At 38.6% G+C, this 55424-nt stretch carries 58 protein-coding genes and 2 pseudogenes; 59 read left to right on the top strand and 1 reads right to left on the bottom strand.

Features of this window, described 5'->3' with window-relative positions:
• The 54 genes and pseudogenes from HGJ91_RS11470 to HGJ91_RS11215 all read left to right on the top strand — a co-directional run.
• On the top strand, positions 1-887 hold an 887-nt coding region (locus tag HGJ91_RS11470; RefSeq protein ID WP_291347890.1), incomplete at its 5' end, for a hypothetical protein.
• 1 nt (position 888) lies between these two features.
• A complete protein-coding gene (locus tag HGJ91_RS11465; protein ID WP_291347889.1) occupies positions 889-4998 on the top strand; it encodes a hypothetical protein in 4110 nt (1369 codons plus the stop codon).
• Positions 4991-5731, top strand: a complete 741-nt coding sequence (locus tag HGJ91_RS11460; RefSeq protein WP_291347888.1) for a hypothetical protein — start codon at positions 4991-4993, stop codon at positions 5729-5731. Before HGJ91_RS11465 ends, HGJ91_RS11460 begins: the two co-directional genes overlap by 8 nt.
• 31 nt (positions 5732-5762) lie before the next feature.
• Positions 5763-6398: a hypothetical protein gene (locus HGJ91_RS11455; protein ID WP_291347887.1), complete on the top strand. Its 636-nt coding sequence runs from the start codon at positions 5763-5765 to the stop codon at positions 6396-6398.
• Positions 6399-6596: 198 nt separating this feature from the next.
• Positions 6597-7478, top strand: coding sequence for a hypothetical protein (locus HGJ91_RS11450; protein WP_291347886.1), 882 nt, complete (start codon positions 6597-6599; stop codon positions 7476-7478).
• Positions 7479-7492: 14 nt separating this feature from the next.
• Entirely contained in the window at positions 7493-8086 is a 594-nt protein-coding gene (locus tag HGJ91_RS11445; RefSeq protein WP_291347885.1) for a hypothetical protein, read from the top strand.
• A gap of 279 nt (positions 8087-8365) precedes the next feature.
• Positions 8366-10756, top strand: coding sequence for a hypothetical protein (locus tag HGJ91_RS11440; RefSeq protein ID WP_291347884.1), 2391 nt, complete (start codon positions 8366-8368; stop codon positions 10754-10756).
• A 1-nt stretch (position 10757) separates the two neighbouring features.
• Positions 10758-11060 (top strand): hypothetical protein, encoded by a 303-nt coding sequence (locus HGJ91_RS11435; protein WP_291347883.1) that lies wholly within the window; start codon positions 10758-10760, stop codon positions 11058-11060.
• 93 nt (positions 11061-11153) lie between these two features.
• Complete coding sequence (locus HGJ91_RS11430) at positions 11154-11873, top strand: PIN-like domain-containing protein (RefSeq protein WP_291347881.1); 720 nt, start codon at positions 11154-11156, stop codon at positions 11871-11873.
• Between the two features lie 79 nt (positions 11874-11952).
• A pseudogene (locus HGJ91_RS16545) lies at positions 11953-12855 on the top strand (DDE-type integrase/transposase/recombinase); the annotation flags it as partial.
• A 586-nt stretch (positions 12856-13441) separates the two neighbouring features.
• Positions 13442-13774 carry a leucine zipper domain-containing protein gene (locus tag HGJ91_RS16540; protein WP_367142601.1) on the top strand — a complete coding sequence of 111 codons (333 nt, stop codon included), beginning with the start codon at positions 13442-13444 and terminating at the stop codon, positions 13772-13774.
• Positions 13775-13808: 34 nt separating this feature from the next.
• Positions 13809-14831, top strand: a complete 1023-nt coding sequence (locus HGJ91_RS11420; RefSeq protein ID WP_291347879.1) for a hypothetical protein — start codon at positions 13809-13811, stop codon at positions 14829-14831.
• Positions 14832-15023: 192 nt separating this feature from the next.
• Entirely contained in the window at positions 15024-15635 is a 612-nt protein-coding gene (locus HGJ91_RS11415) for a DUF3883 domain-containing protein (protein ID WP_291347878.1), read from the top strand.
• 186 nt (positions 15636-15821) lie between these two features.
• Entirely contained in the window at positions 15822-16172 is a 351-nt protein-coding gene (locus tag HGJ91_RS11410; protein WP_291347877.1) for a type II toxin-antitoxin system RelE/ParE family toxin, read from the top strand.
• On the top strand, positions 16169-16444 hold the full coding sequence (locus HGJ91_RS11405; protein ID WP_291347876.1) for a helix-turn-helix transcriptional regulator: 276 nt from the start codon (positions 16169-16171) through the stop codon (positions 16442-16444). Before HGJ91_RS11410 ends, HGJ91_RS11405 begins: the two co-directional genes overlap by 4 nt.
• Positions 16445-16822: 378 nt before the next feature.
• Entirely contained in the window at positions 16823-17794 is a 972-nt protein-coding gene (locus tag HGJ91_RS11400; protein ID WP_291347875.1) for a site-specific DNA-methyltransferase, read from the top strand.
• 1 nt (position 17795) lies between these two features.
• Positions 17796-18515, top strand: coding sequence for a PaeR7I family type II restriction endonuclease (locus HGJ91_RS11395; RefSeq protein ID WP_291347874.1), 720 nt, complete (start codon positions 17796-17798; stop codon positions 18513-18515).
• Positions 18515-18700, top strand: coding sequence for a Fic family protein (locus tag HGJ91_RS11390; RefSeq protein ID WP_291347873.1), 186 nt, complete (start codon positions 18515-18517; stop codon positions 18698-18700). The genes HGJ91_RS11395 and HGJ91_RS11390 overlap by 1 nt, the downstream gene beginning before the upstream one ends.
• Positions 18701-18739: 39 nt before the next feature.
• Positions 18740-20095 carry a DEAD/DEAH box helicase gene (locus HGJ91_RS11385; RefSeq protein ID WP_291347872.1) on the top strand — a complete coding sequence of 452 codons (1356 nt, stop codon included), beginning with the start codon at positions 18740-18742 and terminating at the stop codon, positions 20093-20095.
• 10 nt (positions 20096-20105) lie between these two features.
• A complete protein-coding gene (locus HGJ91_RS11380) occupies positions 20106-20627 on the top strand; it encodes a DUF6155 family protein (RefSeq protein ID WP_291347871.1) in 522 nt (173 codons plus the stop codon).
• 203 nt (positions 20628-20830) lie between these two features.
• Complete coding sequence (locus HGJ91_RS11375; protein ID WP_291347870.1) at positions 20831-21061, top strand: helix-turn-helix transcriptional regulator; 231 nt, start codon at positions 20831-20833, stop codon at positions 21059-21061.
• Between the two features lie 2 nt (positions 21062-21063).
• Entirely contained in the window at positions 21064-22311 is a 1248-nt protein-coding gene (locus tag HGJ91_RS11370) for a type II toxin-antitoxin system HipA family toxin (RefSeq protein ID WP_291347869.1), read from the top strand.
• A gap of 189 nt (positions 22312-22500) precedes the next feature.
• Complete coding sequence (locus tag HGJ91_RS11365; protein WP_291347868.1) at positions 22501-23667, top strand: ATP-binding protein; 1167 nt, start codon at positions 22501-22503, stop codon at positions 23665-23667.
• An 84-nt stretch (positions 23668-23751) separates the two neighbouring features.
• Complete coding sequence (locus HGJ91_RS11360; RefSeq protein ID WP_291347867.1) at positions 23752-23997, top strand: hypothetical protein; 246 nt, start codon at positions 23752-23754, stop codon at positions 23995-23997.
• Positions 23951-24067: a DUF4215 domain-containing protein gene (locus tag HGJ91_RS16535; RefSeq protein ID WP_367142600.1), complete on the top strand. Its 117-nt coding sequence runs from the start codon at positions 23951-23953 to the stop codon at positions 24065-24067. Before HGJ91_RS11360 ends, HGJ91_RS16535 begins: the two co-directional genes overlap by 47 nt.
• The gene (locus tag HGJ91_RS11355; protein ID WP_291347866.1) at positions 24024-24224 is read left to right on the top strand and encodes a hypothetical protein; all 201 of its coding nucleotides are present in this window, start codon (positions 24024-24026) and stop codon (positions 24222-24224) included. The genes HGJ91_RS16535 and HGJ91_RS11355 overlap by 44 nt, the downstream gene beginning before the upstream one ends.
• The gene (locus HGJ91_RS11350; protein WP_291347865.1) at positions 24191-24367 is read left to right on the top strand and encodes a type II toxin-antitoxin system RelE/ParE family toxin; all 177 of its coding nucleotides are present in this window, start codon (positions 24191-24193) and stop codon (positions 24365-24367) included. The genes HGJ91_RS11355 and HGJ91_RS11350 overlap by 34 nt, the downstream gene beginning before the upstream one ends.
• 361 nt (positions 24368-24728) lie before the next feature.
• Entirely contained in the window at positions 24729-25265 is a 537-nt protein-coding gene (locus HGJ91_RS11345) for a cyclic nucleotide-binding domain-containing protein (protein ID WP_291347864.1), read from the top strand.
• Between the two features lie 105 nt (positions 25266-25370).
• Positions 25371-26006, top strand: coding sequence for a pyridoxal-phosphate dependent enzyme (locus HGJ91_RS11340; protein ID WP_291347863.1), 636 nt, complete (start codon positions 25371-25373; stop codon positions 26004-26006).
• Positions 26007-26084: 78 nt separating this feature from the next.
• The gene (locus HGJ91_RS11335) at positions 26085-27398 is read left to right on the top strand and encodes a tetratricopeptide repeat protein (protein ID WP_291347861.1); all 1314 of its coding nucleotides are present in this window, start codon (positions 26085-26087) and stop codon (positions 27396-27398) included.
• A 106-nt stretch (positions 27399-27504) separates the two neighbouring features.
• Positions 27505-29277, top strand: coding sequence for a fatty acyl-AMP ligase (locus HGJ91_RS11330; RefSeq protein WP_291347893.1), 1773 nt, complete (start codon positions 27505-27507; stop codon positions 29275-29277).
• 154 nt (positions 29278-29431) lie between these two features.
• Positions 29432-29953 (top strand): tetratricopeptide repeat protein, encoded by a 522-nt coding sequence (locus HGJ91_RS11325; RefSeq protein ID WP_291347860.1) that lies wholly within the window; start codon positions 29432-29434, stop codon positions 29951-29953.
• 59 nt (positions 29954-30012) lie between these two features.
• Positions 30013-31434, top strand: coding sequence for a DEAD/DEAH box helicase (locus HGJ91_RS11320; protein WP_291347859.1), 1422 nt, complete (start codon positions 30013-30015; stop codon positions 31432-31434).
• Between the two features lie 62 nt (positions 31435-31496).
• Positions 31497-31850, top strand: coding sequence for a TraR/DksA family transcriptional regulator (locus HGJ91_RS11315; RefSeq protein WP_291347858.1), 354 nt, complete (start codon positions 31497-31499; stop codon positions 31848-31850).
• A 254-nt stretch (positions 31851-32104) separates the two neighbouring features.
• Positions 32105-33121, top strand: a complete 1017-nt coding sequence (locus HGJ91_RS11310) for a DUF4365 domain-containing protein (RefSeq protein ID WP_291347857.1) — start codon at positions 32105-32107, stop codon at positions 33119-33121.
• Between the two features lie 135 nt (positions 33122-33256).
• The gene (locus HGJ91_RS11305) at positions 33257-33607 is read left to right on the top strand and encodes a type II toxin-antitoxin system RelE/ParE family toxin (RefSeq protein WP_291347856.1); all 351 of its coding nucleotides are present in this window, start codon (positions 33257-33259) and stop codon (positions 33605-33607) included.
• A gap of 2 nt (positions 33608-33609) precedes the next feature.
• Positions 33610-33891 (top strand): helix-turn-helix transcriptional regulator, encoded by a 282-nt coding sequence (locus HGJ91_RS11300; protein WP_291347855.1) that lies wholly within the window; start codon positions 33610-33612, stop codon positions 33889-33891.
• Positions 33892-34069: 178 nt separating this feature from the next.
• Positions 34070-34438: a 4Fe-4S binding protein gene (locus tag HGJ91_RS11295; protein WP_291347854.1), complete on the top strand. Its 369-nt coding sequence runs from the start codon at positions 34070-34072 to the stop codon at positions 34436-34438.
• Positions 34439-34589: 151 nt separating this feature from the next.
• Positions 34590-35426 carry an HD domain-containing protein gene (locus HGJ91_RS11290; protein ID WP_291347853.1) on the top strand — a complete coding sequence of 279 codons (837 nt, stop codon included), beginning with the start codon at positions 34590-34592 and terminating at the stop codon, positions 35424-35426.
• Between the two features lie 96 nt (positions 35427-35522).
• Positions 35523-35684, top strand: a pseudogene (locus HGJ91_RS11285) (YwbE family protein); the annotation flags it as partial.
• A gap of 173 nt (positions 35685-35857) precedes the next feature.
• Complete coding sequence (locus HGJ91_RS11280; protein ID WP_291347852.1) at positions 35858-37441, top strand: amidohydrolase; 1584 nt, start codon at positions 35858-35860, stop codon at positions 37439-37441.
• A 96-nt stretch (positions 37442-37537) separates the two neighbouring features.
• Positions 37538-39106 carry a DUF885 family protein gene (locus HGJ91_RS11275; RefSeq protein WP_291347851.1) on the top strand — a complete coding sequence of 523 codons (1569 nt, stop codon included), beginning with the start codon at positions 37538-37540 and terminating at the stop codon, positions 39104-39106.
• Positions 39107-39153: 47 nt separating this feature from the next.
• Positions 39154-40578: a hypothetical protein gene (locus HGJ91_RS11270; protein WP_291347850.1), complete on the top strand. Its 1425-nt coding sequence runs from the start codon at positions 39154-39156 to the stop codon at positions 40576-40578.
• Positions 40575-41357, top strand: a complete 783-nt coding sequence (locus tag HGJ91_RS11265; RefSeq protein ID WP_291347849.1) for a class I SAM-dependent methyltransferase — start codon at positions 40575-40577, stop codon at positions 41355-41357. Before HGJ91_RS11270 ends, HGJ91_RS11265 begins: the two co-directional genes overlap by 4 nt.
• A 180-nt stretch (positions 41358-41537) precedes the next feature.
• Entirely contained in the window at positions 41538-41978 is a 441-nt protein-coding gene (locus HGJ91_RS11260) for a hypothetical protein (RefSeq protein WP_291347848.1), read from the top strand.
• 453 nt (positions 41979-42431) lie between these two features.
• The gene (gene truA, locus HGJ91_RS11255) at positions 42432-43235 is read left to right on the top strand and encodes a tRNA pseudouridine(38-40) synthase TruA (protein WP_291347847.1); all 804 of its coding nucleotides are present in this window, start codon (positions 42432-42434) and stop codon (positions 43233-43235) included.
• Positions 43232-43732: an RNA methyltransferase gene (locus tag HGJ91_RS11250; RefSeq protein ID WP_291347846.1), complete on the top strand. Its 501-nt coding sequence runs from the start codon at positions 43232-43234 to the stop codon at positions 43730-43732. Before truA ends, HGJ91_RS11250 begins: the two co-directional genes overlap by 4 nt.
• A 50-nt stretch (positions 43733-43782) precedes the next feature.
• Positions 43783-43968, top strand: coding sequence for a hypothetical protein (locus tag HGJ91_RS11245; RefSeq protein WP_291347845.1), 186 nt, complete (start codon positions 43783-43785; stop codon positions 43966-43968).
• Positions 43935-44075, top strand: coding sequence for a hypothetical protein (locus tag HGJ91_RS11240; RefSeq protein WP_291347892.1), 141 nt, complete (start codon positions 43935-43937; stop codon positions 44073-44075). Before HGJ91_RS11245 ends, HGJ91_RS11240 begins: the two co-directional genes overlap by 34 nt.
• Before the next feature lie 24 nt (positions 44076-44099).
• Positions 44100-44963, top strand: a complete 864-nt coding sequence (locus HGJ91_RS11235) for a hypothetical protein (protein ID WP_291347844.1) — start codon at positions 44100-44102, stop codon at positions 44961-44963.
• 87 nt (positions 44964-45050) lie between these two features.
• Positions 45051-45986: a hypothetical protein gene (locus tag HGJ91_RS11230; RefSeq protein ID WP_291347843.1), complete on the top strand. Its 936-nt coding sequence runs from the start codon at positions 45051-45053 to the stop codon at positions 45984-45986.
• Positions 45987-46019: 33 nt separating this feature from the next.
• Positions 46020-46559: a TrmO family methyltransferase gene (locus tag HGJ91_RS11225; RefSeq protein ID WP_291347842.1), complete on the top strand. Its 540-nt coding sequence runs from the start codon at positions 46020-46022 to the stop codon at positions 46557-46559.
• 104 nt (positions 46560-46663) lie between these two features.
• Complete coding sequence (locus HGJ91_RS11220) at positions 46664-47326, top strand: hypothetical protein (RefSeq protein ID WP_291347841.1); 663 nt, start codon at positions 46664-46666, stop codon at positions 47324-47326.
• Between the two features lie 204 nt (positions 47327-47530).
• The gene (locus HGJ91_RS11215; RefSeq protein WP_291347840.1) at positions 47531-48169 is read left to right on the top strand and encodes a cyclase family protein; all 639 of its coding nucleotides are present in this window, start codon (positions 47531-47533) and stop codon (positions 48167-48169) included.
• A 161-nt stretch (positions 48170-48330) separates the two neighbouring features.
• Here HGJ91_RS11215 and HGJ91_RS11210 read toward each other — a convergent pair whose 3' ends face one another.
• Positions 48331-50628: a peptidase U32 family protein gene (locus tag HGJ91_RS11210; protein ID WP_291347839.1), complete on the bottom strand. Its 2298-nt coding sequence runs from the start codon at positions 50626-50628 to the stop codon at positions 48331-48333.
• Positions 50629-50851: 223 nt separating this feature from the next.
• Here HGJ91_RS11210 and HGJ91_RS11205 point away from each other — a divergent pair, with 223 nt between their 5' ends.
• The 5 genes from HGJ91_RS11205 to HGJ91_RS11185 all read left to right on the top strand — a co-directional run bounded on the left by HGJ91_RS11205 (position 50852) and on the right by HGJ91_RS11185 (position 55294).
• Entirely contained in the window at positions 50852-51634 is a 783-nt protein-coding gene (locus HGJ91_RS11205) for an RluA family pseudouridine synthase (RefSeq protein WP_291347838.1), read from the top strand.
• Between the two features lie 553 nt (positions 51635-52187).
• Complete coding sequence (locus HGJ91_RS11200) at positions 52188-52376, top strand: hypothetical protein (protein WP_291347837.1); 189 nt, start codon at positions 52188-52190, stop codon at positions 52374-52376.
• Positions 52354-52890: an NYN domain-containing protein gene (locus tag HGJ91_RS11195; protein WP_291347891.1), complete on the top strand. Its 537-nt coding sequence runs from the start codon at positions 52354-52356 to the stop codon at positions 52888-52890. Before HGJ91_RS11200 ends, HGJ91_RS11195 begins: the two co-directional genes overlap by 23 nt.
• Positions 52891-53098: 208 nt before the next feature.
• Positions 53099-54037, top strand: a complete 939-nt coding sequence (gene speB, locus HGJ91_RS11190) for an agmatinase (RefSeq protein ID WP_291347836.1) — start codon at positions 53099-53101, stop codon at positions 54035-54037.
• A 75-nt stretch (positions 54038-54112) separates the two neighbouring features.
• Entirely contained in the window at positions 54113-55294 is a 1182-nt protein-coding gene (locus HGJ91_RS11185) for a reductive dehalogenase (RefSeq protein WP_291347835.1), read from the top strand.
• Positions 55295-55424: the final 130 nt, after the last annotated feature.

The following is a 55424-nucleotide window of genomic DNA, read 5'->3' as shown; positions in this document are numbered from 1 at the left end:
CTAAAGAAATCGAGTTGCATAAAGACATTTTAATGGGAACAAATTATGAAATCAGGTTACCAATTGACATTGATAAAGAATATTTTCCTGACTTAAAAAGACGCATGGATATTCCAGGGGGACAGAGTGAGATAGGTAAATTAAGTATTGAAAACCTTTTAAATTTCCAGGAGATAGATCTTTCAAAAAAACCTTTAGCATCTATTCAAGAAGAGGCGGACGGACACATCATCACATCCATTATTAAAAAGTTCGATTTAATCGGGGGAGAAAGCGAAGAAACTTTATGGAATCGTTTTAATGATAATTCCCTTAAAAACTGTAAAGAGCTGATAATGGAGAAAAATACATTTATTTGCGTCAACTTCGAAAACATCGTGGAACAAATTAATGAAAGTCAGCTTTTTAGGTTCATAGGCCGCTGGGAATTGAATTATCCTGGTGGATATTTAATTTTATTTAATATTAAAACAGACCTTTTGTTTAGGCTCCTTGAAGTTAATAAACTATATTTAGGGCACAACGTATCCCTGCCCTATTGGAATATGGACACCGCAACATTGGTTTACAGCTATGAGGAAACTTTAAATGGGAAACTCTATTTAGCGGATGCCTTAGGCGGAGAAACAAGAAGTGATTATTTGTATATTAATAAGCTAATAGCAAATAATAATTATAATGCGCTTAGTTTAAGTCCGTTTGATAATTGGGAAAAAGAAAAGATAAATGCTTCCAAAGGAGACGTTTATCTAAATAGAATCAATCTTTTCTTTGAAGCAACCACCTTATTCCCTTTTGATTTATTAATAAAAGATAAAACAGGGCTTACGCTTTTTGAACACAACTCAACTACACTTTTAAAAAACGAATTAAAACAGATCAGATAATATGGATGAGATAAAAGAAAAAATACAAAAAATACAAGGGTTTAAAATTTTAAAATCTCATTTTCGCCTGGGGTCAAAGATTCATATTTCCGATTTCTATTATGCCAAACGCTTTTTTCAAAACAGCTTTTTTTCAAGCAGGTTTGCATTTATTATCACAAAAAACATTATAGACAATCATGAAAGCATACTCATTGAGAATGAAGGTCTAACTCTGATTGGATACGGGCTTTATTCAGAATTATTAGTCAGCATGGTCAAGAACTATCTAAAAAAATATTTTAAGAACTCTGAAAACATTAAGTTAAAGCTAAACCATGATCTGTTTAGTGATTCTGAAGATCTGAATCTAATAAAGGGCTATGATGATATGTATGATAATATTAGTATCATAGTTCCCATTGCCAGCACATTTTCAACTTCAATGAAAATTGAAGAAAAATTACGGACAACGTATGGTAAAAAAAATATTTTGTCCCCTCATTTGAATGTCTTGCTTATCTCTGATGGTGAAATAAACAGGACACTTCCGAACGATACCGAAAAAAAATTTGGTTGGAAAGAGATCAACCAAAGCCAAAAGACAGTAACCGTTTCCAATTCATTTGGAGAACAAGAAAAGAAAGAAACCCAAAAATTTTTTTTAAGCCTCCCCTCAAAATGGTATGTTATTGAAGGGTGTGAAATTTGTTTTCCGGACATATCCTCAAAAACAAATGATTGTATTAAAAACAATTGCGATGATTGCCATGATCGCAAGAAGCCTGGATGCCCATTGTCTGAAAAGGTATTGCAGATGACTGATAAGACTTCTGTAACACCCTCCATTATATTCAGCTATCCTAAGTGTCGAATAATTACGCAAAAAGAAAAGGAAACTTTATTTTCTATCAATAATAACACCCTAAAGTATGGTCATGTTAAGCGGGGGAACAACCATTACCATTTCTATTTACATATTGAAAAATTATTTCAAGACAATAAGGACTCCATAGAAAAGTGGCTTCAAAATTCGGTTAAAAAAGATTTGGCCACAAACATTCAATATAGTGCAGCAGATAAAGTTCTCATCATTGCTCCGGAACATTTTAGCAACACTGATTTTATCAACACTGTTAATGAAGAACTGTTCAGTAATTCTGCAAATATCTTACATTATAACGCTGCAAATGACCACATCGCAAACTTTCAATCTTTTTTTGGCAGCGAAATCAATCAGGCAGAAAAAATTTTTTTTGTTGATGACACAATCACAACCGGTTCCACTTTCTTCAAAACCAATTATTTCATAAAGCACACCCGTGGCAGTATTGACGGTAAAGATCCCCATGGTTTTGATGCCTGCATATTTTTATTGAACCGCTCCGATTCTTTTACCCAAAAAAACATATTACGCAAACTAAACAACGATAGTGAAAGGGTTTATTCTTATGCGAATATTCATTTACCTCCGTTAAAAGGAGCGAATTCTGATTGTAAACTATGCATAGACCGAAAACGAGCTGAGTCCTTAATCGATGATTCTTTTTTAGATCGATTGAAAATGCATTTTTATAACAGGATAAAGCGGCTAACCGTTAGAGAAATCAGATCTTTTTCAGATGAAAGTAACCAAAGCAATTTTGGTTATAACATTTTAAAAAGGCAAATAGAGGATCTTCTTAAAACAGACAAATTGACTTATGAACAATTAACTTTGAGAATGGAAAACATACATGAAAAAAATTCTATCCAACCTTTTGAAAATAAAAACAAAAATTTGATAAAAATAGAAGCCATTCATCGTATATTTGAATACTTCTCATCTAAAGACAGAAGCGCTTTTTTCTCCAATGAAACAACTGACTTTATAAGTTGGCAAAAGGATTTAAGAAGCTGTGAAAAATCTCCATTTGAGCGTAATTATTTGTTGAATACAACACCGAAAGACTTGTTACCCTTAACGCCTGATTCTGCCATACTGTTAAAAGTACTAACATTCCCGCCATTAAATGCATATAAGCCCATTAGAGAAAAAAGTTTTGAATGGATAATCGAGTTATTCAATCGACAGATAGAAGTGCTCAAAGAGCAAATCGATAATAAAGAATACAACTATAAAGCCATCAGGGATTTTAAATTTCTGATCAGAAGAGCTGGCCTGATGAATGCCAACTTCTTAATCTCAAAAAGATTTTTAGATTTTTTAAAAATTTTATACACTTCCGAATACTTTGAAAAACTATTGGAAGAATTTCAAGGTATAATAAAACAGGCCGTTAAAGAAATAAATCAACTCGAACAGTCCCAGAAAGATATTTTGTCCCTTCGTACTTATGACATAGACCTACACCAACAGGTTAAAATAATTAGCCAAGGTTTTTCAGTAATCGATAACATTGACGATTTCAATGTATACGTCGGGGCCCAAATAAAGGAATTATTATATCTGAACGCCTCCCGCAGCATCATACTCGAAAAACGTATTATTAAAACACTTTCCGGGGATACCGTGTCGACAGGTGATATACACCCTCCTCCAACCTTCAGTCAACTTTTTAGAATATTACGTGAGGAAAATGTAACTTTAATAAAGCTGTTTTGGGACTATTTCAAAAAGAAATTCAGTCCTGTCACCACTAAAATAACTCACTGGAATTCTGATTTTATCCAGAAGCGGGTCACATATTTAGCAAGATCAAACCATTATCGTTACAAATCACTGAATGACTTTTTTACAGCAGCACAAGAAGACAAACCAGAAAAAAACTTAAGTTTTCAGAAATATCTAACCATCAAAGCTTTCATAGAAAACCAGGAGGATTTTGATAATTCTTTACGGGAAAAAACGCATTTTATCTGTGAGCAACTTAAGGATATTATTTTTGGTGATGGGCGTGATATTGACTGTGGTGGTATTTTTTTACTGGTAAAATATAAATCCGGTGTAACTCATATTAACAGAAAAAATCTGTTTCTAGCCTATAATTCAGGTGTTTCTGAGTCTGAAATAGAATCATATTGGGATGCACACCAAGGCAATTACATTCTTAATTTTGTTGAAGGCAAAAATAAAAAACACAACAAATTGTCTATCACAATTGATGAATTGAAAAAAAATGAGCATGGAACGTGGGACAGCGTATATTCAGACTTGTCAAAACCTGCCGAAATAAAGTTTTTATCTGATTTACCGGGAATTGAACATCTTCTGCTGTTGAGATTTTCTATATTATCTTTAGACAAAAAAAATGATGTTAAAGATGACCCACAAGGTATCATTGTGTTTTATTCAAAAGAGTCCATCTTCCCGATAAAGAAGACAAGATACCTTTTGCTTTTAAGAGATTCCATAAGTCATTTCATTCAAACCCATCATAATAATGATGAGTTCAGAGATTGGAAAGAAGCCTACGAAGATTTGAGATTGGTTAATTTAGCCGGACACAGCCGTGAAATGCTAATGGATGTAGCCAAACAGAAAGTTCGTTACAAAAGCATCGTTTTAAATATGGAGCACTTGCAAACCATTATGAAGCTCAACACGGTTCGTGAGAATTTACGCGATGATTTTAATAGCTATGAAAATTTTAAGAAATTTTACCAGTTTAACGGTCTTGAAATTATTGATAGTGCCTATTTTGAGAGTTTAAAGGACATGGCCTGCGATATTTATAGTTATAATGAAATTGAAAATACAATCCCATGCGATATAAGCCTGATCGAACCTACTGAAAATATAGAATATCATTTCTCGAAACAGATCATTGACATAATCTGTTTCGAATTATTTGTAAATGCAAAAAAAAATAGATGGCATTTCTCAGCCGGTGAAGAAAAAATGCTTTTTGGATATAAAATTAATAAAGTTTGGATAACGCATTCTATTTCAGAGGATAAATTGATTATCAAGATTGAGAATACCGGTCCCGAGGTGGGAGCTGATACGATTTCAGAATTAAAAGAATCCCCAAACATTAAAGGCAAAAATAAAATTTCAGGGATTGCATTAATAAAGGCACTGCTTAAAAATTTTAAACTTGGGGAAATAGATTTTTCAGAAGAACCGATATACAACAAATTATATAAATTCATTGTAACTCTTTCATTGAAAATGGATTATCATGGGTGAAGCAAAAATATTGTTAATTGAAAATCAAGAATCTCAATTCAAAAAAATAAAAGAGCGGTTTTCAGAACAAGAATTCATTATATTTCCGCCAAATGATGGAGAGAACCATCTGGAATTCACGGAAAAAATAAGAATCGTGCTAAACAGCCGGTATGGCACAAGAAGCGAATCCAAAAGAAAAAATGCCATTAACCAAACCGTAAAGTACGTAAAAGAAAACAAAATAGATGTTTTAATCATTGATCACAAATTGATAGGATTTCACAAAGCACCAACCGGTATAGACTTGGCAAAAATTTTTTTTGACAATAATATCCGTCTGCCCGTGATTTTCCTAAGCAGGACGCCGGAAAATGATAAAGACGTAAAAAGGAATCTAAAAAAAATTGAAGGGAAGGTGGATTATACCTGGGTAGAAAAAGGTTATGCCGGAGAAGCTTTATCCAATGATGCCTATTTTGAAAATTATGTGACTGTGTGTATAAAGAACAAGCTTAAAGATGAAACGTTTAACATTTATCTGGATAAGATAAATTCCATTTTAGAATACCGGGGACAATTCAAATCCGATGGAACATTTGAAGACCTGAAAAAGATTTTCGAGCAGATAAAAGACAAAGGAAAAATTACAGAAATACAAAAAGATGCCATTGATAACTTTTTGGACCGGCAAGTTAACGTGACCAGCCGCAGTCTTTTAGTTTCAGCTTTGTCTAAAACATCACAGGATTGAACGCATTCGCTTTTATCATTCAGGAGGAAATATGGGAAAATATAAGCGTTTTGATGTTGTACTTTATCATGTAGACTCTGGGCTGGTTGGTATTCTTATTGGTTCACTTTTCAGTATTACCATCTCCCTTCATACAAATCTTGACAAAGTGTTTTTGAATTCTATTTTTTTATTCCTTGCCGCCATTGTAAGTTTAGTTTTTTACATGAATGTACGCAATAAAATATCAATGCTCGCAGCAGGTGGTAAAGAATCAGATATAGATAAGGCATTTACTACGGCTTTAAATGACAACGATGAAGAATCCAACAAATTGAATTACAGAAAGCAATTATACATTCCACTAATTGTTTCATTTTTGTCCATCATTTTTGGCGTTTATTTATTAAGCGCCGAAAAAAAGGCCGCTATGAACGCTGAAAAGCAGTTCAACTCAAAATTTGATAGCATATTAGGGCAAATTACGACAACAAATCAGGATCAAGAATCGATTAAATCAAAAATAGAGCTCATTGAGAACGGGCATGAAAAGATATTAAAAAAAATAAATTCAACTTCAGCAATTATGGTTCGCAAAACAGATGAAAACAAACGGCTCTTGTTAAAGCTGGAACAATCAATTCTAAAACAGCAAAATGATTTCAAACAAATTATGAGTGGATTATAACATGCAATGTACGAAAAATTGAGCTCATCGCAATGATTTTAGGCTTGTAGCTCGGGGGTCAAGTCTCTATTTGACTCTTGTTGACAAGATCGGGGGATACCGTACTTAACTCTAACAATTCAAATGCACCGGGCGAGCCGGTGATTTAGGTTGTTCTCGTGCGGCTAAACGCCACCATGAATGCTACGAGAGGCTCAATTGATTGATAACATGTTACCTCATCAACATCGTCTCAACAATAAACATATGATTTTGAACTGGAACGTCTTAAATTATTTAAATTATGGCGATACTCTAGAAAATTTTGAAATCCTTTCACATTTAAATGGTAGTTCCGTAAGTAAAAAATTATTAATTAACAAACTAACAGATAATGGAATTAAAAACCCCTTCCTATTCGAAATCATTAAATCTTATTGTGGCAGGCAAATGAACAAAATAGAATCAACGGATTTTATAAAAAGCATCCAAAACAGTAAAGAGTTTAAAAAATATTTCTCATTAATGGGGTGTCGGGGTTTCTCATTCAAGTCATACGAATCAATCAAAATATATTGTCCTCCTTTAAAGAAAGATGTGAATTATTCTATTGCATTGATGCCAAATGGCAATCTTTTTTATCCTCCAAGAATTAGACGCAAATTGTGTCGGTTTTCATACAATCACTACAAAAAAGGTGGTTATTCTTCGATATGTTTTTCACTTTGCAAAATTATTAATAAGGACTGTTTTGTCGTAGTAATGCAATCTGACTATGTGAGGAAGAATTCTTCATATATTAAAGACCATTTCAGAGGTTGGCGAAAGATCTTGTTGATGGTTATTGCTTATAAATTAAGGAATATATGTGAAAATATTTTTATCCCAAGTGCTGAAGATATCTTTAAAGGATGCCATCCAGATTTTTCGAAGTCAGATTGCACTCCGACTCAATGGTTTCAGATATATGATCGTACAGCGATGGATTTTGGGGCTTCTGAAGTTCACTTGCAAAACCCGGTCAACATTCAAATGTACGATGGGAATAAACCAGTGTGGGTTGAAAATTGTTTTAAGATAAAAATCAACAATTCAATTTAGGAAAGGAGTATCAAATGAGAGGTCTTGATTTAAATGAAGCTCTTTGTGAATTGCTGGGAGGATTCTTTATTCTTTTAAGTATTATTCCTATTTTGGATATCAACGGTACGATAGCTGTTAAAGACACCTTTATCTTTTTATCCAAGAATCTGTCTCTTTCACTAATTGGAGCTGTGATTATTCTATCTTACCTCTTAGGCTTAATAATGGACGTAATAGGGCTTGGTTTGGGTGAACTTTTCGTAGATGATTTTCTGTGTAAAGATTGTCCATCTTTTGAAGAAACAGAATCTTTTTGGAGGAATGTTCCAGAACATGTACTGAAATATCGTGATAAACAATGGGCTTACTATTCCGCATATCGAAATTTAGCTATTTTAATTATTCCGTGTAGTTTTTTATGGGGTATAGTCTTTTTTGAGAAATTATGTTGGCAATGGGTTATAATTTTGGTTTTTTTATTTCTTATTTATTGGGCATTAAAACGAACCTCTTCAGTACTGCTGAAAATATATTACAATATTACAAAAGTGTTTAATGAAAAAAACTCTATTTCAAGTGAGGATTGCAACTGTAAAATACCGTCGAAAAATGAAAAAAGGGGATGAAGGGGTGTTACTGTTGTTCAGAAATGGAAAACTCGCTTGAGAACTGCCGTTACTGTCGCTTGATCGCTTGTCGGATCAAGGAGACTGAATATATTGAAAAAATGCCCCGAAAATTGTCTTAGGTTAATGTTTTCGACCCCAAAAACAGCATTTTAAGAATTTTATATGGATTACAACAATCCAAATGAACACGGATACAAATTCCGCTACGCTCCATTTGTACCGGTTATTTGGAACGTTCTCCTAATATTTTAAGAAGAGGTTTTAAGGAACCATATAATGAATATTAAATACTCTAATTGGCAAAGAATTGATCTGCATATTCATACTGACTGGAGTAAAAAGACCAAAAATAACGATTATACAGGTACTTTTTCAGTCAAAACCTTACATGAAAAATTAAAAGAGGAAGAGGTTCAGATTTTTTCGTTAACTGATCATAATATTATCAACCTGCCAGCATACAAAGAATATTATGAAAATTATAATTCCGAAAATGATCCTCTTTTATTATTAGGGATAGAATTAGATATTGAAAGAAACTACAAAACATATCACTCGCTTCTTATCTTTAATTATAGCGACTATGAGAATGCAAAGGATATTAACAAACGCCTTGAAGACTCCTATAAAGAAAAAAAATTGGGGATAAAATCAAGAAAGCTAAATATAGATGAAATTATAAATATTTTTCCTGAGGATGATTTCTTTTTTATTCCCCATGCAGGAAATACAGCAAGTATCGTAAAGGGATACAAAGGGGAAATCGAAGAAGCTCAGAAAATGCTCATTCTTTTACAAAGCCCTCTTGAAAAAGTTAAAGAAAAAAAAAGACAAATCTATAATGATAATTTTGATAAAATTTTGCATGAAGCTTTCAGGGAAAAAGATGACTATGCTTACATTGAGTTTTCTGACAACCACAATATTGAGAGATACCCTTGCGCGCATAAAGGTGACAAAGGTGACCATGATTTCTATTACATAAAAGGAAGTAAGAACTATGAAACTCTTCGACTGGCATTTATTGATCCTAAATCAAGGATTAAGTCTACTTCCAATTTCAAAATCATTAACCAAATCAATAATTGTATAGAGACATTAGAGATCAATTCAAGCACAAATATTGCTGACTCATCCCTCGATTTTAGCCCCCATTTAAATGTGATTGTTGGTGGCCGTTCTAGTGGGAAAAGTCTGCTATTAGATATATTAAATAGAAGTATTGATACTTTAAAAAAAAATGATAGGTATGATTCTATTGTAGAAGATTTGAAAATAGGAATTAAATCAAAATACGATGAAAACAGTAGAGCTAAGACCTCAATAGACACATCAATTGTTCAGATCAATCAGGGAGATATAGTAAATTATTTTGAAAACAATAAACTTGAAGATTTAGCAAAAAAAACAGGAAAGATTGATCAGTACAATGACACAAGGACGCAGTTTCTAAACAAAAAAAGTGACTTGGAGAAAAAAATTGAAGTTCTGCACAGAGCCTATAAAGACCTTTTTGACTCAGGAATAACAGAAAAAACAATTCTGCATGATCACACCCTTAAAAAGTTTTTGAGTGGTGAATTTCTGATAAAAGCAGATATCCCAACTATCAAAAAATCACACAACACATTAGAAGATCTCTCTGAAAATGAAGAATTATTAGCTAATTTGATTGAAGGCGTTGCGGGTTTAACTAAGTCAGAATATTTTTCGATAAACGAAGAAGAATTAATAATAATTAAAGCATTTGAAAATTTAATTCAGGAAAAGAAAGAAGAGATAGACAATGCAATATCAATGAGAAACAGTATTGATGATTTTTTAGACAAAGTTGATAAAAATATCCAGGCAGCTAATTCTGCATTAAATACTGAGGGACAAGAAAAAGCCAAGGCTCAAGAATCAATAAAAAAGATGGTTGATGATATCGGAGGATATTTTAAAACTTTGGTTAAATTGAAAAATGATTCCAACGCTATAGAGGAATATAATTGCACACATAAAGAAACGATTGATTTGAATTCAGAGAGCAAACTATGTTTAGAAATTCAAAACGAAGAAAAAATCAGCGGTCTTATTATGGACGGAATAAAAAATGTAGATAAGACAAGTTTATATCTATGTCTATTAAAACTCCTGAATAGTGAGAGTTCTATAAAAAATTTCGGAAACAATGAACCTGAAAGTTTAAAAAAGAAAATAAGAACTCAGCTCACAACTCTATTAAATTGTTTTGACCACCCGGATGATTATCTCGAATACAAAGATGGATCAAACTCGAAAAATAATAGCCCAGGTTATAACTCAGAGAAGTATCTTCAAGTTATTCTCAATAACCCCTCTTCAAGTTTAATCTTGATTGATCAACCTGAAGACAATTTAGGCAATAAGTTTATTTCTGAGCAATTAGTAGACCTTATCAGGGATTTGAAATTTAAAAAGCAATTATTTCTTGTTACCCATAATCCGGCAATTGTTGTTTATGGAGACGCTGAATCAATTATCCTAGCCAAAAACGACGATAACAAAATATCATATTCTCAAATCAAATTAGAAAATGAAGCTTCTCAAAAGGATATTTGTAGCATTTTGGATGGTGGCGAATATATTTTTGATAACAGATCCAAGAAATATAATATTCAAAAGTTATTGAATAAAGGATTATAAAATGAATACGTTAGCGGTAGAAATGAACATTGATGAAGAAAATCATTATTTGAAATTAAATTTTGAAGGCAATGACGAAATTAAAATCGGAACGTCAGGAGATGTTGATCTTTCAGAATATATAAAAAAATTAACTCATCTAATCGATAACAAGAAAAAAATAATTCTGGATAAACCAGAATTTGAAAATCCAAAATTACAACTGATACAAAAAACAATAGATGAGATTACAAATTCATTTAACGAAAGTATAGAAGGTGAAAAAGATTCTTCTGATGATACAAATGAGTCGGAAAATAAATGATTCTCAAGGATCTCATGTTTCATTCCAAGAATAAAAATGGTGCGAGTAAAAACAAACGGATTATAGAGTTCAGTATAATCAAGGGCTATGAGTATGGAAAACAGTGAAATTAATGAAAATTTTTGGTTTGACTCAAATTGCAAAAGCGATATATCTCAGTTAAAAACGTGCTTGAGTTCATTCATTCAAAATTTTGATAAAGCTTCTAAACTCACGGAATATCCGATTTTTTTGGATACGAATGTATTATTGTTATTCTACAAAGTATCCAATAAGGTTAAAAACAATTTTTTTACTTTTTTAAAAGAAAATATAGATAATATTTATATAACTGAACACATCAAAAATGAGTTCTTAAAGTCACGATTAAAAGTGATAAATGAAGACTATTTAAAGGTAGTGAGTGATGTCCCGAAAGAATTAAAAAAACAATCCAATAAAATTACAAATTTCATTAATACCAATAAATCTATCTTAGAAGATTACGACGAAATTTATTTAGAACTGAAAGAAATAGAAAGTGACTTAGAAAAAACACAGGATAAATTGAACATTGAAATCAATAAAAATTTAAAACAAAATAAAAATATAAAATACAATGATATCCTCCTTGAGGAATACAGCAAAATCCAAATTGTAAATAATATTACTGAAAAAGAACTTACGTTTATAAAAGAAAAATATCTTTTTTTAAAAGAAAAGGCTTCTATTGTATTTCCTGGCATGATGGATGGAAAACAAAAAAACGAGAATGAAGATGGTGATTTTATAATATTCCATGAAATGATGAAGTATGTGCTATTGACCAATTAATGAGACAAAAATTTTAAAGAAATAGGGTAACACTCCAAAGTTTAGAAATCAGTTTAGATTTCAAAGGAGATGTTCCCAAATGATCAAGCGAAACAAATCAAAAAACAGAAAAAAGAAAAGTAAAAAAACTCTTAAATCCTATACCTTTGAGTTCCGTCTCAGGGTAGTCAAATTATATCTTGAAGAAGGCTACAGCCCAGACCTGCTGAATGAAGAGCTTGGTGTTGGCAAAAGTACCGTTGGCACATGGGCAAAAAGATACCGAGAGTTTGGAGAGGATGGACTTAAGTCCAAAGTCAGGTTATCGGGGAATTCCAGAACTTCTCCCGGGATCAAAAAGGTCATTGTGGATGTAAAAAAAAGCAATCCAGGATATGGCATTCAAAGAATATCAGATATCTTAAAACGTTTTTTTCTGATCAAAACAAGTCCTAAAACCATTGGAAAAACACTAACCGCTGAAGGATTGTCCTCTAAACCCAAAAGAAAACCAAGGAAGAATCCTGCTAAGCCCAGGTTTTTTGAAAGGGCCAGGCCAAACCAGTTATGGCAAAGTGATATTATGTCTTTTCGTTTGGCAGGTAAGGCCGCTTATTTAATTGGATATATGGACGATTACTCTCGCTACATAACAAGCCTTGGGTTATATCGCAGCCAAACTGCAGTAAATGTAATAGAAACTTACAGAACTGGCGTTGCCGAATATGGAGTCCCCAAGGAAATGCTGACGGATAATGGCAGGCAATATACCAATTGGCGGGGTACTACACGGTTTGAAAAAGAACTAAAAAAGGATCGTGTAAAACATATTCGTTCCCGTCCTCACCATCCAATGACACTGGGTAAAATCGAAAGGTTCTGGAAATCTATTTTAAATGAATTTCTGCAAAAGGCTCAGTTCAATTCTTATGAAGAAGCTCGTGATCGACTATCCTTCTGGATAAAATATTATAATTACAAAAGGCCCCACCAGGGCATTGGTGGTTTGTGCCCTGGTGATCGTTTTTTTGAGATCCAGCATACCCTTAAAAAAACCTTGGAACAGGGTGTTGAAGAAAATGCATTGGAGCTGGCTTTAAGGGGTAAACCGGCAGATCCTTTTTATATGGTTGGACGTATGGGTGATCAGTCAGTGGTAATCCGGGCTGAAAAAGGTAAAGTCAGAATGCTGGTCGATGATCTGTCTGCCTCCAACGAGAAAGAACTTGTTTATGATATTAAAAAGGATATACATAATGAAAAAAATAAAGAGGCTCCGAAGGGTATTCAAACCACAGGAGAAGGTAACAGCAGTATTGTCGGTATGGACAGAATGTCGGACAGCAACACAGATATGCCGGGAAATGTCAGTGAGCTGGACGTTATTGGACAAATGGCAGAATCAGGCAATGGAAGGGATGTTAACAGCATTGAGTCCGGTCAGAGCAGAGCACAAGGCGACCTTAAGTTCTCGCCTTGTGCGGCTAATGGAGAAGAAACTCAATGGAACCGGCAACAAACTACAAAAACGCCTGAAAAAAATCCAGAACAGCAAAAAGAAAAAATCACAATAATTGAGGAAACTTTCCATGGACAAATCCGAAATGGCCATGAAACGAGTAGAACTAATTATGAAAGTGAACTGTGGCCTGATGACGGCATCCCAGGCAGCCAGAGACTTGAAGGTCTCGCGAAAGACCTATTACAAATGGGAGAAGAAGGCCCTTACAGCCTTGCTGGGCAGTGTCACAGATCGTCAGCCGGGCCGTCCAGAGATAAAGCCGCGCAAGGAGCAAGAACTCCTGGAGAAAAAATTAAAACTGGTCATGAAACAGAACGAGGTGTTGCATCGCAGAATGGCCCTGAAAGACATTTTATCAGAAATAAAACCTGGTTCCGGCGACCGGGTCAAAAAAAAATAAGGCCATCACAAAAACAATCCAGGAGGTCGGAACATTGAGAACGAAGTTTTCATTATCCATAGAATCTGTTGTGGCTTTATGCAATTTTAGTTATTCAAGTTTCATGAGATGGAAATACCGGGTTGATCATGGAGAAAATCCTGTTGTAAAACCGGGGCCTAAAAAAATTCTACCGCTTGACTTTAAAGAGTTACAAGCTGAGATCGGCTTGCTTGAACATTGCCATAAACGGACTCGTAAAACTGGAATTTTGCATTTAAAATACGGTGCATGTATCTCCCGCCGGGAGTTAAATCAATTGATACAGGAGGCAAGGCATGACGCCAACCAACAATCAATTAATAGCCGATGGCATTTAAACTGGAGACATCCGGATTTGGCATGGGCCATGGATGGTTGTGAACTCACAACTGATTTTTTTAAAATGCATGTTCAAAATATGCAGGATCTTTATTCTACTTATAAATTCAAACCGTTGATGACAATGAAAATGCCTTGTGGAAACGAAGTTGCAAACCATTTATCCTCCTGTTTTAAAGAATTTGGTCCACCATTATTTTTTAAACGCGATAATGCCGGTAACTTTAATAGCCATAAAATTGATGAGCTATTAGAGGAAGAGATGGTAATCCCGATCAATAGTCCTGGATATTATGCCCAGTACAATGGTGCAATTGAGCACGCCCAGGGTGAATTTAAAGCGTACGTTCAACATCTGAAACATAAGGCCAGTACTCCAAAAGAGGCTGTCCTTTTAGGTGAGTTAGGATCTCATGATTTGAATCACAAACCAAGACGGAACCTGAAAGGAGAAAACGCTTGTCAAAGATATTTTAACGGCAATCGTTTACGATACAACAAACGTAAAAGAAAGGAGGTTTTTGACTGGATAAAGGATCTTGCCTTTGAAATATCTTTTAAAACTGGTATGGATAAAATTGATCCTTGTGCATGGCGAATAGCCTGTCGGAAATGGATGGAGAAAAATGGTATGATTACCATCCGAAAAAATAAAAATGTGTTACCCAATTTTTCTTTGAATTTGTGTCATAATTAAGGATGCAGCACATTATCTGAACTTGAAGGAAGACCATTTAATAAAACCCAGCATCGCAAAAACCTCTCTCAAACGCTTGCAAATAGATCAATGGGCTCGATTGAATTTAAACATCAAAATATTAGTGCAGTGATGATTGATTTAGGGTTACCATATATATCCGGATATAAACCTCGAAGTAATTATCAGGGATTGCTTAAAAAAATAACCGCATCCTGTCTTGATTCGTTTCCGGAATTGATCAAAGCCATTGAAATAGATGTTAACAAAAGTGCTGACCTTCATAACATGGATGATATCCTTAGAGCACTTGTTTATCCACCAGCTTCAAAAGATTATGGAATGAGTGTCAGAGAAAATCTGGCAACTTATAATGCAAAAAAAAGTACACGACTCAAGATAAATTACCTTGAGAGAGAAGCTGCGAATATCTCCCTGGGATCAGCAGGGGAGAAGTTTGTCCTTAAATATGAAAAAACCCGATTAGAATCTATCGAAAAATTTAATTTAGCGGATCGGATAGAACAGGTGTCTGAAACCAAGGGCGATTGGGCTGGGTACGATATTCGCTCCTTTGATGATAATGAAAATGATCGCTTTATCGAAGTTAAAACTACACGGTATGGGATTGACACACCTTTTTTTGTTACAAAAAATGAATTGGGATTCTCAACGGAAAATTCTTCAAATTATAATCTTTATAGGGTCTTTGCATTTCATAAAAATCCAAAGCTGTTCATGCTACAAGGTAGTCTTGACAAATCTTGTCAGCTTGAAGCTGTTCAGTTTAGAGCTCGCATCTGATTTAACAGAATAAATTCAATCAAAACATTAAGCGCGATAAGGTGGTTCAAAAAGAATTAGCCCAAATGGGATGGCAAGTATATGTAATCCGGGAGTGTGAGACAAAGAAAATCGAGCTGTTAGAAGAAAGAATTAATCGAATATTCTCCTTGACTTAGTTAACTTGCGTGTTAACATGTAGGCTATATGAAAGAAATTAATTTTTACAGGGCAGAGTCTGGAAAAAGCCCGGTTGAAGAGTTCCTTGATAATTTAACCGCAAAACAGGCTAAAAAAGTTGCCTGGGTTTTGAATTTGGTCGAAGAGCATATTAATGTTCCTTCCAAATATTTAAAAAAAATGGTTAACACAGACAATCTTTGGGAAGTCAGGGTTAATTTTGGATCAAATATATTTCGAATCCTCTGCTTTTTTGATGGTTCTGAAATTATTATTTTAACTCATGCTTTTCAGAAGAAGACTCAAAAAACTCCCAGACAGGCAATTAAAATTGCTGAGAAACGCATGAAGGACTATTTTAAGAGGAAAAAGTTATGAGTGATCTCCAAAAATATATAAAAAAAAGAAAAAAGAAGGACCCGGAATTTGCAAAAGATTTTGATTCTGGATATGAACATTTTAAAATCGGAGTAATGCTGAAGCAGGCAAGAGAAGCTTCTGGTCTAACACAAGAAGAATTAGCCTCTCGTTTAAACACGAAAAAATCTGCGATTTCAAGAATTGAGAATCATGCCGAAGATATTAAATTATCAACCTTGGAAAAATTTGCAAATGCGCTTGGGAAAAGGTTAAGATTGGAAGTTGCGTGATTTATAAATAGAACAAGGATTTCAGGCATCCAATTGTAACCAACCTCGGTGATTAAATCCTATAATTTGATCTTATGGCTCACTCTTCTTGAAATATAATTCCAAAGGTGGTTTTAGAATTCTATATCAACCACAATATCTCAACAATAAAATGAACCGGGTTTCACCGGTTATTTTGGTGTTCTCGTTATAAAAAATTTAAATTATTATGGCAAAAAAGAAAAAACAGCTTGAACGTAAAGAAAGAAAACTTTTAGCAAAAAGGAACAATGGCAGGTAAAATACTGCTATTCTTTTGAGTGCTTTAAGCACATCATAATGATAAAGATGAATGTAGCTTTCTTTTTGGAAACCATGTATAAATAAACCATTATGTTAATGAGTATAGAACAAAATTATTCAGCTTTTTTACCTGAAGCAGTGCGCGATCTGGAAAATCCACAAACGGATATACCTCGAATTGCTAAGGACAAAACCTTACTAAAACAAATTGAATCTGTGGTTCAGCAGCTACCTTCACAACACAATTTGTTTCAAGCCGATTCCCGAAAATTATCTTTTATTCCAGACAAATCTGTTCACTTAGTGGTTACTTCTCCGCCATATTGGACACTAAAAAAGTATCGAGATCATAAGGGCCAGTTAGGGGATGTTGAAGATTATGACTTTTTTCTAATAGAACTGGATAAGGTTTGGAAACACTGTCATCGGTCATTAGTTCCTGGAGGAAGATTGATCTGTATTGTTGGGGATGTGTGTCTTTCAAGAAAAAAAAACAAAGGAAGACATACTGTTGTTCCACTTCATGCATCGATTCAAGAGCATTGCAGGCAAATAGGATATGATAACCTTGCGCCAATCATATGGTACAAAATTGCTAATGCTAATTATGAAGCGTGTGGTAATGGCGCCGGATTCCTTGGCAAACCATATGAACCAAATGGAGTTATCAAGAATGATATTGAATACATTCTGATGGAACGTAAGCATGGTGGTTATAGAAAAGCGTCTGTTGATACCCGAGTACTTTCCATTATTTCCAATGACAATCACAAACAATGGTTTCAATCTATTTGGACAGGAGTTACGGGTGCATCTACCCGTAATCATCCAGCACCTTATCCAGAAGAACTTGCAGAACGCTTGATAAGAATGTTCAGTTTTGTAGGTGATACCGTGTTGGACCCTTTTATGGGTACAGGTACAACAACAGTAGCAGCCGCAAAATGGGGAAGAAATAGTATAGGTGTTGAGCTTGATCCGCACTATTTTGAATTAGCTGAGAGACGTATACATAAGGCTACAGATTCTTTATTCTCACAAACAAAAATTACGAAGACGATAAAATGATATGATATATTCAGATAAAGTAGCAGAAGCTGTAGAACATTTTTGGAGAATTCGGCTAAAACAGGATAAAAGCCAGGGCTCAACTTCAGGTAAACGCGATGCTGGCAATAGAAGTGCAGTAACAGGTGGTGCACAACTTGATGGTTTCATTCATCTCCTTGGGTCAATTCTGGAAGATGCTGGGTTACCAGATCACTCAATCTTTAAAAAGAAAACCGTTTTACCGGGATATTTCAGGCCAACGAAAAATTGGGATTTAGTGGCTGTTATTGATGGTGAGTTGATAGCAAGCATTGAATTCAAATCCCATATTGGCCCTTCTTTTGGAAACAACTTCAACAATCGTGTTGAAGAGGCTTTAGGAAGTGCCACTGATATATGGACCGCATACAGAGAGGGTGCATTTAAACCATCCCAAAAGCCATGGTTGGGTTGGTTAATGTTACTGGAAGATGCTCCCAAGTCGAAATCACCTGTGCGTGTTTTAGAACCACATTTCAAAGTATTTGAGAAGTTCAAAGATGCATCATATGCAGCACGTTATGAATTATTCTGTGAGCGTTTGGTGCGTGAACGGCTATATGATGCTGCATGTTTACTCTTATCTGATAAGAGTAATGGGCTGAATGGGGGATACTCTGAACCTAATGCAGAAGTGAATTTTAAAAAATTTGCCACTTCTTTGAGTGCTCATGCTATGGCTTTTGCTAAGATGAGATAATGGCCCACCTGGAGTTGAAGCACAGGGAATATTTTCGATCTAAAATTCTGCAACCTATATTGTCTGAAGGCATATTGGCTCAGATGATGCCGGACACCCCCAGAAGCCCGAATCAGAAATATTATTCCACTGGCCCGGATAAGTCAGGTGATCCAGATGAAAATGAAGACGAGCAAATACGATAAATTAAAAATTAAATATGAAGCACTGCTTGAAGAGAACAAGTGCCTGAAAGCAAAAATACGGGAAAAACGATTAACATTGAATTCAGAGGGGTTTTGCGGGATGCACAACAGAGTGCTCTTGATGCTTTATCGGCACATGAGAATGGTGTGTTATCCGCTGCAACAGCATTTGGGAAAACCGTCATTGGCGCAAAACTGATCAGTATAAAAAAAGTGAATACGCTGGTATTGGTGCATCGGCAGCAGTTGCTTTCTCAGTGGAGAGAAAGATTAGAACAATTTCTCATCATCAATGAACCCCTTCCAAAGCTCCCACAAAAAAGAGGTCGAAAAAGGGAGCAAAATTTAATCGGTCACATGGCTGCCGGTAAAGACCGGCTAAGCTCAATCGTTGATGTGGCCATCATGCAGTCAATGAATGTCGATGGGATTGTCAAAGAATCCGTAAAAAATTATGGAATGATTATTATAGACGAATGCCATCATGTCCCGGCTGTTACTTTTGAACAAATATTAAAAAATGCTCCAGCAAAATACATTTATGGCCTGACAGCAACACCTGCCAGACCCGACGGGCACCATCCGATTATTTTCTTTTATTGCGGCCCGGTACGATTTTCAGTGGACCCAAAAGAACAGGCTGAAAAAAGACCTTTTGATCACTGTCTAGTCCCAAGATTCACATCCTTTAAAACATTGCCTGGTGAGGATGAAAGGGAATTGTCCCTTCAGGAAATCAAAACCAATCTGATATCAGATGAAATCAGAAATCAGTTAATCATAGATGATGCCTTGGACTGCTACAAAAAAGGACGAAAAACTCTTATTTTAACCGGCTGGGTTGCCCATGTGGAAGAATTGGGGGAAAAGCTTAAAAACAAGATACCCAATGTTATTTGCCTGACTGGCGGTATGGGCGTTAAAAAAACAGCCCAAGTAATGGAAAAGATTGATACCATTGCAAATACGGAACCATTTGTGCTGATTGCCACGGGCAGTTATATTGGCGAAGGATTTGACGAACCCCGGCTGGATACATTATTTTTAGCCATGCCGATTGCCTGGAAAGGTACGCTACATCAGTACGCTGGCAGGCTGCACCGGTTATGTGAAAATAAGAAGGATGTGCAGATATACGATTATGTTGACCTTCATGTAAAAATGCTTGAAAAAATGTATGGAAAACGGTTGAAAGGATATGCTTCAATCGGTTACAAAGCAAAAGCAACAATATTTCCTGATGCACCGACTAATATTATTGATAGAAAAACCACCTGGTATGGAAGCATTAACCTTTTAAGTTTCGGATACTCTGAAGAAAGTATCATGCGACTTGAAAGCAGCAGTATAGCAGATGAACTAATCCAAAGCATTGATATTGAGAATAGCTATTGAGGTACAATGGATGAATATCCGTGAATTGGAAAAGCATCTTGCGGAATTGACAAAAAAAGAATTAATTAGTGAAATATCGTTTCTTTTTAAAATGAATTCTTTCTCAAAGGATTATCTGTCTTTAAAATTTTCTCAGGGTTTGAAGCGTTCGATTCTTGAAAAATATAAACAGCAAGTTAAAAATGAATTTTATCCCCAAAGGGGTGAACCGAAACTGAGGTTGTCAATTGCCAAAAAAGCGGTCAGTGAATTTAAAAAGGTTAGTAAGTCCCAAAACGATATTGCAGACATAATGATGTTTTATGTGGAGAATGGTGTTGAATTCACTTGTGACTATGGAGATATTGATGAAAGGTTCTACAACTCTATGGAATCCATGTTTGAAAGCATACTAAAATTCGTCCAAAAGCACAATCTTGGAAAGAATTTTCAGACTCGGTGCAAAAAGATTGTGGATGATACAGACGGTATTGGCTGGGGATTTCATGATCAGCTTGGTTATTTATATCATTTTTATTTCCCGCGCTCATAACTATTAAAAACTTTATCTAACAACGAACATGCTGCCGGACAAGCCGCAGATTTTCATGTTAAATTTTAAAGTTTTCGATCGGTTACTTTTATAGGCAAAATTCAACAAGAGTCTAAAAAGTTTCTGATCGGAAACTTTTTGTTGTATTTCTTTTATAGAACTGTTAAAAGTATCTGATCGGAAACTTTTATATGGAGACCAAATTGAAACCTTATATAAAAATCAGCAGTCCTGAAGAATTGGGGCAATATATTTTCAAAAAGCGTAAACATCTTAAACTAACTCAAAAAGAAATCTCTGAGTTTGCTGATGTTGGCAGGAAATTTATCATAGAGCTTGAAAAGGGTAAACCAACCGCACAACTTGGCAAAGTATTTGAATTATTGCACAGCCTTGGTCTTGAACTCCATCTCATAAACCGTGGAGATATCTGATTTTGGAAACTTTGAATATTTTTTTTGGACAAATAATAGTCGGTTCCCTGAGGATCAATGACAAGCGGAAATTTTCATTTGAATACTCCAAGAATTGGCTGACTTCACCTGATGCTTTCCAAATATCCATTTCTTTACCCATGCAGGAAGATATTTTTTTTCATGATAAAGTAAAATCTTTTTTTTCTAATTTGTTGCCGGAATCTGCTGTCAGAAAATTAATTTCGAAACAGCTCGGAATTTCAGATAAAAATGATTTTATGCTTCTTAAACGTATTGGAGGTGAATGCGCCGGAGCGATATCAACTCTGCCTGAGTCGGAAGTACCTGAATCCCCCGATCAATACATATACAATTCATTATCAGACAAACAAATAGCCGATCTAATAATGCATATCCCAAGACGGCCTTTACTTGCAGGTCAGGAAGGGATTCGGATATCCCTTGCAGGCGCACAGGAAAAACTGGCACTTTTCTTTAAAGATCCTGAATTTTATATCCCGACGAATGGTGCGCCAAGCAACGTTATCTTAAAACCGGCCATGGCTTATTTTCAGGCTTCCATTGAAAATGAGTGTTTTTGTATGATGCTTGCCAACGCTGTCGATTTAAATGTTCCACCTGTTTTAATTGTGCGAAAAGACTCTCAAAAGGTTTTGTTGATCAAAAGGTATGACAGAATTTTGAATAATGATGTCCTCAATCGGCTTCATCAGGAAGATTTTTGTCAGGCAATGGGGCTTTCCCATGAACTAAAATATCAGGCTGATGGAGGTCCGGGACTGGAAGCATGTTTTAATCTCGTTCGAAAGTATTCTGCAAACCCGATTAAAGATTTTCAGCAGCTGCTGCAATGGGTATTTTTTAATTTTTTAATTGGTAACATGGATGCGCATGCAAAAAATTTATCTTTTATGTATCAGGCAAAACAGATCCGGTTAGCACCTTTTTATGACATGATGTGTACAAATATCTATGAAGATCTGTCACAGAAACTTGCCATGAAAATAGGAGGAGAAAACAGACCTGAATGGATTATGGAAAAACATTGGGAAAGATTTGCAATGGAAATAAAAATAAGCAATCCAGTCCTTCAGAAACGACTATCAGATTTTTGTCTTAAATTAATCAATAAAATTGACAGCACTTATGCAAGCTTCATCGGCAAATATCAAAGAGACCGCATATTAGATGAAATTATAACAACTATAAAGGCAAGAACTCATAGAACGCTCAGGCAATTTGAATAATTTTTTAACATAAACATGCTGACGGACATGCCGTAGATGTTTATGTTCACTGCCTAAACTTTTTAAATTATCGAGATACGGTTCTTTGGTCTAATAAAGGCCTTATTCTTACAATTTAGAATTGACATTCCTGAATTGTAAGAATATAATAGCAGTATTATTTATCGCTTGAAAAGAGACTGATATAAAATGATAGACAGAATCTTAAGCAAAAAAATAATGTCAATAACAAAGGGTTTCCCGATAATTACCTTAACCGGTCCCAGACAGTCTGGGAAGACAACACTTGTACGTTGGCTATTTCCCAACTATGAATATATTAATCTGGAAAACCTAAATGATCTATATGCGGTTCGGGAAGATCCACTACGTTTTTTAAAGGCATACTCATCAAAAGGCGTAATTGTTGATGAGGCCCAAAAGCTTCCCGAACTCTTTTCTTATCTTCAAGGTATTGTTGATGAGTCTAAACAGATGGGAAAATTCATTTTGACGGGTTCCCAGAATTTTCTTTTACTGGAAAAAATAACTCAATCTCTTGCAGGTAGAGTTGCCGTGTTCCATTTAATGCCATTTGGACTCTCCGAACTTGATCAAGCAGGACATGCTCAAAAAAGTCTTGATAAAACTCTTTTTACCGGGTCCTACCCTGTCCTCTATGACAGGGATATTCAACCACAAGATTACTATCCTTCCTATATCCAAACTTACATTGAGCGTGATGTCAGAAGTATAAAAAATATTGGCAATCTCAGTACTTTTCAAAGATTTATCAAATTATGTGCTGGAAGGATAGGGCAATTGATTAATTTTTCGAGTATTGGAAACGAGCTTGGTATAAATTATAAGACGGTTTCGTCGTGGATATCTATTCTTGAGGCCAGCTTTATTGTTTATCTTCTAAAACCTCATTATAAAAACTTTAACAAGCGCTTAGTAAAACAGAGCAAACTTTACTTTTTTGACACAGGCTTACTATGTTCTCTGCTCGACATTCAGAGTCCTATTCAGTTGAATTCTCATTATCTTCGCGGCAATATATTCGAATCATATATCGTTATGGAGTATATTAAAATGCGTTATCATGCCGGTTTAGTTCCTAATGCTTTTTTTTGGAGAGATAACACGGGGCATGAAATTGATTTGCTGCTTGAAGAAGGAGAAAATTTCAAAGCGATTGAAATTAAATCCGGGGAAACAATCAATTCCGATTTTTTTAAAGGGTTAAAGTATTTTGGAAATTTGAGTAAACTTTCAAATGAAAACCAATTTTTAATATATGGTGGATTAAAAAATTATAGAAGAACCGCAGCAAAAGTTTTGAGCTGGAAAAATTTTGGAGAAATATCAGCGTAAAGGATTACAACAAATACATACGGACAAGCCGCAGATTTAGGTCGTTTTGCAATACATAACGTTTGAATAAACAGGAGCAGATCTATGACTAAATTAAAGGATTCAAATTGTGTCCGGCAAAAGTTTCTTTTTATTAATTTTTTTGTCATTTTTCTCATTCTATTAATAGTGGGCATACCCGGTATCAGTTTTTCTAAAACCTTAACACGGGGTTGCAAAGGGGCTGAAATGATCCAATACGAGATCAATGGCAAAAAGTACACGCATATAGGGCCCTTTCGCTATAACGGCACAGGCATACTGTGGAGATGGTGTACTGGATTATCATGAAGGTGAAAGGTGTGACGACGGCAATAATGATCCTTACGACGGATGCCACCAGTGCCAGGAACAGGAATAGTGTTCAGCCAGAAAATAACTTAACGATTACCCAAGACACCCGATTGTGTGCGGACAACTACAACCTTCGTGATCCAGGCAGAGATGGCGCCATTCGTGTCACAGGCAACAATGTCACGCTTGATTGCCGCGACTCCGAACTGGTGGGGGTGGCCTAGGCGGAACCGGGATCCTCTGTTTTTTTGATGGTTATGAAATTATTATTTTAACTCATGCTTTTCAAAAGAAGACTCAAAAAAAGAAAAAAAATGAACCGGGTGTGACCGGTTATTTTTTCGTTCAATCCCTAAAAATTTCATAATCTTAACGAAACACAAATATCGGTCCGTAGCATTTTTTTGTTGATGATATCTTAATTTTTGAATATTACATCACAAACTTGGTTATTTTTGTAGTATAAACAAGATATATGAAACTTGAAAAGTGTATATTTCATCTGGATATGTTTCTTTTCAGAAACTTTTGAATAGGCGTATATTGGCAAGTTATATATTGCCTCACAATCAATCCGTATGCCTTATGTTTGAGAAAAGGGATTGAGAAACATCTTCCCATCCCGAATTTCAGTTATAATAAATTGATTAAATTAAGAAAACAAGTTTTGGAACAAGGCAATAGGGCCATCCTTGAAAGCATAAATATTTAATATTAAGGAGAGTGTTATGTTAGATACGAATATACTAAAAGGATTTGATATTTTTTCAGACATTTCCTCGGACAAACTTGCACTAATTGCCAAAAATTGTGATTCTTTAGAATTTAAACCAAACGATGTAATTTTCAACCAAGATGAAGTTGCCATGAATTTTTACGGGGTTATAGATGGAGAAGTAGAATTGTATATTGTTCATGAGGACGAGATAGTGACAAAAGAAATCCAATATGAGGAATCGATCCAAACCCAACATGAGATCGTGAAAAAAACTATAGTCATTGACTCCGTCGGACCTGGCGAGGTTTTTGGCTGGTCATCGTTTGTGGTTGGTGGTCGATTGACTGCGACTGCTCGTTGTACGACACATAGCCGGCTTTTTAACATCTTGGCAGATGACCTCAACACCATATTCGATAAAGATACTGCACTAGGTTATATTTTCATGCGAAAGATAAATGAGGTTATTTGGCATCACTTCCAAAAGCGTACAGATAAGCTGATTGAAGCATGGGTAGAAGCTTTTGATGTAAAAACCATAATATGAATGGAAATGGGGACCAAGCAGATTCAAGTAAATTCAATATGTTAACTCAAAATGAACCGGGTGTTTACGGTTATTTTCAAAGTTATGTAGCAACGAGGGAATTAAATGACAAGGTTACATATTGATACACCATTGATTGAGTCTTTATCTATCAACAAGGAATTAGACGCAACCGTATGGCTTAAAATGGAAGCACTACAACCCTGTGGTTCTTTCAAAGCCAGAGGAATTGGGTATGCTTCCATCATTGATGAAATATCCAGTGCCGGAATAGTACCGGATGCATTGGTTTTGTCTGTTGGTGGAGGTGGGCTCCTATGCGGAGTTGTCAAGGGGGTGAATCGAAATAACTGGAAAAGTGTTCCAATATTGGCCGTCGAAACAAAGGGGGCAGATTCGTTAAATGCGGCATCCTTGGCAAATAAACATGTTGGTATTGATAGGATTAACAGTATAGCGACCTCACTAGGTGCCAAGAAAGTTGCTAAGCGGGCATTTGAACTACTTAATGAACACCAGATTGTAAATCACATAGTGACTGATAAAGATGCTATAAATGGATGTTACCGTTTTCTTGAAGACCACAGAATAATGGTTGAACCAGCTTGTGGTGCTAGCTTATCGGCTGTTTATGATGGATGTGACTTTTTAAAAGACAAGCATAATGTTGTTGTAATCGTTTGTGGCGGTGTTGGTGTGACGATGGGTCAGTTGAAAGAATGGAGCCAGCACGTTACATAACAAAAGCTGAGTTCGGCGTTATAAGCAAAAAGGTTAGATAAACATATGACTTTGCATAACTCAAAAAAGAATTCACATATGGGAAAGGACACAAAAGACGATCTCGAACAAATTTTCAAGAAATATAATTCGGCCCACAGAGAAGGTAAGTTTTCTGAAGCCAAAAAAGGCTACCAGGAAATATTGAAAAAAAGGCCTGACTGGGGACAGGTGCTAAATGCACTTGGAACGCTATTTCTGGACCAAGATCGGCCGGATAAGGCCAAAACTATATTTGAAAAAGCTGCCAATCTCAACCCTCCTGATTTACCAGCATGCTATAGTTTGGGAAGGCTGAAACAACTGGAGAATGATCATCAAGGAGCCATAATTATTTACAAGGTTATGCTAAATGAGCAGCCTAATGTTGGTATAGTATGGAATAATCTGGGTGTAGCATACCGGGAAATCGGGAAGCCGGATGATGCTATATCCAGTTTTCGGGCGGCAGTAAGGTTCGCTCCTCAAATGGCAGAGGCTTGGAATAATCTTGGCGTGGCACAGGATGAGCTCAATCTGACTGAAACCGCTTTAAACTCATATAGAAAGGCCATTGAGATACAGCCAGACTATGCATCCCCTCACTTAAATCTTGGTATTTCTCTTCAAAAGTTCGAACAGTTCATGGAAGCTGAAGAACACTACAACAAGGTGCTTGAAATACAGCCGGACAATAAAGCAGCAAAATTCATGCTCCAAAGCATAGGGGGTACTGAAACACCTGATGCCGCGCCGGTGGAACATGTACGTAGTATTTTTGATCAGTGTGCTGAAAATTTTGAAACTATCCTGGTTGAAGAGTTGGAATATAAAACTCCTGAACTTCTATTTAATCTTGTGCGCCCCTATTTGACTGAAAAGATGACTATTCTGGATCTTGGCTGCGGTACTGGTCTGGGCGCTCATCTCTATCAACCTTTTGCAAATAGCCTGACAGGTGTTGATGTATCGTCAAAGATGCTCAAAAAGGCCTATGAAAAGAAAATCTACAACCGACTTGAGGTTTTTGACATACTTCAGGATTGGGTTTTTCCTGAAAAATTTGATCTGATATACAGCTCTGACGTTTTTGTATATTTTGGAAACTTGGATACAATCATCAGATCCGCATCTTCATATCTTGTTAACGGAGGGAAAATGGCATTTTCAGTAGAAAAATTGAAAGACAACAGCGCGGATTACCAACTTTTTCCCAGCGGCCGCTATGCCCATTCACAGACATATATCCAGAAGTGCCTGAAACGGCATGGATTACAACTAATAGAAATTAACAAAGCAGATGTCAGGAATCAGTCGGGAAATCCGGTCAAGGGATTATTGATTGTTGCAATAAAGAGGGAAAAAGAGGAATGACCAAGCTAATAGACTGAAAATATAGTGGGAAAATTATTTTTAAAAATGTAAGATTCGTACTTGTCTCAGTGAAAAAAATAACATGGGGGTGTTTCTCTTGATTAATATGACAATAGTCGATTTTCTGAAGGACCGGGCCACAAAAAATGCAGATGACCTGTCTTTTCGATTTATGAGTAACGGTAATTTGGATGGGCCAATTGAAGAGTGGACATTTTCTGAGCTCTATCAATATAGTACTGGAGTGGCCCAAGACCTTATTGAACAAGGGCTTACGGGTTCAAGTGTACTGCTCGCTTTTCCGCCGGGACTCGATTTTGTGAAAGCATTCTACGGCTGCCTCCTTACCGGGGCACGGGCAGTTCCTGTTCCTCTTCCCAATCCCAACAGCAAAAACCCGTTTGCAAGGATCATCAGCACAGCAAAGGTCAGTGGTGCCTCAACCGTTTTGACCAATCCACCGCTGGTCGCAATGGCAGGTAAGTTTGGAGCCAAGCTGCCGGTTCAACTCAAAGCTGTGGCTGACCATGCCGATATTGACTTTTCCGGAACCGGTGTTTCTGGACCCCAAATTGAAATGGATGATATTGCATATTTACAGTTTACTTCAGGTTCTACCGGTCATCCAAAAGGGGTTGCGGTCAGCCATGCCAATGCTGTTGCGAATCTGCGTGTAATGGGGCAGATGCTGCGCGTAAAATCAACTAAACCTGCCATGGTGTGGGCACCCCATTACCACGATCTGTGCCTGGTCGGACATGTGCTGGGTCCGGTGTATTATGGGTTTGAGTCCACATTGATGTCTCCTATGGACTTTCTTTTAAAACCGATACGCTGGCTGAAGGCGATGAGTCACTACAGGATAGCGAATACCGCATGCCCAAACTTTGGCTACGAATATGCTGCACGCCGGATTCAGCCGACTGACTGCGAGGGGATTGACTTAAGTCACTGGACCGTAGCGGGTAATGGCGGAGAGCCTGTCCTTGAGCAGACAATGGATGCGTTTGTCAGGAAATTCGGGGCGTACGGATTCCGTCCGCAGACGTTTATGCCTACATATGGCATGGCTGAGTCTGTGCTTTTTGTTGCTGGAATGAAGGCGTTATCCGATTCTCCCAGGGTGATTCGACTGAGTGTTACAGATCTGGAAAAGCACAGGGTTCGTGTCCTGGACGATAAGGCACCCGGCGGGCGAAATATCATCAGCTGCGGCGCTCCCGGTTCCGGACACAAGGTGATTGCTGTGGATCCTGTCACGTTTACTCCGTCCGGTTCCAACCAGATCGGTGAACTCTGGGTACAGGGCCAAAGCGTGCCGAAAGGTTACTGGGAACTGCCTGAGGAATCTTCAGCCACGTTTGGCGGATGTCTTGCAGACACGGATGAGGGAACCTTTCTGCGCTCAGGGGATTTGGGGTTTGTCATGGATGATGAAGTTTATGTGACTGGCCGTTTAAAAGATCTGATTATCATTGCTGGACGAAACCATTACCCAAATGACATTGAACTCACGATCCAGCGATCCGGTGCTCCTGTTCGATTAGGCTCCTGTGTGGCTGTTTCCGAGCATGTCAACGGAGTAGAGGAACTTGTTATTATTGCTGAAGTGGATGAACGAAAGATGCCGGATGAAGAGAGCAGTTCCATGGGTGAAGAAAAAGGGTCTTGGGATGCGTTTTGGACATCTGCCGTCATGACCGTCCAGGGTGCTATTTCCAAGGGGCATGGTCTGTCTGCACGATCAGTGGTGTTCGTAAAGCCCCGGAGTCTTGAGAAAACATCCAGCGGAAAACCCCGGCGGGGTTACTATCAGCAACTTTATAAAAAAGGAACGCTTTCTGTACTTCACGAAAAGCAGTCCCTTGGGGCGGCCTGACCCACCTTGAAACGACACTTTTCGAGGGTAAGGCCTTTTAAAAGATTGAATCTCAACAACGAAATGAACCGGGTAATACCGGTTATTTTGAATGTTCTCGGCGGCTCCGCCGCCGAGAATGCGGTGCTGACTACGCATTATAGAAAGGAATATAATGGATAAAAATAGTACACTTTCTGCGACCGATTGGTTTAATAAAGGTTTAAAATGTTTCAATAAACCAGACGGGATTGGTGCTGTCCGGGCATTTGAGGCAGTTGTCAAGATTGACCCTGCCTATCGTCACGAGGATGGTGATAACCCTTATTTCTATCTGGGCAAAATTTCTGAAATCGAAGGACGGATCGACGCCGCGATTCTGTTTTATTCGCACGCTTTGACATTGGACCCGTACGACGAGGAGAGCCTTATTGGCCGGGGAAGTTGTTATACAGTTAAAAAAAATCACGAAGGTGCCGTAGCTGATTTCAAAAAGGTACTGGATATTCCGCCTGAAAGCAGGAATGCACCGTTGCAGCATGTGCTGTATGCTATTGCGGAAAACTACCGCCAGCAAAAGGATTTTCCAAATGCACTTCATTGGGGGGAAAAAGCACTTTCGGAAGACCCTGATAATGATCGACATCAAGAATTGGTTGCCGAAGTCAAAAAACAGATGCGGGACATTTTTTCATAAGCGTGGTATAAGTGCTCTGGTATTGATTCGATAAATTAAGAGAAAATTCAGGATATTATATGTCATTTGATGAACTCGGCCTCAGGGCTGATCTGCTTAAAGCGGTTAAATCCAAGGGGTATACTGAGCCAACCCCCATTCAGACCCGGGTGATTCCCGTGATACTCAAGGGCCGGGATGTCCTTGCCCGTGCCCAGACAGGAACGGGGAAGACAGATGCCTTTGCCCTTCCTCTGGTTGATATGCTCAGCCGTGAACCGGTGAATAAAAGGTATCCCAGGGTCCTTGTCCTGGCCCCCACCCGGGAACTTGCCCTCCAGGTGGGAGAGAGTTTCAAAGCATATGGCAGACGGGTGTCCATCCGGTGCACCGTGGTCTACGGCGGGGTGAACATCGACCCCCAGATTGATCGACTCAAGCGGGGGATTGATATTCTTGTGGCCACACCGGGCCGGTTGCTGGATATTGCCAGGCACAGGTCCTTGAACCTGTCTCACATCGAGTTTCTAGTTTTTGACGAGGCAGACAGAATGCTGGACCTGGGGTTTAAAGAGGAGATTTCCCAGGTCCTTGTCCTGGTGCCTGAAGACCGCAGAACCATGCTTTTTTCCGCCACCTATACCCAGGAGATCCGGGATCTGGCAAAGATTATGCTGGACAACCCAAAATATATTGAGGTGGCCCCGGACAGAAAGGCGGCAGAAGACATTGAACAGAAGGTGCATCTGGTGGAGCAGACAGACAAACGGGCCCTGCTCATTCATCTGATTATTCAGGATGGGTGGACCCAGGCCCTGGTTTTTGTCCGTACCAAACACGGTGCAAACAAGCTCACTGAAAAATTGGCAGACAAAAAGATTTTAGCGGCCGCTCTCCATGGGAACAAGAGCCAGTCCTTCAGGACACGGACCCTGAAGGAATTTAAGAACGGGGAAATTCGTATCCTTGTGGCCACAGATGTGGCAGCCAGGGGCCTGGATATCACCAATTTGCCTCATGTGGTCAACTATGACATGCCCGGGGCTGCTGAAGATTATATCCACCGTATCGGACGTACCGGTCGGGCTGGGGTCCGTGGGATTGCTATCTCCCTGGTCAGCAACAATGAAAAACCCCAGCTTAAAGCCATTGAAAAATTGCTGGATCAGAAAATCCTCAGGCAGGAGGTCAACGGGTTTACCCATGGCGGTACGGTGCCTGATTTTGTTCTGCTGCGGCCCAATGATGAAGCCAGTAAAAGAAAGGCTGACAAGAAGACAAAAGAGATTGTCAATGGTCGCAAGTCCCAGAAGAAATTGTCAAAATCCAGACCAGAGAAATCAAGATCAAGAAAATCAGGTGAAAAAAAGTCCCGGGCTGAGTCCGAACTCAAAACCAATACCCGAAAGAAAAAAGGGGGAAACGGGGACTCCGGATCCCGGCGGTCAGGACTGCCTTCGGGCCGTTCCTCCAAAAAAGGCGGTTTTAAGGGCAAACGTTGAATTTGATATTGTGAATCCGGCTGCCTATGAATCAAGAGAAGAATAAGGGCCACTGAAAGTCAATGAATCCAGACCAGAAACAAGAGATCAAACAGGCCATCATTGGAAAAATGAAGGCCCTGAAAAAGAACGTTGAAACCTTTGGTGACTTGTCAAAACCAGTGTCACCGGATAATGCCATTGGCAGGCTGACACGAATGGAGGCCATTAACAGCAGAAGTATTAATGAGGCTTCTCTGGCAAAATCAAAACTTACCCTCAAAGCCCTTAAAAAGGCTCTTGACTCTATTGAGACTCCTGATTTCGGATTTTGCCTGAACTGCGATGAACCCATTCCCCATAAACGACTGATGATCATGCCCGAAGCCTCCCTCTGTGTGGGGTGTGCAGAGAAACTCAGCACGGGTGAAATCTAAGCAATGGGGGTCTTGATTAGTAATTAAATACGGCGTTATACAGGTTAACACACTAATCAAGATGTGACCAAAAAAAACTGGAGAGCAAGTTAAACCTCCTTTAAATATTACCCAACAATGCTCTTGCACACAGATGGAAACTCCGCTATCGCTCCGTTTCCACTGGTGAAGGGCAACGTTAGAATTGCTTTTGCAGGTGTTTAGTTTAGTTAATGCTCCTAAAGTTCAGGTATTTACAGCACAATAAAGGATATATGGAATTTCCTATAAGAAATATTACGCACACAATAGAAAGGAGGGCAGTCGAAATTTTAACATACTCTTTGCCAGAAGAATGGATTGTAAGAGAAATGACAGAGCGAGATTATGGGATAGATCTTTACATTGAAATAGTGGGAAAAGACAGAAAAGTAACAGGTAAGTTAGTAGCAATTCAAGTTAAGGGAAAAACTGAAATTAAATTTAATTCTAACGGGAAATATACATTTTCCGGTATCAAGAGAGCCACAATAAACTACTGGAATAACTTGCCGGTTCCTGTGTTTACTATTGTAGTTTGTATTAAAACTCAAACTCCGTATTGGGCAAGCATAGACGCACAAAATAGAGAGGGACGATTTAAAGGAGAAAACAAGACAACTTCAGTAAGAATCAAGAAAGAGGATAATTTTAATAAAATAGGTCTATTAGCTTTTAACTTGACTTATTCTCGCGAAAAAAAATGGCCGGGAATTGAATCTGCAATCGAAAAATCACTAATGTCTTTCACTTCTTTTGGTCCTTTTTGTCTTATTTGTAGGCGAAGGCCTGACACCAAAGCATGTTCTACAACAATTCAGTACCTATTGCTTCAGCACTACGAAAATTATTATTTACTTTCAAAACATTTATATAACAAACGACCAAAACCTATAACTTACTGGTATAAAGAGCATTTAAAATATCTGAAAAAAGGTGAGGCTCAGGGGTCTCTACAATTTTCATATAAATTAATTAAAGAAATGATTATTGATTTCGCTAGCGATTATAGAGAAGCAACAAGAATTGCAAATCTATTAGTAGTAAAACATCAAGCCTTCTATTTTTCCAGAAAATTCCCTCACTTATTTGTCCATTTAAAAAAAAGACCTTTAACTTTTGTTGAGTCGGATTGGTTTGCTCGATACTATTGGGATGAATATGAAAATGAAACCCAAAATATTGAAATGAAATTTTTTGATGATTTTGATGGTTATGATTATTTGGATTTAGTTGATGAAATAAACTGTTAAATTACAAATATCATAGAATAGTAAAAGCCTTAAGTCGATGAAGGCCCTATGGCTATTTATCTTTGCAGAATGCTTGATATTATACTCAACAAATAAAAAATTTGACAATCGCACCAATTTTGGTACACTTTGCATATGGATTATGATGACATAAAATTAAAAGTTCATTTTTATAAAACCAGTTCAGGGGCTGAACCTGTTAGAAAATGGCTTAAATTATTGTCCCTGGCACACAAGAAAGCAATTGGGGAAGATATTAAAACAGTTCAGTTTGGATGGCCTCTTGGCATGCCTTTGGTTGAAAAAATAAAACCTTTTTTATGGGAAGTAAGATCAAAGGTTCCAAATGGAATTGCCAGAGTTTTATTCACTGTTGACGGAAATATCATGATCCTATTACACGGGTTTATTAAGAAATCGCAGAAAATTCCTAAGAACGAGCTAAAAACAGCTCTTTCACGATTGAAACAGTATCAGGAGGATTAAAGATGAAAGATAAACATATTGGAAGTAGTTTCGATGATTTTCTTCAGGAGGAAGGTTTGATGGCAGAAGCTGAAGCAATGGCTTTAAAACGCATACTTGCTTATCAGATCCGGCAGGAAATGGAATTACGTAATATTTCAAAAACGGCTCTGGCTAAAATGATGAAAACAAGTCGTTCTTCAGTAGATAGACTGCTGGATCCTAAAAATTCTTCAATAACACTTCTAACTCTGGAAAACGTTGCTGTAGCCCTTGGTAAAAAGCTTAAGCTTCAATTTGCTTAGTTCCCGAATATAAATACCTCAGTGCCTTTTTTGTTTGTAATAAAAAATGGGGTTTACAAAATAGCCTATGCACATTTGGAATGTTTAAAAACCCCAACTTAAAAATTCACCGGATTTCACCGGTTATTTTTGTGTTATAAAAAATGTAAATAGAATTAAAAAAGGGAGATAACCCCAAATGCCATGGATAAATAAAGAATTGTGTACGGGATGCCAAACATGCGTCGATGAATGTTCTGTCGAGGCAATTTCGATGGAAGAAGACATTGCCTTTATAAAAGAAGACGAGTGCATACGATGTGGGGTTTGTCACGATGTATGCCCAGATGATGCAGTTCGTCATGACGGAGAACGAATCCCTGAAGAAGTGCAATCTAATTTAGCTTGGGCAAAAAAGTTGCTATCGCATGAATATTATTCCAATGATAAGACAAAACAAAAACAGCTTATCGATCGTCTGCAACGCTTTTTTGCTAAAAATAAAAAGGTTGCAGAAAGAACCATTGAGCAACTTGGGATTCTGCAGAATACGGAATACGCAGACTAAACCAAGACGGGAAATAGTTTTTTATAACATGGCTGTTACAGGGGACGGCAGGGGGGGGGATACCACGAGAGGCTTTCAAGCATTCTTTTTTCCCAGGGTAGAAAAATCTTGAATTCAATAAACAATAAGACGATCCACTGTTCTGAGTGCAATGCTGCCTGACCTCTCTCATTTTAAGCCCCATATCAGCCCTGAACAGGTGGAAACCTGTAAAAAACGGTTTCAATCCGTTGTTGACTCATATAAACATGGCAGTGACATAGAAAATATTGTCTTGAAAGAGACACACACCAAACGGGTATACCAGGAAATCATATTCCTGGGAACAGAATTGGGACTTGGGGAAAAACAGCTTTGTCTGGCACAAATCACCGCTTTGTTCCATGATATCGGCCGGTTTGAACAATATGCCCGGTACCAGACGTTCATGGACAGACAATCAGAAAACCACGCCATCCTGGGGGTCAAGGCTTTAAAAAAATTGAAGGGGCTCAACTTTCTGGAAAAATCATTGAAAAGTCTGGTGTTCAGAATTATTCTTTACCATAACCGGGCCGTACTCCCGCCAAAAGAAACACCGATCTGCCTCTTTTTTTCCAAGCTGTTGCGGGATGCGGATAAACTCGACATATGGCGTGTGGTCACTGACTATTACTGCCAAAAAGACAGGGGCCGGAATAAAACCATTGAACTGGACCTCCCGGACATACCTGGAATTTCCAAGACCGTTTCAAAGTGCCTGATGAACCAGACCATAGTTGATATCAACCAAATCAGTTCGTTGAACGATCTTAAACTACTGCAAATCGGATGGATATTTGATCTGAACTTCAGACCGGCGTTTAAGGCTGTCCAGTCCAGGCGTTACCTGGAAATGATTTTTGAAGCACTGCCGCCGTCAAAAGAAATTCGTCTGATCTCGAATATGGTTTTTGCCTATCTTGAAAAACAAAATCTCAACAATGAACATGCTACGGTCAAGCCGTAGATGTTTAACGTTCTCGGCGGCTCCGCCGCCGAGAATGCGGTGCGGGCAGGACCGTTGTAACCCTCCCCAAAAACAGGCCATAAGACCCAATGGCTTGGTTTAAAAGTTTCCATTGTATTAAAAAAGGATCAAAGAACAGGAATTCTTACCGAAGGTATTGTAAAAACTCTTCTGACCAAATCTCCTTCCCATCCCCATGGAATCAAAGTCCGTTTAGAAAACGATTTGGTGGGAAGGGTAAAGATTATTCATAATTAAATTTTATATGGCTGAATCACAGATAGTAAGTCCAATTTATTAGACATGTTGGTTGATATATAAAAAAATTAACCAAATTGAGACCATCTTGCAATTTTTAAATGTGCGAAAAATATTATACGTTATCTTGTTCAATGACCATTCTAAGCAAAGCAAAAGGAATAATTATCGTTATGCGCATTTACCATGGAAAAATTTTATCTCTAGATAAAAACAACACCGTTTATAATTATCTTGTTGAGGATAAAGGGCGTATTGTCTATTTGGGAAATTCTCTACCCATAGAATATGCAAATCATAATTCACCATTGGAATTAGGGAATCGTGTTTTACTGCCCTCTTTTGGGGATGGACACATGCATTTCTCAAATTGGGCACTGATTGCGGTCTCTTATTTTGATGTGAGAGACGCAAGAGATATTCGAGAAATCCAGGAAATTATCCAAAAATACATGACCCGGAATAAAAAATTAAAAGCAATTATTGCCTTTGGAGTGTCTAAACACAGTGTTAAAGAAAAACGTCTGATTGAAAGACAGGAACTGGATGAAGTCTGTCCTGATATGCCATTGATAATTATCTGTTATGATGGGCACTCAGCAGTTTGTAATACAAAAATGCAGGAAAAGTTTCCTGACAAAGTTAAAAATTTGAGAGGTTTTATAGAAGACAAAGGCCATTTGTTTAGTGAAGCATATCTGTCAGGGACGGACTATGCCGCATCATTGGTTCCCTCTTTGGATCTTGTAAAAAGTATAGTTAAAAGTTTTGACCTGTTGGCAGAAAAAGGGATTGGATTAATTCATGCAACAGAAGGGATCGGGTTTCCCAAAGATCTTGATATTACGCTAGTGAGTTTGATTGCCAGAGCCAGGGCAAAAAAAAATCGATTCCAAACACGATTATTTTTTCAAACCATGGAAGTGGACAAGGTGATAAAACGCAAATTGCCCCGCATTGGCGGATGTTTTGCTACAGCTCTTGATGGGTGCTTTGGTGCATGTGACGCTGCATTACATGAGCCATACTCTAATGATCAGGATAATAGTGGCATTTTTTTCCAAAAAGAAAAAGAGGTGTTTGAATTTGCTAAAAAGGCAAATCGTGCTGGTTTGCAGATTGAAATGCATGCCATCGGAGATGCAGCTGTTTCCCGGGCTGTAAAAGCAATTGAAACAGCACTGCTGGACTATCCTCGCAAAAATCATCGACATACGATTATTCATGCGTGTCTGATTCTTCCGGATGATTTAAAAAAAATTGCCGAATTAGGAATTGGAATAACGCTTCAGCCAGGATTCCTTATAAGCCCCTTAGAACCTGTAGAGTATTTAAATGAAATCCTTGGCCCACGTCTCAAAGAAAGTTCTCCTTTGCAATCTATTTTGAATGCTGGAATACATCTTAGCGGCGGGTCTGATGCACCCGTAACCCATCCTGATCCAATCGAAGGAATCTATGGGGCATGTAATCATCCTTATGATCCGGATCAATCTGTTTCGATTATGGATGCTTTAAAAATGTATACATACGAAGTGGCCTGGACCTCTTTTGATGAAAAAGAACGCGGGAGCTTGGAAATAGGGAAACTTGCGGATATGATAATTTTAAACCATAATCCCTTAAAACTGGAGTCGAAAAAGCTTCGTTCCTTAAAGGTGGAAAAATTATTTTTAAACGGAAAAGAATATGAAACCGGCATGGGACTCATGGGAATGTTGTGGAATAGTTTTTCAGGAAGAAAGGAAAGAATTTAATCTCAACAAGAAAATGCTGACGGACAAGCCGCAGATGCTCAGGTTATATTAAGCCTGGCGGCAGACGGAACCCTTTTAAAAGTATGATATTCAAAAATGACGTCTTCAAATATTGAAACAATCAGTACTGAAATCTTTTCGGCAATTGCTGAAAGCTTTCCTGTTGTATCTGCCAGTGACGAGTTCTATTATTTCCCCCAAGTACAGCTTGTGAAACCGGAATGGGAGACCTGGGACAGGTTTTCTCCCGATTTTATCACCCATTTTATAAGCAGATTGTATTCCTGGGAAAACAAACTGGTTCAGCTTTTTCCCCACATATCTGCATCCAACTATGCTATTCAGGCGGAACTGCTGCTCCTGAAAAAGCTGGTCCATACCCTTCAGGAACATTTGAATGAGACCAGAACATGGGAAACCCAGCCTACCTTTTACCTGAGCATTGCCTGTCTTGGATTGGCCGAGGCCTTAAACTCAAAGAATCCTGATGCAGCTCACTGCCGGGCCGAAACTCTCCCGAATTTTTTAGATCAGGCCGGGCAAAATTTAAAAAATGTACCTAAGCTGTTTCTTGACCTCGGTCTGGAAATGATTCTGGACACACAAGATTATTTCATATCGCTGTTGCCACGTCTGCCTGAACTTTCACCAGCCCTTGACGCCCTTTTGCAATTTAAACAAATCCTTGCATCCCTTAAGATACGCTCAACGTGTCTTTTACCAAAAAGATTATTGGGTCGTATTGTTAAAAGCCATATAAACTGCGGAATGGATATCCCACAAGTGAATGAAATTCTGGATCTTGAGATTACAAAAATGACAGCCAGGCTGCACCGGGAGGCGAAAAACCTCGGTTGTGATACCTGGCAGGCAGCCTATGAATCTATTCCATTGCCAAATTTCGGACAAGATGGGCTTGTCGAAGTTTACCGTGATGAAGTGCTGCGTCTGGGCCGTCACTGCAGGGATACCGGGCTGGTGCAGGATAAACTGTACCAAAAAAATCCGGTCAGGGTAATGCCGGTACCGCGATTTCTGGCAGCTATCCGGTCAGCATCCAGTTACAGTATTCCTCCTGAACATCCCCCTTCAGGTGGTATATTTTATATCATCAACGCCCATGATCCAGAGGAGATCCATAAAGAATATCATAAAGAATATCAGATACTGTCGGCCCATGAGACCTGGCCGGGACACCATCTGCTGGATATCACAAGGTGGAGTCTAAAATCGCCCGTGCTTCGAGCAGTGGAGCAGCCTGTCTTTTATGAGGGGTGGGCCTGTTTTAGTGAAGTGATGCTGTTTCAGGAAGGCTATTTATCCGGCCCACAGGACAGCCTGATGCTGGCCAAAAGACGGTTGTGGAGAGCCATCAGGGGTAAAGTTGACATAGGGATTCAAACCGGCTCCATGAATTTATCAACGGCAATTGAGTATTTAAATAGAACCGGTATGACCATGGAACAGGCCAGAGCATCAGCCCGGAAATATTCATTGAATCCGGGATACCAATTGTGCTACACAATGGGACTACAAAAATTTACAGCGCTGTTCCAACGTTATGGAAAAAATAATTTGAAGAAATTTTCAAGGGTAGTATTGAATCACGGCGAGATAGGATTTAATGACCTGGAACAGATCATAAAACAGCCTGATATCATCTAACGATAGATTACAATATTTTCATAAGCAACAGTTAAAAAAAGGAAAAAATGGGCTTGGATCAGTCGGAACAATTTTGGGGTTATCATTCGGAATGGAATTTAGGCAGCCCGGGTGGATGGGATTATCAACGCATTACCCAGGAAATCGGTAAATCCGTATGGGATAAACTATTAACTTACGAAAATCCTGAAATCAAGCTGGATTTCATAGACCCCCTCCTGTCCCCGGTAAATGGTTTGGTTAATTTGCTGGTAGAGGCCCACCGTGCCAGAAACGGAGATGAACCTGGACTGATTGCAGTGGTAGCTGAAGAAGAAACCCTTGAAGATGTTGTGGAAAATCAGAATTTTGCTAGGGCCTTGAACAGGGTCGACAATATTACCGGCGCCCTCATGGCTCCTCAGTCCCTGGAGTTAAAAAATAACATTGTCTGTTTTCAGGGACGACCTGTATCTGTTATTTTTATGGATTTTAATTCAGATGTGCTTTTATCCCTCCACAGAAAACATGATCTCACTCCGGTACTTCAGGCGGTCCGGGAAGGCCGTGTCATCAATCCCAGGGGAACGGAACCTATTAATGTTAAAAGTTTGTTTGAGGTGATAACTGATCCTGACATCAACTCCTGCTTCCACAAAGAAACGATTGAACGTACACCCTGGACCCGCCGTTTTTTCCAGCGGCAGACAACCGGCCCAAAAGGAGAACCCATATCCAACCTTGTGGAATGGACCCGTGAAAACTGGGAGCACTTGGTACTCAAACCAGAACGCGGGTATTCAGGTATGGGTGTTCGAGTTGGAGGAATACATGACAATGTTGATGACGAAATTGCACTCGCAATAAAAGAGGGGTCTTATATTGTACAAAAAAAAGTACCGCTTTTTTTATGGGCCGAGGATATTCCAGAACTGGACACAGCGAATCAACGTGTTGTTTTAAACACATTTCAGACTGATTTCAGGTGCCTGTTTGGAGCCGATGACATGTTCGGGTTCGTGGGGCGATACGGTCAGGTACCCACCAATGTGGGCAGCGGAGGCGGGTTTCAACCCATAGCTGTACTCAGGTCAGATATAAGTGTTGCAGAAGCCACGGACCGGATCAACAAAATGATTCTGAATATGGATTACAACCATGTGGCCAAGGTGGTTGAACTCCAGGAGGGGTTGGCCTTGGATAATCATTTCACCTATCTTTTAGGACCCGTTAAGATGGCCCTTCGTCCACGACTGATCACCCCGGGTCAAATTGATCGTCTTGAAAACTATTGTAGGGGAATCTGGGCGGATTGTCTTACTTTAGAAAAGATGTGGAAAAATGATGAGCTGGACCATATGATCAAAATCGAACCCGAAGAACTTGAGATTGCACGGTCACAGCCATGGAACGGTTCTTCAGCCATTTTTGCATCGGATGGTATTTTCAGCTTTGGCGCCCATGAAAAATCCGCAGTAGATGGTATAGCATGACCATACAAGTAGACACTGACTGGTGGAAAAACATTTTCGATGCTGTCTATCTTATGACAGACAGCAGGTCCATATGTGATGATACTCTGACTCAAACCGAGGTTGATTTTATTGAAACCGCCCTGAGTATGAAAAAATCTGCCCCTGTATTGGACTTATGCGGCGGCCAGGGACGTCACGCCGTAGAACTTTCCAGGCGTGGATTCACAAATGTAACCGTTTTAGACTATTCAGACTACCTGATCCAAATGGGGAAACAACAGGCCAATGAACAAAAACTAAATACTTTTTTTGTCCAGGGAGATGCACGGGACACCAAGCTTGCTGAAGAAAGCTTTGGTGCTGTTATCATCATGGGGGGATCTTTTGGATATTTTGCGCATGATAAAGAAAACAAAAAAATCCTAAAAGAAACCTTTCGCCTGCTCATGCCAAAAGCTGAATTGCTGGTGGATCTTCCAGACAAAAAATATGTATTAAAAAATTTCAAACCGATTTCTATTCATAAGGTAGGAGATACTATCGAGGTGACCCGTACCCGTGAACTGGAGCACGATGTGATCTATTGTCGGGAGGTTGTAACCTGTACAGAAAAAGGCTGCCTTCGTGAGAACAACTATTGTGTCCGTCTTTATACCCCTGAAAAGATATCTGGAATACTTAGCTCAATTGGATTTTCAGACATCTCTTTTCAAAAAGATTTTATGGATCGCCAGGAACAGGGAGATTACGGCACCATGACCAACAGAATGGTAGTTAAAGCCCATAAAAAAAAGTGAAATTCTGTTGAATGGCAAGCAGGGCCAAGGAGTATCCCCATTAAAAACGACACCCTAAGAACTTCAAACCAATCCCAACAACTAACATGCACCGGATTTCACCGGTGATTTAGGTTGTTAAATATCATGCAATCTATTAAGATCGTTCACCTAATACATCACTCAGATTAAGGGTTCATTATGACTGCTATTAGTAACTGGAAAATTGTTAAAAAAAGATACAGGGTTTCAACAAAATATCGAATGCAACTGGAATTTAATTTTTCAGAGTACTTAATAGGTAAATGCAGGTTCACTGCCAAGAATACCTATGAAATAAAAACACAAAAAGTATCCCTTTCCAACGACGGTGTAGTTTTTTCAGATACAATACCACTGAGCTGGTTTACTTCATCCGTATTAATCCCCTGGACAAAGGTGATAAAGATTACTATCTCAGATAAAATACCTTCAATTAATGGTGTTTTGAACACGCCGTGGTCATCCAATTTAAATAAACAAACCGTTGATTTTGAATACTGCTCACTAGAACTCCATGATCCGCTGGAAATAACAATCGATTTGCCATGGTCAAAGGAGTGTACAAATTATGTTCAGACGAAAAAACTATTTGATATTTAATCAATCATGCAGCAGACCAATAGAGGTTTGCCGCCCCTTGTTCCCTTCCTGTCGGTCGGGGTGCCAGAACTCAAATGTTAGCATGAAAAATTATATAACAATTGAGATGCTGATTTTTAGTCAGGCCAAGTTAATAAGGAAATAGGGGTCAAGTCTCTATTTGACTCTTGTTGGACAAAACTCAACAACGAACATGCTGACGGATAAACTGCAGATTTTCATGTTCGACAGGGAAATTAATGATCGAAGAATATTTGACACACTGAATGACGTTGTCCAAAGGGTAGGTCGTGAGCCTATTGCCTTAATAGGGCATGATGGGTTCTAACTCCTATTCTATTAGGATTTTTATATTCTCTTCATTTCACATTATAATTGTGGTAAAATTACAAATTAATAAAGTAAATTATTTGAATTCATCGACCAGCCATTTTGAGGGAGTATCATTACCAAATGTCACAGCCAGACCTTAATGTTAATAATTTTAAAATTACACTTTCCTATGACGGACAAAACTACTTTGGTTGGCAGCGTCATGGTGACAAACCAACTCTTCAATATGCCATAGAAAATGCCATAGAGCAGGGATTCGGTACTCGCGTAGCTGTGAAAGGTTCTGGTCGGACAGATCGGGGGGCACATGCAAACGGTCAAGTGGTGAGTGTTAACTTGCCTTCTGCCATTCAGGTTGGTGATATTCAGGAAAGTTGTAATGATTTTCTTAGTGAAAATATTCGAGTAGTAGATGTTGAGTCTGTACCGCTTGATTTCCATGCCTGTGACAGTGCTATAGCTAAACATTACCGATATGTTATCTGGAATGAGAGGAAACTTCCAGAGAACCGCGCAGGGCGAGTTTGGCATGTTAAAGAGCCATTAGATGTCGAGGCTATGATTGATGCATGTTCTGTTTTTGAAGGAGAATATGATTTCTCTTCGTTTGCTACCCGTCCAAATTTTAAGCAAAAATCTACCACTCGCACTGTAAGTAAGGCAGTAATGTTTGAGGAGCTGCCATTAATAACTTTTGATATTTATGCTAATGGGTTTCTGTATAAAATGGTGAGAAATATCGTTCGAGCCATCGTCAAAGTCGGAGAGGGTCGTTATCATCGTAATGATCTATACCGCATCATAAAAGCCAAAGACAGGAAAGCCTCGCCAGGAACTGCTCCAGCATCTGGTCTTTATCTAGAACAAGTGTTTTATTCTCAAGATGACTTAACCAAAAAACTTGGAGAGGGAGCTTTGTTATGAGTCAATTTGAACATCAGCGCCATAAGACCGGCTCTAACCTGACTCGTGGTCGTGAAATTATTGTTGCCTGTGCGCCAATGCGTAGCAATGTGAATATTTCAACGATTGCTCGAACAGCAAGTGCCTGTGCCATTGAGAAACTTGTATTGACTGGTAATGCTAGCCTTATTTCAAAAATCGCAAGAGATGGCGCTGAAGAGTTAGAGGTGTCTGTTCATAGAACTCTAAAACCCGTTCTTCTGAAGCTACGAAAAGAAGGCTACAGATTAGTGGGGCTAGAACAAGCTACAAATTCTGTAAGTATGCATGACTATGCATTTCTACGAAGATCCGCCCTTGTAATAGGTAACGAGCGAACAGGCTTGACACCCGATGTCCTTGAAGTGCTAGATGATGTAGTAGAAATCCCTGTCTATGGTCTTCCCCACAGTTTCAACGCAGCAACAGCCACAAGTATGACTCTCTACGAATATTGTAAGCAATACCCTCAAGGCTAAATTCATGAGTATACTCCTTTTGTGAAAATTGTGACCCTTTATTGAGTCATTTGAAGAGTATACACGATTTCAAAATTTTTCCACCGCATAGCGGCTTCCTCCAAGAAAACGACACCATCCTTAAAGAACTGGAAGAGACTGCCAGGGCCATGGTTGCCCCGGGCAAAGGCAATCTGCTGCAAACGGCACGCCTTTTTCAAAAATTTTATCAGACAAAGGTATTATCCCGGGCATAAAAGTGGACAAAGGGCTTGTTCCTATCATTGAACCTGAAATTCTACCCAGCATGGTGACAAGCCGCAGATGTTTGCGTTCAATGTCAGTGAAACAAGAAAATTTGTGAACAAACAAGGAGGGGACTAAATTGATGCAAGAAGATCAAAAAGCCAAAGGTATTATGATTCTGATTGAATTTAAAGATACGGTGGGTTTGCAGAATTTTACAAATGAAATGGAAAAAAGAAATATTAATGGACTTTTAATGGTTACACCTGAATTTGTTAAGGATAATTGTGACAATATCAAGGCGGTCATTAAAAAGGGGGTGGAAATAGTTGGGACAAATGTTGAAGCTCCTTTTTGGGATATTCCTTATGAGGTCCAAAAGAAAAGAATTATTGATATGACGAAAAATATAGAAGCTTGTACGGGTATTCCCGTTAGAATTATATCTTCTCGCTATATGGCCTCAGATATGACAACACTTAGAGTTGCTGAAGAATTAGGCATTCCTTATATTACTTCTCGCGGCACAACAGACACCAAGGCAACGGTATATCAACCTGAAGGGTATAATACAAAAATTCTATCTATTTCCAATATTCCAATAGCGACTTTTAAATATGGCAGTCTTTGTGATTATTCTTTTTTTGAAAGAGCAGGAACACCTCAGGACATGAGAGATGAATTAGATAGGGCGCTTGAACCATTAACAGACAAAGAAAAAATAAGATATGGCATTTACCATAAAATAACACCCGTTTCACATACTTGGATTGGCGGATATTTGAAACCATGGCATGATATGTGGATAGAATTTTGGGATAATACAACTCATAATATTGAATGGGTGTCTTTAGATGAATTTATGGCGGATTCAGATTGGGTGTTGCCTCCCTGGCAAATTCCTATAAATAAAAATGCGCCATATACACCAGAAAAAATGAGATTGTTAATTTCTTATGAAGATGAAGAAAAAGTACAGAATACATCTATAACAAAAAGAGGTTGACCCGGCATCAAATCCTTCCCCAGAAAACGAACAATGGGGTCCACCGTAAAAATTATTTTTACAAATTGTTAAAAAGGTGACTTTAGCATGAAAATAGAGATTATCGGCGCTGAATCACTGGGTGTCCGGGGACTGTGTTGTTTTGTTACTGTTGCCGAACAAAAAATTCTTATTGATCCCGGGATCGCCCTGGGGTTCCTTCGTAAGGGCCAGGCACCGCACCCGGCTCAGGTGGCGGAGGGCGAGGTAATCCGGGGAAAAATCATACAGGCCTGGAGACTTGCCACGGACATTGTTTTCAGCCATTTTCATGGCGACCATGTCCCTCTGGTGAATGCAAACCCCTATCAACTGGATGCCGCCTTGGTGGCCGATTTGAATCCCGGGGTCCGGATCTGGACAAAATCACCCGATTTTTTAACTGCCAAGGAACGAAAAAGATCTGCAGCCCTCAAAGAACGGCTGGATGCTCGATGGCAGGAGGGGACACCGGGAGTTGGTCCACTGCGTTTTTCCGTGCCCGTGCCCCATGGAGAGAAAACAGAGCGCAACGAAAGGGTGATCATGACCCGGATTGAGGATGACACTGTGTTTGTGCACACCTCGGACATTCAGCTTCTGGATGACGACACCGTTGATCTTGTTCTTGAGTGGCAGCCGGATATACTGCTGGCCGGCGGCCCGCCGCTCTACCTTGAACAACTGAGTTCAAAGTTGCGTAACCGGGCCTGGCAAAACGCAGTACGGTTGGCCGGTTCGATGGACATACTGATTCTCGACCATCACCTGATGCGAAGCCTTGAAGGGCTGCAGTGGTTGGACAGTCTTTTATTCAAATCCGGCCGCCGGGCTCTCTGTGCGGCTGATTTCATGGGAGCACCGCGTCGCCTTCTAGAGGCTGAAAGAAAAACGCTTTATGAAAAAATTCCGGTCCCTTTGGGATGGCATCAGGATTATGCAGAGGGGAAGGCTACCACGAAAGGCTTTCAAGCATTCTTTTTTCCCAGGGTAGAAAAATCTTGAATTCAATGTTTAATTTATCATATTGTAAAAAAAATGAAAAAAGCAAAAGGATCTATTATAAAGGATATCAGCATCGAATCAAAAAACAATAAGACAATCCACTGTTCTGAGTGCAACTTAGCCTGCAACACTGAAGATCTATTCACCATCGACAACCGGCAAGTGTGCCGAAAATGTCTTTTTGGAAATGGTTCACCTGTCACTATCTACCCCATTGGAATTGTAAACAACAATCTCGAAAGGGACCACACACCGTTTGGAAGAAAAGGGACTGACACGGTTTCTAAAATCGAGCTGTTACCTTCCCAAAAGCGGTTTATGTCCGGGCTTGACCAGGAACCCGAGATTACAATAGTTTACTATCTGCATAAATCCCGTTCGGTTAAGACATTCTTTAAGCGGGGAATTGACGGCAAACAGGTCGGGGTGTTTGCCTCCCGGACCCCGGACAGGCTCTCAAGGATCGGGATCCAGGATGTAAGTCTCCTGGATATCAAGGGCACCACATTGTTTGTTAAAGGACTGGATGCCGTCAGCGGGACTCCGGTGCTGGATATAAAATTAAAAATTTGATTAAGGTGATTCTGATTAACGGGGGCTGGCCAGGGGTCAATCCTTAATTTTTGTATTATAGATCCCAACAACCCAAATGAACTGGGTGAAACCGGTTATTTGGAGTGTTATGTGGTTTAAATATCTTCCAGAATGTAAAAATAAATTCAACAGTCCAAATCTACAATAAAATTGCAGGCAAATACGCAAGATCCTTTAATGGAAGTCCAGAAGAACGGAGTATCATTTTAGAATTTATAAAGGATCATACTCCATTTAAAGGAATCAGTATTGAAGAGGTTTTTGAAAATTTAGAATCTTTGGTTGAAATGGGCATCGACGGGGTCGAAACCTCTCGCGGTACCCTTGCTTTTTCAATGTTTGATATGTGTCGTGGAGGTGTCCCTTCAAAAGAAATGTCCAAGATCATGCCCAAACCGGCACAGGCCATGACTAACATTGCCTTAAAGCTGAACTATCCGGAAAAGAAATTCGCTTTTACTGAGGCCTACAACAGACTACCCGGTAAAAAACTGAAAGAAGTATTAAATGACTGCCCATTGATCCTGGTTGGTGGAATGAGAGGCTTTCCACTCATGGATCAAATTGTGACAAATGGAGAAGCTGATTTCATATCTTTATGTAGACCATTGATACGGGAGCCCTTGATTTTGAAAAAATGGAGTCAAGGCAACACGAATGAGCCGGCTTGCGTCAACTGCAATAAATGTTTGGCTGGATTAGCGCATCATATGGTTCTTCAATGTCGGGAGAAAAAGAAGTTTTAATTGCTTTCCACATTAATTTTTTGCACTTAAGTGAAATATGAAAACTAAAACTAAAATATTAATTTATTTGATTTTATTGGCTATTTTTGATTTGATCATCCCGTTCCCGATTACTGCTGTGATTTTACTTTATGTGCTTTTTAATAGGCCCGTTTGGTTTAAAAAATATGTAAAAGATATTTATAGGGGCTCCTGGAAATTATTATGACCACACTCATTGACCTTACCCATCCCATCCATGAAGATATGCCTGTTTATCCGGGCACGGAACAGCCGGTAATCAGCACCGGCTGTTCCATTGAGCAGGATGGTTTCCTTGAAAAAAAGATCACCTTTTACTCCCATACAGGCACCCATATGGATGCACCGGCCCATCTGATAAAGGGCGGAAAATATCTGGACCAGTATGATATCAGCCGTTTCTACGGCAGCGCTATAGTTGTACACCTTGAACTCAATGAGGATAAATCCATAGATCTTGGGGTTCTCAACCCTGTTGAGAGTCAACTGAAAAACACTGATTTTCTGCTGATTCATACAGGCTGGAGTCGTTATTGGGGAACGGACGACTATTTTGCCAACTTTCCGGTACTCACCCCGGAGGCTGCTGAGTGGATGGCAGGGATAGGGTTAAAAGGCATTGGGCTTGATGTCATCTCTGCGGACAGTGCCGATACTCGGACATATCCCATCCATAAGATTCTTCTTGGATCGGATATGGTGATTGTTGAAAACCTGGCAAACCTGGATCAGCTGCATGAGGGGGCTTTTGAATTCAGCTGTTTTCCCCTTCACTTTCAGCAGGCAGACGGATCTCCAATCCGGGCAGTGGCCAGTATATAGCGTATATAGGGGCGATCCACGCTGATCAACTCCGCCGTGACCGGGAAAATCAAGGTGCCACAGACTGGAGAAAAAAGAGCCGTGGCATGACAAAAGGATAAACGTATGACAGATGACAGCCGCATTCAGATCTATAGCATTACATGCTTCATTTAATTTTTTTAAATCCCTTTCTTATATTGGGTCTTTGTTGTGGGGTGTATCATTCGTTTCAGCGCTTTGCCTGCCTCAAGGTTTCCATGTAAAAAATTTTCAAAAAGCTTTACGATCCCGACTTTATCCATCTTAAATTTCGTTTCAGTTTTTATATCTCTTAAGTCAATTGAGAAACCAGAAAAAATATTCGGTAAATCTGTCACGATATCTGTATTTAGAAAATTTTGATGATTATAGATAGAATGGTAGTTCCCTTGTGTTTTTTCAATAAACATAGGAACCTTGTTTAAATTGGTAATGGATGAAGACTTCTTGCAATTTTGAACACAGTTTTCATCCATTGATGTTTTTTTACACCCAATCACCTGATGAAGTAGACATTGCCTGCTGGTTAGAAGAACAATCGGATGATAGATACTATAATACAGTTTGAAATTTTCAGGATGACTAATGCTCCTTAGCTGATACTTACTGATTTCGTTTGAAATAAATGTGCCATAACAATTAAAATTTTCTTTTAAACAGAAAAGGCCAAATGAATTAACCAAATTCAAATAGGGTCCGGCAATCCAGGCAATTCCTTTTTTATAGGCTTCATAGGCTATCCCGGCATTGTTTGTTACAATCATCTTTGGTTGAACCTGTGATAAAAAGTCCAACGCCGCCGTATAGTTGTCTCCAATCAAGACCGATGGAAACCAGGGAATTAATTTTTTGTTTTTCAAGAAAAAATTAATGAATTCAGAATGCCCTTTCTTTACCCCCTCATGTTTAAAAGAGTTTGGTAATTGAAAAAAAATATCTGCTGAGGTCTTGTCACAAAGGGACAAATCTTTTTGGGAATTGATTAATATCGAAAGAACCGGTTTGGTTTTTAAAGGGCTTTGTTTGTTTAAAAAGGGAACTTCAACAGGATCTTTCATTTCTTTTTCACCCTTCAAAATGTATAAAATCCTTTTTTTGATTGAAGAGATTTCATTAAAAGAGATGAAAAGACCGGATTGAAGATTTTCTAATTCCAGATGCTCAATATAATATTGCGTATCATTTATGGCTTTGAGTCTTTCTAATAAAAAATTGTAAGTCAGGCACTTGGAGATGCTTTGCTCATTTTTGGGGACAAGATTGGTTTTTGAAAAAACAACAAAGGATGTGTCTATGGCTTTTACACAAAATTTCAAAGGCGTGTTGGCCTTGCCTGAAATGCTTATGGTTAAGGGAGATTTCTCGATGCTTAATAGTTTGATTTTGTTTTTAACCGTTGTGTTGATTGCAGCTTTTGCTTCATAATATTCGATTTCTCCTTGTGCCAGTTTTTTATTGCCAAAGTTTTCATCAATACCGGAAAATTGTTTGATTGAATAATCCCGGGGATTATCAATAAACATATTTTTATTAATATCTCCCTTTAAATAGGCATTTGAAAAATCTCGATTAAATACCTTATAAAGATCACCAGTGTCATTATTCAGATCGTTTTGATTATAAAAACGTTGGAGTTGTTTTTTCCAGCAATTTACCACCGTATAGACGTAATCAAGCTTTTTTATTCTTCCTTCTATTTTCAAGGCGTCAACCCCGGCGTCCGAAAGTTTTATAAGATCAGTATAGGCACAATTGTCCTTAAGATTAAGGGGGAAATTTTTACCTTCAGGCGTGGTCAAATATCTATCCCTGCAAGGTTGACTGCATCTGCCGCGATTTCCAGAATTTCCTGAATGAACCGAACTGATATAACAGAGTCCTGAAAAAGACAGACAATAGGATCCGTGAACAAAAACTTCGGTTGAAATCTTATTTTTATGGGCTGTCAAAGTTAACGCTTTTATCTCATGGATATTCAGCTCTCTTGATAGATTAACCCGGTTAACCCCAAGTTTTTTTAAAATTTTTACCTGACCTTCGTTGTGGGTATTAAACTGAGTCGATGCATGGATTTCCAAGCCTTTAAAATACTTGGACAGCAGATAAAACAATCCTAAATCCTGAACAATGACCCCATCAATCCCTGTATTGATCAGTTTATTTAAAATGCTGAAAAGAAACCGAATTTCACTTCCCATTATGAGGATATTAAGTGTTAAAAAAACTTTGCAATGATTTTGATGCGCCAGATTTAAAACTCCATTTAAATCGTCAAAACTGATATTGGCTGCCCGGTTTCTTGCGTTAAATTGATTCAGTCCACAGTATACGGCATCGGCTCCGGCAACAATGGCAGCTTTAATAGAATCGATATCGCCACCAGGTGCCAGCAGTTCAATCTTTTTTTGCCCGTTTTTTTCAGTCCCGATTTTTCCCATAGGCGTACTTATAGCATAGTTGAAATTTTATAGATGAAAAAATGTAGAAATGGGGGTCACACCTTGGTTGTTGTCTTATAAATCTCAACAAGCAATGAAAAATATGGCATGAAAATATGGGGTCGGGTCTTGAATTATTATTAATCCTCAATATGAATCAATTCTTTTAGCCTATCAATACTTGTGGTAAATATAAGAAAAAACAAAAATTCAAGAAATGATAATGATTAAATCGAAAATAAAAATAAGATCTAAATATGTACCCGAAGGTATTAAGATTCTTTATGAAGACCGGGACATCATTGTAATTGATAAAAGTTCTGGCCTTTTGAGTGTCAAAGCCAGGTATGAAAAAGAAAAAACGGCTCATCAGTTATTAATAAATTATGTGAGAAAAGGGAACCCAAAGGCAAAGACCAACCTGTTTGTTGTTCACCGTTTGGATCGTGAGACATCGGGCGTCATGGTTTTTACAAAAAGCTATGAACTTCGTGAAAAATTTGCGGCACAGTGGAAAAATGTGGAAAAAAAATACCTGGCAGTTGTCCAAGGTAATTTAGCAGAAAAAAGTGGTATTATTGAATCTTATCTTGCGGAGAAAGACGATTATATGATGTCTTCTGTGAAGACCCCGGAAGAAGGCAAGCTGGCCCGAACCAGATATCGAGTAATAAAAGAGTCCAGGGACTATAGTTTATTGGAAATAGATCTTTTGACAGGTAAAAAAAATCAGATCCGTGTTCACCTGTCCGACAGAGGCCACCCAATTCTCGGCGATTTAAAATATAATGAAAACCCTCAGGGGCGTTTGGCCTTGCACGCACTCTCAATCAAATTTAAACACCCGTTTAATAAAGAAGAAATGGTATTTGAAACTAAAATACCAGATTATTTTTCAAATTGTTTTGAGATTCAAGATAAGGATGGAGACTTGCCCCGGAAGACTAAACCCTTCAAAGGTCCAAAAAAGCACCAAAAAAAGGAGATAAAGAAAAAACGGGGATAAAAATAAAGACTCAACAACTAAAATGCTGACGGACAAGCCGCAGATTTTCAAGTTCATGGCGGCTCCGCCGCCATGAATCCCGGTGCTGACTACGTCCAGCCCCTTGTTCCGTCGCCTCTGGCGCCAGAACAAGGAACTGGACCGGTCACCGCATTATATGTAAAAAGAGCAAAAACGAAAAAGATGACAAAAAAAAATTATCCGCGTACTGTCCTCTCTATGTTATAGAAAAAACGTTACTAATGTTATGTGTGATAGAATAAATCATCCATCATAAAATGATTCCGCTTGTATTCTGACTATGATGGAAATACAATCAAAAACAATATTTCACAAACCATAGCAAAGGGGAAAATTATGGCTAAGGGAAGAGATGCGCAAAAAGCCGTTAAGAAAAAGTCAGAAAAATCATTGAAAGAAAAACGTAAAGAGAAGAAAGCCAAAAAAGATAAAAAATAGCACCCTATTCAAATAGGCTTTAAGGCTGACGCTCCCCTTAACAAAGTGAATTGAAAAAAATTCTTTTCCCAAGATTGAGAGGTTTCAATAGAAAATGATCGAATTAAAACAGAAAATCGCATTATTCATAGATGCGGACAATGCTCCTGCGAATAGGTTTGAAGACGTTCTAAGCGAAGTGGCAAAGTATGGTGTAGTAACATGGGAATTGGAAAAACCCCTCTCTAAAGCCATGGGAAGAGCTTTTACACGAATATGCGATTCAGCCGGTACAACAATATGACCTCACAAAGGGAAAGAATGCCTCGGATATTGCACTCGTTATCGATGCAATGGATGTGATGTATACGAAAGACATAGATGTCATGTGCTTTGTGTCATCCGACTGTGATTTCACTCCAATGGTTACACGAGCCCTCGCTGAAGGAAAGGTTGTTTTGGGATTTGGTGAACGTAAAGCGCCGTCTCCATTTGTGAATGCATGTTCCAAGTTTTTATTTTTAGATCAGGAACCGAAACAGAATGGAACGGTACAAACAAAATCAAAAAATCTGAAATCTGATACCAAACTGATAAATTTGCTCCGCACAGCGATTGAATCAACAGAAGAAGATAGTGGCTGGGCGGCACTCGGTCCGGTAGGAGCACATATATCGAATAAAACCTCTTTTGACAGCAGGAATTATGGCTATAAAAATTTAAGCAGTCTTTTAAAAGCGATAGACCTGTTTGAGCTAAAACGCGGTACAGGAAACTCTTATCTTGTCAGAGATACTCGAAAAAAAAGGCCTACTTAGCAAGACATTTTCATTCGATTGGAGTTGGGATCAAACCTTAATTTTTGCACTATAAATCTCAACAAGCCAAATGAAGCGGATAATACCGCTTGTTTGGGGTTTTGGGCGTCAGCAATTCAAATTAAATAGAGATGGAATTCAAAAATTTTATTTTTTTCAACAGAGGGTGATATTGACCCGGGACATTATAGAGAGGTGGACTGGTAAAATGAATAATTTATATGATGCAATGGAAGAACCGCGTTATTGCGGAATACCGACATTTATGAGAGCACCTCACATAAATGATTTTAATGACATTGATATTGCCTTTCTCGGGATTCCCTATGACGGTGCGGTTGAAGCCCGTTCAGGCGCAAGGCAAGGACCAAGGCAAATCAGAGATTATTCAAGCATGATGCGTAAAATTCATCATGTCACGCGAATAAACCCCTATGATCTATGCCGGGTGGGGGATGTTGGGGATGTGCAGTTTAAAAAAATATTTGATGTAAAAGCAAGTCATAAAAATATTCAAGAGTTTATTGAAAAACTTCATAGCGCTTCGGTTATTCCAATCAGTGCAGGAGGGGACCACTCCATTACACTGCCCATTATAAGAGCCATTGGAAAAGACAAACCCGTGGGTCTGATTCATGTTGATGCCCATACCGACTGTTGTGATGAGGAAATGAATTCCAAATACAGCCATGGCACACCATTTCGAAGAGCAATTGAGGAGGGGGTGCTGGACCCGAAAAGAACCATACAGATCGGAATCAGGGGTGCCGCCAACTCTGAAGAGTGTTGGGAATTTGGACCAAAACATGGAATTCGGATTATCTATATTGAGGAATTTTCAGCCCTGGGTGTTGAAAAAGTGATTCATGAAGCAAGGAAGATTGTTGGAGATAAAAGGACATATCTTTCTTTTGATATTGATGGTATTGATCCGGCATTTACACCGGGTACAGGCACGCCTGAAATTGGTGGCATCCTGCCCATGGAAGCCCAGAGATTGATTCGGGGTTTGCGGGGATTGAACATAATTGGAGCAGATCTTGTGGAAGTCTCACCGCCGTTTGATCCGTCGGGTAACACCGCTTTGATTGCAGCAACGATAATGTATGAAATATTGTGTATCATCGCTGATGCAAAATTTAATTAAATAATAGTCGGAGCGTATTATATGAAAAAACTTAGCGTAAAAGGACAAAAATGATTCGAAGAGACTGGAATTATAATGAAAGATGTTAAAGAACCAACCTATACGCAATTCATAACAGGAGATATACCAAGGTTTGATGATCGTAATACTGCATTCAGCAAAGGACAGCGCGAAGGGAATAAATATACCTCCATGCATAATCAATGTGTGGAAAACTTAAAGAAAAAGAAAAAAGGGAAAACTGTTATTGATGCTGCAACATTTTCAGCAGGCGCCACTGTTGACTATGTTGTCAGAAAAAATCTTTTGGGTCGAGAGATAGTTCCTGTATATAACACTACCCATAGATTAAAATCCCCAGACCCTGAAAAAATATCTTCTATTGTGAAAGAGAAGGCCCGGTGGATCGGAGCAGATCTTGTGGGGATTGCAAAAACAGACCCTCGATGGATTTATACTCACTGGGGAGAGCAAAATGTCCGATACTCACAGGCCGCTGAAGTGGGTGACCCAATCGAGATTGCAGAAGATTATCCCTATGTGATTGTTATGGCACATGAAATGGGTTATGAAATGGTGAAGAGGAGCCCTGCTGTGGAAGCGGATACAGATATTGAGTATTCTAAAGGTGCCTGGTGTTCAGCATCACTTGCGACATTTATTGCTGAACTGGGATATCGGGCTATACCAGCTGTAAACGAAATCGGGATCAACGTACCTCTGGCCGTTGATGCAGGTCTTGGAGAAGCAGGAAGAAACGGACAACTGATCACGCGGGATTATGGTCCAAGGGTTCGAATCAGCAAAGTTTTTACAAATCTTCCTCTGGTATCGGACACGCCCATTGATATCGGGGTACAAAAATTTTGTGAGGTATGTAAGCTGTGCAGTACGTATTGTCCCAGCAAATCTTTGATGAAGGGAGAAAGAACAGATCAACCCTGGAATTTCCACAATGCTCCGGGCATAAAAAAATGGCCTATCAAGGCCATGCAGTGTCTTGATTTCTGGGTAAAAAACGGGAATCACTTCTCAGTCTGTATCCGTGTCTGTCCCTGGAACAAGCCCAATAATTTGCTTCACAAGTTTGTCCGATTTTTTGTAGAACGCAATATCATGAGCAAAACCATCGTATATTTCGACCAGTTGCTGGGTTATGGAAAACAAGCGAAAGATTTAGGATACGATATTGGAACTCATCTGGAACCCCAAGAGCAAGGAAGTGGTCCTCCCTCAAAAAACTGGAATCAAAATTAAGCTGTTTTTCTGTAAGCGCTCAAGGAACCGCATCTTCAAATTGGATTCAGGGCATGAGATGATAAGCCAACTTTAACATCAAAGGAGGCTTACAACATGGCAGACAGATCCAAAGTAGCAAATAAGAAGC

It is taken from the genome of Desulfobacula sp. (genome assembly GCF_014237455.1).
In the GTDB taxonomy this organism is placed as follows: Bacteria; Desulfobacterota; Desulfobacteria; order Desulfobacterales; family Desulfobacteraceae; genus Desulfobacula.
Note: the sequence above shows the minus strand (reverse complement) of the source record. Positions and strands in the feature narration are given on the sequence as shown.

What these genes read in the sequence shown, in the direction of transcription:
- HGJ91_RS11465 (WP_291347889.1), top strand. Translation starts at nt 889, where the DNA reads ATGGATGAGATAAAAGAAAAAATACAAAAAATACAAGGGTTTAAAATT.
- HGJ91_RS11460 (WP_291347888.1), top strand. Translation starts at nt 4,991, where the DNA reads ATGGGTGAAGCAAAAATATTGTTAATTGAAAATCAAGAATCTCAATTC.
- HGJ91_RS11455 (WP_291347887.1), top strand. Translation starts at nt 5,763, where the DNA reads ATGGGAAAATATAAGCGTTTTGATGTTGTACTTTATCATGTAGACTCT.
- HGJ91_RS11445 (WP_291347885.1), top strand. Translation starts at nt 7,493, where the DNA reads ATGAGAGGTCTTGATTTAAATGAAGCTCTTTGTGAATTGCTGGGAGGA.
- HGJ91_RS11440 (WP_291347884.1), top strand. Translation starts at nt 8,366, where the DNA reads ATGAATATTAAATACTCTAATTGGCAAAGAATTGATCTGCATATTCAT.
- HGJ91_RS11435 (WP_291347883.1), top strand. Translation starts at nt 10,758, where the DNA reads ATGAATACGTTAGCGGTAGAAATGAACATTGATGAAGAAAATCATTAT.
- HGJ91_RS11430 (WP_291347881.1), top strand. Translation starts at nt 11,154, where the DNA reads ATGGAAAACAGTGAAATTAATGAAAATTTTTGGTTTGACTCAAATTGC.
- HGJ91_RS16540 (WP_367142601.1), top strand. Translation starts at nt 13,442, where the DNA reads ATGGACAAATCCGAAATGGCCATGAAACGAGTAGAACTAATTATGAAA.
- HGJ91_RS11410 (WP_291347877.1), top strand. Translation starts at nt 15,822, where the DNA reads ATGAAAGAAATTAATTTTTACAGGGCAGAGTCTGGAAAAAGCCCGGTT.
- HGJ91_RS11405 (WP_291347876.1), top strand. Translation starts at nt 16,169, where the DNA reads ATGAGTGATCTCCAAAAATATATAAAAAAAAGAAAAAAGAAGGACCCG.
- HGJ91_RS11400 (WP_291347875.1), top strand. Translation starts at nt 16,823, where the DNA reads ATGAGTATAGAACAAAATTATTCAGCTTTTTTACCTGAAGCAGTGCGC.
- HGJ91_RS11395 (WP_291347874.1), top strand. Translation starts at nt 17,796, where the DNA reads ATGATATATTCAGATAAAGTAGCAGAAGCTGTAGAACATTTTTGGAGA.
- HGJ91_RS11390 (WP_291347873.1), top strand. Translation starts at nt 18,515, where the DNA reads ATGGCCCACCTGGAGTTGAAGCACAGGGAATATTTTCGATCTAAAATT.
- HGJ91_RS11380 (WP_291347871.1), top strand. Translation starts at nt 20,106, where the DNA reads ATGAATATCCGTGAATTGGAAAAGCATCTTGCGGAATTGACAAAAAAA.
- HGJ91_RS11365 (WP_291347868.1), top strand. Translation starts at nt 22,501, where the DNA reads ATGATAGACAGAATCTTAAGCAAAAAAATAATGTCAATAACAAAGGGT.
- HGJ91_RS11360 (WP_291347867.1), top strand. Translation starts at nt 23,752, where the DNA reads ATGACTAAATTAAAGGATTCAAATTGTGTCCGGCAAAAGTTTCTTTTT.
- HGJ91_RS11355 (WP_291347866.1), top strand. Translation starts at nt 24,024, where the DNA reads ATGATCCTTACGACGGATGCCACCAGTGCCAGGAACAGGAATAGTGTT.
- HGJ91_RS11345 (WP_291347864.1), top strand. Translation starts at nt 24,729, where the DNA reads ATGTTAGATACGAATATACTAAAAGGATTTGATATTTTTTCAGACATT.
- HGJ91_RS11340 (WP_291347863.1), top strand. Translation starts at nt 25,371, where the DNA reads ATGACAAGGTTACATATTGATACACCATTGATTGAGTCTTTATCTATC.
- HGJ91_RS11335 (WP_291347861.1), top strand. Translation starts at nt 26,085, where the DNA reads ATGGGAAAGGACACAAAAGACGATCTCGAACAAATTTTCAAGAAATAT.
- HGJ91_RS11330 (WP_291347893.1), top strand. Translation starts at nt 27,505, where the DNA reads ATGACAATAGTCGATTTTCTGAAGGACCGGGCCACAAAAAATGCAGAT.
- HGJ91_RS11325 (WP_291347860.1), top strand. Translation starts at nt 29,432, where the DNA reads ATGGATAAAAATAGTACACTTTCTGCGACCGATTGGTTTAATAAAGGT.
- HGJ91_RS11320 (WP_291347859.1), top strand. Translation starts at nt 30,013, where the DNA reads ATGTCATTTGATGAACTCGGCCTCAGGGCTGATCTGCTTAAAGCGGTT.
- HGJ91_RS11315 (WP_291347858.1), top strand. Translation starts at nt 31,497, where the DNA reads ATGAATCCAGACCAGAAACAAGAGATCAAACAGGCCATCATTGGAAAA.
- HGJ91_RS11310 (WP_291347857.1), top strand. Translation starts at nt 32,105, where the DNA reads ATGGAATTTCCTATAAGAAATATTACGCACACAATAGAAAGGAGGGCA.
- HGJ91_RS11305 (WP_291347856.1), top strand. Translation starts at nt 33,257, where the DNA reads ATGGATTATGATGACATAAAATTAAAAGTTCATTTTTATAAAACCAGT.
- HGJ91_RS11300 (WP_291347855.1), top strand. Translation starts at nt 33,610, where the DNA reads ATGAAAGATAAACATATTGGAAGTAGTTTCGATGATTTTCTTCAGGAG.
- HGJ91_RS11295 (WP_291347854.1), top strand. Translation starts at nt 34,070, where the DNA reads ATGCCATGGATAAATAAAGAATTGTGTACGGGATGCCAAACATGCGTC.
- HGJ91_RS11290 (WP_291347853.1), top strand. Translation starts at nt 34,590, where the DNA reads ATGCTGCCTGACCTCTCTCATTTTAAGCCCCATATCAGCCCTGAACAG.
- HGJ91_RS11280 (WP_291347852.1), top strand. Translation starts at nt 35,858, where the DNA reads ATGCGCATTTACCATGGAAAAATTTTATCTCTAGATAAAAACAACACC.
- HGJ91_RS11275 (WP_291347851.1), top strand. Translation starts at nt 37,538, where the DNA reads ATGACGTCTTCAAATATTGAAACAATCAGTACTGAAATCTTTTCGGCA.
- HGJ91_RS11270 (WP_291347850.1), top strand. Translation starts at nt 39,154, where the DNA reads ATGGGCTTGGATCAGTCGGAACAATTTTGGGGTTATCATTCGGAATGG.
- HGJ91_RS11265 (WP_291347849.1), top strand. Translation starts at nt 40,575, where the DNA reads ATGACCATACAAGTAGACACTGACTGGTGGAAAAACATTTTCGATGCT.
- HGJ91_RS11260 (WP_291347848.1), top strand. Translation starts at nt 41,538, where the DNA reads ATGACTGCTATTAGTAACTGGAAAATTGTTAAAAAAAGATACAGGGTT.
- truA (WP_291347847.1), top strand. Translation starts at nt 42,432, where the DNA reads ATGTCACAGCCAGACCTTAATGTTAATAATTTTAAAATTACACTTTCC.
- HGJ91_RS11250 (WP_291347846.1), top strand. Translation starts at nt 43,232, where the DNA reads ATGAGTCAATTTGAACATCAGCGCCATAAGACCGGCTCTAACCTGACT.
- HGJ91_RS11235 (WP_291347844.1), top strand. Translation starts at nt 44,100, where the DNA reads ATGCAAGAAGATCAAAAAGCCAAAGGTATTATGATTCTGATTGAATTT.
- HGJ91_RS11230 (WP_291347843.1), top strand. Translation starts at nt 45,051, where the DNA reads ATGAAAATAGAGATTATCGGCGCTGAATCACTGGGTGTCCGGGGACTG.
- HGJ91_RS11225 (WP_291347842.1), top strand. Translation starts at nt 46,020, where the DNA reads ATGAAAAAAGCAAAAGGATCTATTATAAAGGATATCAGCATCGAATCA.
- HGJ91_RS11215 (WP_291347840.1), top strand. Translation starts at nt 47,531, where the DNA reads ATGACCACACTCATTGACCTTACCCATCCCATCCATGAAGATATGCCT.
- HGJ91_RS11210 (WP_291347839.1), bottom strand. Translation starts at nt 50,628, where the DNA reads ATGGGAAAAATCGGGACTGAAAAAAACGGGCAAAAAAAGATTGAACTG.
- HGJ91_RS11205 (WP_291347838.1), top strand. Translation starts at nt 50,852, where the DNA reads ATGATTAAATCGAAAATAAAAATAAGATCTAAATATGTACCCGAAGGT.
- HGJ91_RS11200 (WP_291347837.1), top strand. Translation starts at nt 52,188, where the DNA reads ATGATCGAATTAAAACAGAAAATCGCATTATTCATAGATGCGGACAAT.
- speB (WP_291347836.1), top strand. Translation starts at nt 53,099, where the DNA reads ATGAATAATTTATATGATGCAATGGAAGAACCGCGTTATTGCGGAATA.
- HGJ91_RS11185 (WP_291347835.1), top strand. Translation starts at nt 54,113, where the DNA reads ATGAAAGATGTTAAAGAACCAACCTATACGCAATTCATAACAGGAGAT.